Source organism: Kiloniellales bacterium (assembly GCA_030064845.1).
Lineage (GTDB): Bacteria > Pseudomonadota > Alphaproteobacteria > Kiloniellales > JAKSDN01 > JASJEC01.
The window spans coordinates 1-40,879 of sequence record JASJEC010000065.1 but is presented as its reverse complement, the minus strand read 5'-3'; the positions used below and the strand labels follow the sequence as shown (position 1 = coordinate 40,879).

The 40,879-nt window shown below is 67.0% G+C and carries 33 protein-coding genes and 1 tRNA gene; 9 read left to right on the top strand and 25 right to left on the bottom strand.

Annotated elements, in window-relative coordinates; genetic code table 11:
• Nucleotides 1-543, bottom strand: a 543-nt coding sequence (locus QNJ67_18325) for a homocysteine S-methyltransferase family protein (GenBank protein ID MDJ0610937.1), incomplete at its 3' end; no start/stop codon positions are given.
• Nucleotides 544-869: 326 nt separating this feature from the next.
• On the opposite strand from QNJ67_18325, the gene QNJ67_18320 reads away from it, so the two are divergent.
• The gene (locus QNJ67_18320) at nt 870-1,385 is read left to right on the top strand and encodes a hypothetical protein (GenBank protein ID MDJ0610936.1); all 516 of its coding nucleotides are present in this window, start codon (nt 870-872) and stop codon (nt 1,383-1,385) included.
• A gap of 137 nt (nt 1,386-1,522) precedes the next feature.
• Here the strand turns inward: QNJ67_18320 and hemA are convergent, their stop codons facing one another.
• From hemA to QNJ67_18250, 14 genes are all read right to left on the bottom strand, one after another.
• Entirely contained in the window at nt 1,523-2,740 is a 1,218-nt protein-coding gene (gene hemA, locus QNJ67_18315) for a 5-aminolevulinate synthase (GenBank protein MDJ0610935.1), read from the bottom strand.
• Nucleotides 2,737-3,609 carry a putative photosynthetic complex assembly protein PuhE gene (gene puhE, locus QNJ67_18310; protein ID MDJ0610934.1) on the bottom strand — a complete coding sequence of 291 codons (873 nt, stop codon included), beginning with the start codon at nt 3,607-3,609 and terminating at the stop codon, nt 2,737-2,739. The genes hemA and puhE overlap by 4 nt, the downstream gene beginning before the upstream one ends.
• 12 nt (nt 3,610-3,621) lie before the next feature.
• Nucleotides 3,622-4,689 carry a magnesium-protoporphyrin IX monomethyl ester (oxidative) cyclase gene (acsF, locus tag QNJ67_18305; GenBank protein ID MDJ0610933.1) on the bottom strand — a complete coding sequence of 356 codons (1,068 nt, stop codon included), beginning with the start codon at nt 4,687-4,689 and terminating at the stop codon, nt 3,622-3,624.
• Entirely contained in the window at nt 4,686-4,970 is a 285-nt protein-coding gene (locus QNJ67_18300; protein MDJ0610932.1) for a hypothetical protein, read from the bottom strand. The genes acsF and QNJ67_18300 overlap by 4 nt, the downstream gene beginning before the upstream one ends.
• Entirely contained in the window at nt 4,967-5,422 is a 456-nt protein-coding gene (puhC, locus tag QNJ67_18295) for a photosynthetic complex assembly protein PuhC (GenBank protein ID MDJ0610931.1), read from the bottom strand. Before puhC ends, QNJ67_18300 begins: the two co-directional genes overlap by 4 nt.
• 16 nt (nt 5,423-5,438) lie before the next feature.
• Nucleotides 5,439-6,128 (bottom strand): photosynthetic complex putative assembly protein PuhB, encoded by a 690-nt coding sequence (puhB, locus tag QNJ67_18290; protein MDJ0610930.1) that lies wholly within the window; start codon nt 6,126-6,128, stop codon nt 5,439-5,441.
• The gene (puhA, locus tag QNJ67_18285; GenBank protein MDJ0610929.1) at nt 6,125-6,913 is read right to left on the bottom strand and encodes a photosynthetic reaction center subunit H; all 789 of its coding nucleotides are present in this window, start codon (nt 6,911-6,913) and stop codon (nt 6,125-6,127) included. The genes puhB and puhA overlap by 4 nt, the downstream gene beginning before the upstream one ends.
• 21 nt (nt 6,914-6,934) lie before the next feature.
• Nucleotides 6,935-8,383, bottom strand: coding sequence for a BCD family MFS transporter (locus QNJ67_18280; GenBank protein ID MDJ0610928.1), 1,449 nt, complete (start codon nt 8,381-8,383; stop codon nt 6,935-6,937).
• The gene (gene bchM, locus QNJ67_18275; GenBank protein MDJ0610927.1) at nt 8,380-9,093 is read right to left on the bottom strand and encodes a magnesium protoporphyrin IX methyltransferase; all 714 of its coding nucleotides are present in this window, start codon (nt 9,091-9,093) and stop codon (nt 8,380-8,382) included. Before bchM ends, QNJ67_18280 begins: the two co-directional genes overlap by 4 nt.
• Before the next feature lie 14 nt (nt 9,094-9,107).
• Nucleotides 9,108-10,019, bottom strand: a complete 912-nt coding sequence (bchL, locus tag QNJ67_18270; protein MDJ0610926.1) for a ferredoxin:protochlorophyllide reductase (ATP-dependent) iron-sulfur ATP-binding protein — start codon at nt 10,017-10,019, stop codon at nt 9,108-9,110.
• A complete protein-coding gene (locus tag QNJ67_18265) occupies nt 10,016-13,720 on the bottom strand; it encodes a magnesium chelatase subunit H (GenBank protein ID MDJ0610925.1) in 3,705 nt (1,234 codons plus the stop codon). Before QNJ67_18265 ends, bchL begins: the two co-directional genes overlap by 4 nt.
• Nucleotides 13,695-15,236 carry a ferredoxin:protochlorophyllide reductase (ATP-dependent) subunit B gene (bchB, locus tag QNJ67_18260; protein ID MDJ0610924.1) on the bottom strand — a complete coding sequence of 514 codons (1,542 nt, stop codon included), beginning with the start codon at nt 15,234-15,236 and terminating at the stop codon, nt 13,695-13,697. The genes QNJ67_18265 and bchB overlap by 26 nt, the downstream gene beginning before the upstream one ends.
• 3 nt (nt 15,237-15,239) lie before the next feature.
• On the bottom strand, nt 15,240-16,520 hold the full coding sequence (locus tag QNJ67_18255) for a ferredoxin:protochlorophyllide reductase (ATP-dependent) subunit N (protein MDJ0610923.1): 1,281 nt from the start codon (nt 16,518-16,520) through the stop codon (nt 15,240-15,242).
• A 367-nt stretch (nt 16,521-16,887) separates the two neighbouring features.
• Nucleotides 16,888-17,529: a hypothetical protein gene (locus tag QNJ67_18250; protein ID MDJ0610922.1), complete on the bottom strand. Its 642-nt coding sequence runs from the start codon at nt 17,527-17,529 to the stop codon at nt 16,888-16,890.
• A 428-nt stretch (nt 17,530-17,957) separates the two neighbouring features.
• On the opposite strand from QNJ67_18250, the gene QNJ67_18245 reads away from it, so the two are divergent.
• The 4 genes from QNJ67_18245 to QNJ67_18230 all read left to right on the top strand — a co-directional run bounded on the left by QNJ67_18245 (nt 17,958) and on the right by QNJ67_18230 (nt 20,624).
• Nucleotides 17,958-18,113, top strand: a complete 156-nt coding sequence (locus QNJ67_18245) for a light-harvesting protein (protein ID MDJ0610921.1) — start codon at nt 17,958-17,960, stop codon at nt 18,111-18,113.
• A 12-nt stretch (nt 18,114-18,125) separates the two neighbouring features.
• Entirely contained in the window at nt 18,126-18,473 is a 348-nt protein-coding gene (locus QNJ67_18240; GenBank protein ID MDJ0610920.1) for a light-harvesting protein, read from the top strand.
• Between the two features lie 153 nt (nt 18,474-18,626).
• Nucleotides 18,627-20,042 carry a PucC family protein gene (locus QNJ67_18235; GenBank protein ID MDJ0610919.1) on the top strand — a complete coding sequence of 472 codons (1,416 nt, stop codon included), beginning with the start codon at nt 18,627-18,629 and terminating at the stop codon, nt 20,040-20,042.
• A gap of 393 nt (nt 20,043-20,435) precedes the next feature.
• Nucleotides 20,436-20,624 carry a hypothetical protein gene (locus tag QNJ67_18230; protein ID MDJ0610918.1) on the top strand — a complete coding sequence of 63 codons (189 nt, stop codon included), beginning with the start codon at nt 20,436-20,438 and terminating at the stop codon, nt 20,622-20,624.
• 21 nt (nt 20,625-20,645) lie between these two features.
• Here QNJ67_18230 and QNJ67_18225 read toward each other — a convergent pair whose 3' ends face one another.
• Nucleotides 20,646-26,378: a hypothetical protein gene (locus QNJ67_18225; protein ID MDJ0610917.1), complete on the bottom strand. Its 5,733-nt coding sequence runs from the start codon at nt 26,376-26,378 to the stop codon at nt 20,646-20,648.
• A 513-nt stretch (nt 26,379-26,891) separates the two neighbouring features.
• Between QNJ67_18225 and QNJ67_18220 the strand changes: the two genes are divergently transcribed.
• Complete coding sequence (locus QNJ67_18220; protein ID MDJ0610916.1) at nt 26,892-27,287, top strand: hypothetical protein; 396 nt, start codon at nt 26,892-26,894, stop codon at nt 27,285-27,287.
• 606 nt (nt 27,288-27,893) lie between these two features.
• Nucleotides 27,894-28,511 carry a hypothetical protein gene (locus QNJ67_18215; GenBank protein MDJ0610915.1) on the top strand — a complete coding sequence of 206 codons (618 nt, stop codon included), beginning with the start codon at nt 27,894-27,896 and terminating at the stop codon, nt 28,509-28,511.
• A gap of 623 nt (nt 28,512-29,134) precedes the next feature.
• On the opposite strand, the gene QNJ67_18210 is transcribed toward QNJ67_18215, so the two are convergent.
• The 3 genes from QNJ67_18210 to QNJ67_18200 form a co-directional block, all read right to left on the bottom strand.
• Nucleotides 29,135-29,968 carry a hypothetical protein gene (locus QNJ67_18210; GenBank protein MDJ0610914.1) on the bottom strand — a complete coding sequence of 278 codons (834 nt, stop codon included), beginning with the start codon at nt 29,966-29,968 and terminating at the stop codon, nt 29,135-29,137.
• Nucleotides 29,969-30,513: 545 nt separating this feature from the next.
• Complete coding sequence (locus QNJ67_18205; GenBank protein MDJ0610913.1) at nt 30,514-31,749, bottom strand: arylsulfotransferase family protein; 1,236 nt, start codon at nt 31,747-31,749, stop codon at nt 30,514-30,516.
• 395 nt (nt 31,750-32,144) lie between these two features.
• Nucleotides 32,145-32,236 (bottom strand) — tRNA-Ser (locus QNJ67_18200).
• A gap of 203 nt (nt 32,237-32,439) precedes the next feature.
• Here QNJ67_18200 and QNJ67_18195 point away from each other — a divergent pair.
• Nucleotides 32,440-32,670 carry a hypothetical protein gene (locus tag QNJ67_18195; protein MDJ0610912.1) on the top strand — a complete coding sequence of 77 codons (231 nt, stop codon included), beginning with the start codon at nt 32,440-32,442 and terminating at the stop codon, nt 32,668-32,670.
• 63 nt (nt 32,671-32,733) lie between these two features.
• Here the strand turns inward: QNJ67_18195 and QNJ67_18190 are convergent, their stop codons facing one another.
• The 5 genes from QNJ67_18190 to QNJ67_18170 all read right to left on the bottom strand — a co-directional run bounded on the left by QNJ67_18190 (nt 32,734) and on the right by QNJ67_18170 (nt 39,645).
• Nucleotides 32,734-33,357, bottom strand: coding sequence for a glutathione S-transferase N-terminal domain-containing protein (locus QNJ67_18190; GenBank protein ID MDJ0610911.1), 624 nt, complete (start codon nt 33,355-33,357; stop codon nt 32,734-32,736).
• A gap of 109 nt (nt 33,358-33,466) precedes the next feature.
• A complete protein-coding gene (locus tag QNJ67_18185; protein ID MDJ0610910.1) occupies nt 33,467-36,115 on the bottom strand; it encodes an ATP-binding protein in 2,649 nt (882 codons plus the stop codon).
• Between the two features lie 167 nt (nt 36,116-36,282).
• A complete protein-coding gene (locus tag QNJ67_18180; GenBank protein ID MDJ0610909.1) occupies nt 36,283-37,437 on the bottom strand; it encodes a PLP-dependent aspartate aminotransferase family protein in 1,155 nt (384 codons plus the stop codon).
• 150 nt (nt 37,438-37,587) lie between these two features.
• Nucleotides 37,588-38,592, bottom strand: a complete 1,005-nt coding sequence (locus QNJ67_18175) for a dienelactone hydrolase family protein (protein MDJ0610908.1) — start codon at nt 38,590-38,592, stop codon at nt 37,588-37,590.
• Between the two features lie 102 nt (nt 38,593-38,694).
• Nucleotides 38,695-39,645 (bottom strand): GNAT family N-acetyltransferase, encoded by a 951-nt coding sequence (locus QNJ67_18170; GenBank protein MDJ0610907.1) that lies wholly within the window; start codon nt 39,643-39,645, stop codon nt 38,695-38,697.
• 94 nt (nt 39,646-39,739) lie between these two features.
• On the opposite strand from QNJ67_18170, the gene QNJ67_18165 reads away from it, so the two are divergent.
• A complete protein-coding gene (locus QNJ67_18165; protein MDJ0610906.1) occupies nt 39,740-39,943 on the top strand; it encodes a hypothetical protein in 204 nt (67 codons plus the stop codon).
• A 30-nt stretch (nt 39,944-39,973) separates the two neighbouring features.
• Here the strand turns inward: QNJ67_18165 and QNJ67_18160 are convergent.
• A partial coding sequence (locus QNJ67_18160) for an aminotransferase class V-fold PLP-dependent enzyme (GenBank protein ID MDJ0610905.1) occupies nt 39,974-40,879 on the bottom strand: 906 nt, incomplete at its 5' end.

Sequence of the window (40,879 nt, the reverse complement as noted above, 5' to 3'; positions counted from 1 at the left end):
GCAGGACAGGCCGACCCAGACCGGCAGGCCGCTCGCCTGGCTGGCCTCGAGCGTGACCAGCAGGCTGTCGATATCGACCATCATTTCCAGCATCAGCAGGTCGGCGCCCGCCTCGGCCATGATCGAAGCCTGTTCCTCGGCGCCGCCCCGCAGGTCCTCGGGCGCCGACCAGTTGCCCGCCCAGGACCAGTAGGAGAGCCCACCGGCGACCAGAACGTCGAGCGCCTGCATGCGCTCGCGCGCCTCGATCGCCAACTCCACGCCGCGGCGGTTGAGCGCCTCGAAGCGATCCTCGACACCGGCGTCGCGCAAGGCGTGCGGGTGCGTAGCGAAGGTGTTCGCGATGACGATCTCGGCGCCCTCGCGGATGTAGTCTTCGTGCACCGAGCGCAGGACATCCGGATGGCTAAGCGCGCCGCCGCCGTTCCAGGCGTTCTCCAGCTGCGGCACGCCGCGCCGCTCGATTTCCGTGCCCGTCGCGCCATCGATCAGGATCCTTTCGCCCTTCGCGATCCGCGCCATCAATCGATCGTATCGGCCCACCTTCGACTCCCCGCCGCCAGCAGTGCTCAAGCAGGCACGATAAGCGAGGTGGTAAGCGCCCGAAAGCACGGACTTATCGAGAGGGAGCGCGACCCCAGTCACCGCGGGCTTGCCGTCCAAGGCCCGGGTCGGGTCAGCACTCTATCGGGGTCGCCCTTGGTGGATCGACTTTGGTTGCGGAAACATGCACGGCCTAGGCTTTCTGGACAGGCGGAAGAAAAGATAGGAGGCTGATCCAGTTGAAGTGGAAAACTGGGTAAGCTGTCTCACTCGACGTCCATCGGCCCTAGAAACCTGCGCTCATCTTCCGGGAGGGATTGCGCGTGATGGCCGGCAGGAGATTTTGCGGCGGTTGCTCATCTCGAATGCGCCATTTCGCCCTGAACTCTTGCTGTGCTCTCCTTCTAAGCGTCGCCACCTTTACCGGGGCACTTCAACGAAGCGAAGCGAACGAGGACGAACCTTGGCAAATACTGGGCGAGTTGGCTGCCTATTCCGAGCGCTGCGGCTATCGAGAGGACGACCAGTGGCTGCAGTCCCGTTTCGGCCATCTCGAGAGGTTCAAGACGGCGCGCCGTGGCACCCGCGTTGCGATGGAAGGGTACGACTTCGTCCGCCTGCCGTGCGGGCGCGTCCGTCAGCTTGTTCAAGAGATAAGATCAGAGGTCGCGGACGAGCCAGTGGCAAAATACCCGACCGATTTCGAGATCTGCAATTCTGCGCTGACGAGGCAGGCAGGAACGGCGGATTGGGAAAGCAGCGAGGCTTGGCTTGACTATGTTGCCGAAGCCAAGCGTCGCAAGTTGACACCCGATCAGTGTGCTGAGCTCTTGGCACGCTAGATCGGATCATGTTTGGCCCGGGAACGGTTCGCGGTTCCGGGCCAAACACGTGACCTCGTCCGAAATCGACTTTGTTAGAGCAGATTCACCGGTTTGGTTGAATCGCTTATAGCGACTCAACCAAACTCGGATCTGCTCTAGGCGGCCACGGTCTTCAGGCCGAGCGACGACCAGATCTCGGACAGCGCCGCGACCAGCGCGGTGATGTCCTCCTCGCCGTGCAGCGGCGAGGGCGTGAAGCGCAGCCGCTCCGTGCCGCGCGGCACTGTCGGGTAGTTGATCGGCTGCACGTACATCCCGAACTCCGCCATCAGGCGGTCGCTGATCTCCTTGCAAAGCACGGGATCGCCGACCATGACCGGCACGATGTGGCTGGGGTTGCGCATGTGGGGGATGCCGGCGCCGTCCAGCTTGCGGCGCAGCGCGGCGACCCGAACCTTCTGCAGGTCGCGCTCGAGACTGCTCTGCTTGAGATAGCGGATGCTGGCGCGCGCGCCGGCGGCGACCGCCGGCGGAAGGGCTGTGGTGAAGATGAAGCCCGAGGAGAAGCTGCGCACGAAGTCGCAGAGCTCGGTCGAGGCGGCGATATAGCCGCCGACCACGCCGAACGCCTTGCCGAGCGTCCCCTCGATCACCGTCAGTCGGTCCATCAGCCCTTCCCGCTCGGCGATGCCGCCCCCGCGCGGACCATACATGCCGACCGCATGCACCTCGTCCAGATATGTCATGGCGCCGTGCGCCTCGGCGACGTCGCAGATCTCGGCGATCGGCGCGATGTCGCCGTCCATGGAGTAGACCGATTCGAAAGCGACCAGCTTGGGCCGCTCCGGGTCGAGATCGGCGAGCTTGCGGTCGAGGTCCTCGACGTCGTTATGGGCGAAGATCCGCTTCTCGGCCCGGCTGTGGCGGATGCCCTCGATCATCGAGGCGTGGTTCAGCGCGTCGGACAGCACCACGCAGTCGGGGATCTGCGAGGCCAGAGTGCCGAGTGCGGCCCAGTTGGAGACGTAGCCGGAGGTGAACAGCAGGGCCGATTCCTTGCCGTGGAGGTCGGCCAGCTCCTGCTCCAGCAGCACGTGGTAATGGTTCGTGCCAGAGATGTTGCGCGTGCCGCCGGCGCCGGCGCCGCAGCGCTCGAGCGCCTCGTGCATGGCGTCGAGAACGCTTCGGTTCTGCCCCATGCCCAGGTAGTCGTTGGAGCACCAGACCGTGACCGGGTTGGTGGCGCCGCAGCCAGGGCGGTGGGTGGCGCGGGGAAAGGCGCCGGTATGCCGCTCCAGATTGGCGAAGACACGGTAGCGCCCCTCGTCGCGCAGCCCGGCCAAACGATCCTTGAAGTAGTCCTGGTAGTTCATGGGATCCTCCCTTCACCTGGAACGGCGGCCGGCAAGGGCGCGCCGCCTAACTCGTTCGTCTTGTCGTGCCGCACGGCCCGATAGCCGCGGTTCTCCGGCTGCACCTTCGCCTCACCCCGGCTCAGCGCCCAGCGCCACAGGGCGGCGTCCGGCAGGGGCAGCACCAGCAGCCAGTGCTCGACCGTGCCGAGCACGATCAGCGAGCCGACCAGCATGTAGCCGGTGGCCGCGAAGTCGCCGGCGTCGGGCGCCAGGGCGAGATGGAACACATAGGCGCCGACCAGGGTCGCGACCGTGATCGAAACCGGGAACAGCCCGTTGATCGGGCGCCGTCCGAAGTAGCTCTTCAGGAAGTCGAGCTCCTGGGGCAGCATCTCCTCCGACAGCGACGGCACGCCGAGGAAGATGTTGAGCTTGGCGCTGAGCCGCATGGCGAAGAGCACCAGGAACGTCCAGAAGCCGACCTGGTTCGGCGCGCCTTGGGTCAAGAGGAAGACCAGAGCGAGCGTCGCCAGGATCGCCAGCTCGTGATAGAGCAGCGTCCGCGCCGCCATGACGAAGCGCCGGCCCAGGCCGGCGTCCGCCGGGCAGGCGATCTTGCGCGGTCCGGTGATCTGGCCCTGCAGGAAAGTAAGCTCGTGCCAGCCCCAGAGCACGATGGCGGCGAGAAAGCCCCAGTAGGCGGATGCGGGGTCGGTCCCGCCAGCGGTCGCGTAGAGCACGGCCGCGGCGGCCACGGCCAGGGCGGTGGCGGCCAGCGTGCTGCGGCCGTGATTGCGCTTCGGCAGCCGGTTCAACAGCAGCACGATGCCGGTGCTGAACCACCAGACGAAGAGCGCTACGAGGGCTGGAAGAACGGTGGCCGCCATCACTTCCTCGAACTACCAAGCCGGCTGCAGGCGGCTCTGCCGCGGCAGGGCGTTGCTCTTTGCCGGCAGGAAGTAGAGCCGCGCGAAGGTCGCGGCGGCCGCCAGGCCCAGGCCCATCATCTTGACGCGCCCGACGAGGCCCTTGCGCGCGCCCGCCCGCGCGATGCCCTCGTTGATGCGCCGCAGACGCTCCAAGCCGGCGCGGAACCGCGGGTCGTCCAGATCGAGGGTCAGCGGAAAGACCTGCTGGGAGATCTCCGAGGTGATGCGGAAGACCTGGTAGTCGTAGGCCGTCGGGTCCAGGCCCAGCGCCTTGTGAAACTCGGGCCGGGCGTGGTCGCGCACGTACATGGTGGCGAAGACCGCGAGCAGGAAGAAGCGCACCCAGAGCTTGTTGTGGCCGCGCAGCAGGTGGGGATTGGCGCGCATCAGGAGCGCGAAGGCCTCGCCGTGGCGGAACTCGTCGTTGCACCACTTCTCGAACCACTTGAAGATCGGATGGAACCGCAGCTCGGGATGCCGCTCCAGCTGCCGGTAGATGCTGATGTAGCGGGCGTAGCCGATCTTCTCGGAGAGATAGGTCGCATAGAAAATGAACTTCGGCTTGAAGTAGTGGTACTTCTTGGTCTTGGTCAGGAAGCCCAGGTCGACCCCGATGCCGAATTCCTTCAGCGCGTCGTTGATGAAGCCGGCGTGGCGGGCCTCGTCGCGGCTCATCAGCTTGAACAGCTCGCAGATGTCCGGGTTGGTGCCGCGCTTCTTCATCTCCGCGTAGAGGATGCAGCCGGAGAACTCGGCGGTCAGCGAACTGACCAGGAAGTCGACGAACTCCTTGCGCAGGCCCTCGGGCAGGTCCTCCAGGCTCACCTTGTCCCAGTTTTCATCGCGCTTGAAGTGCCCCTTGTTGGGATCGTCGCGCATCTCGGCGATCAGCTGGTCCCACTCGGCGCGCACCGGCGTCACGTCGAGCCGGTCGAGGGCGTCGAAGTCCGTGGTGTAGAAGCGCGGGCTCAGGACTGTGTTCTCCTGGGCCTGGGCCATGGTGTCGTTCGAGGTGACCGACAGGGTTTCAATGGTCATAGCGTCCTCCCCGAGGTGAAACTGACCTCAAACAAGTCGAAACATTCAAGATTGCCGGACAGGCGGGCCCAGGCCCGTTCCGCCGCGTAGGCACGGCGGACCGTCGCGGTGCGGCGCAGCTGGAGCTTCTCGCCGTAGGGCACGACCACCGCGTCGCCGTGGACGCGGACCTTGTCGCCGGGCCGGATCTCGAGATCGCCGTCGAGCTCGACGTGGGCGTGGAAGCTCTCGAAGCTGTTCTCGATATCGATCGTGCAGCCGACGTCGAATTCCCGGGTCATGAGCTGCTCTCCTGGTCGTTCAGAAAACGCGCGAATGCCTTGGCGTTGGTCACGCCGAACGAAATCAGCTCGATGCGGCGGCCGGTTGCCAGATCGTGCAGGGTCAGCCGGCCGTCGCCCTGCTTCAGCAGGCGAAAGGGCTGCTCCATACCCAGGCCGTGCTGACGCCGCTCGCGTGCCAGCCCGCGCAGCACGCCCCGCAGGAAGCCGTTGGTGCCCGGCGCCAGGACCTCGACGGTCTCGCCGGTCGCGGCCGCCAGGACCGCAACGCCGCCGTCGCTGCGGTCGAGAAAGACGAGATCGCGCGCGGCGACCGGCGCGTCCGGCGGCAGGTCGGCCCGTCCGACCAGCCCCTGGCGCGCGAGCGCCACGAAGACGATCGTGAAGACCAGCAGAGCCGCGACCCCGACCAGGACACTGCGTGGGACCTTCAGCTCGTGGTGATGGGCCATGGAGCGATCCCCCGCCTTATCGGGCCGACATCGCGAGCGCCGGCTCGGCTTCCGCCACCGACGGCCGCTCTTCGGCGTCCCCCGCGAGCGCGTGCACCACGCCGCCGCCGTGCTCCGCCTTGAGCGCCTCGGCCAGGATGCCGGCGGCCTCCCGTGCGTCCGCCAAGCCGCGCAGCATCGGTTGCGGGTTTCGGTAGTGGCCGGGCCGGGCCAGCGGCCACAGGATCAGGAAGGCGATCTTGTCTGGCCCGCGCAGCGTCAGCGGGACGTCGCCGGTGCCGTCGGAGCAGAGCCTGAGCGCGGCGCTCTCGATTTTTTGGAAGGGGAAGTTGACGCACATCGGCAAGGCGACGCCGAAGCGCATGACGACCCGCTTGCTGGTGATGGTGTAGACCGTGGTCCGCGCGTAGCAGTAAGCGAGGCCGGCCAGGATGGCGAGACCGACCAGGGCGTAGGGCAGCACGCCCAGCATCGCGAAGACCGCGGCCTTCGCCCCCTCGCCTTCCCACAAGGCCGCGAAGCCCTGCCAGGTGATCAGGATCGAGAAATAGATCAGCACCTTGCGGACGTGGAACACGCGCTGCGCGATCCCTGACCAGCGCGGCTTGCCCTGCCAGAGGATCTCCTCGCCGGGCGGCGGACGTTCCGGCAGGCCCTCGATCGGCTCGAATTCGAGCTCTTCGTGGTCGCTCACGTGCTTGCTCATAGCAGGGGCTCCGCGGTCCGCGGCGTCTGGTAGAGCGTGCCGGCGCCGAAGTAGCCGTAGATCTTCTCCTCTTCCAGGCGGGTCACCTGGTCGGGGTTCGCCAGCCCGGGAATCTTCCCGAACTGGGTCGAGAGCAGCGAGGCGACGTAGACCTCGCCGGTCCGGCGGCTGATCCGGGCCAGGTTGATCGGGATCAGCGCGCGCTTCGGCGTCTCTCCGGCGACGGTCATCTCGAGGAACCGGATCATGTACTCGCCGCGGTCGACCCAGACGTCGGTGACGGTGCCGGCGGGCTTCCGGTCAGCGCCGATCACGGTCATGCCGCGGGGGTCGGGATCGCGCTCCTCGACATGGAAGTCGGTCGCCACGCGCATCGGCACGATCTTCGGCGTGTTGTGGACCGTCTGGTCCGGCGTGTCTGCGCGTTCGGCATAGGACCCGGGCCCGACTTCCGCGAGCATGGGATCGCCGTCCGGCTCGATCGCGTAGCCGTCGACGTTGTTGCCGATGGCCCTGGCCTTGAGCTGGCGGCTGTCGGCGTTCGCCGGATCCGGGGCCATGACCTTGGAGCCGTCGGCCAGGTGGAAGATCTTCGGCTTCGGCAGGTAGGTCAGGCCGGTGACCTTCTTGCGCTTGGCCGGATCCAGGTGGTCGGTCTCGAGCGGATAGCCCTCGCGCTTGCTCTCGATCTGGAGATAGTAGACCAGGCCGAAGAAGAAGACCCAAAAGACGTAGAGGACGACCTGCGCGACGTCCACGTACCCCGTGATTGCTCCGATCTCCATAAGGTGCCTCCTCTATGCGTGCTAGCCGGGGATCTCGATCATCCCGAACTTCGCGCCGGGCCGGTCCGCCGGGACACCGGGCGGGCGCACCAGCGGGCCGATTGCAACCAGGGCCGCGAACAGCAGCAGGATTTCCAGGTGATATACGGCGTAGTAACCGACCGAGGCGTCGCTCAACGCGGGCCCGAGCGCGCCTCGTTCGGCCAGCCCCCCGGCAAAGTCGCGAAGCGCGCCGCCGAGCGCCATGGCGCCGCCGGTCGCGGTCGCGTGGACCGCGCCCCAGGCGCCCAGGGCCATGCCGCTGTTGCCGCCCTTCGCCAGCGCCATCGCCGCGGTCATTGTGCCGACCGCGAAGAGCCCGGCGCCGAAACCGATCAGCGCGGTGCCGGCCCGGAACAGGAAGAGCGACTCGATCGGAGCGGAGAAGATGATCGCGGAGAAGGCGAAGACGCCGACCACGGCGCCGTAGCCCGCCAGGCGGTGCGGGTCGTGGCCGCGCGACAGCTTCTGGGCGGCGAGCGCCAGGCCGACCAGGGTGCCGCCGGCAAGGAGCGCGGTCAGCATGGTGGTCGCGCTCACGGAAAGACCCAAGATCTCGCCTCCGTAGGGCTCCAGCAGGATGTCCTGCATGGTGAAGGCCGCCGTTCCGAGGGCGACGGTCACGAGAAGACGGATCGAGCGCCCGCCCTCGACAAAGGCGCGCCAGGACTGCCGGAAGGTCGGCCTCGGCAGGTGGTGGGCGGTGCGGGCCGGATCACGCGCCTCCTGCTTCCACAGCGCCACCAGGTTGAGCACCGCGCAGAGCACCGCCGCGCCCTGGATCACCTGGATCAGCCGCGGCGCGCTGAAATCGCGCAGCAGCGCGCCCAGCACGATCGCGCTGAACACCATGCCGAGCAGCAGCATGACGTAGAGCAGGGCCACGACCCGCGGCCGGTTGTCGGGCTTGGCGAGATCGGTGGCGAGCGCCAGGCCGGCGGTCTGCGTCGTGTGGATGCCCGCGCCGACCATCAGAAAAGCGACCGCCGCGCCGACCTGGCCCCAGATCTCGGCCCATTCCGGCGAGCCGCCGCGCACGTCGCCCGAGAGGACCAGGAGCGCGAAGGGCATGATCGCGAGGCCGCCGAACTGCAGCAGCGTGCCCCACCAGATGTAGGGCACCCGCCGCCAGCCGAGGAACGAGCGGTAGTTGTCCGACTTGAAGCCGATCAGGGCCCGGAAAGGCGCGAAGACCAGGGGCAGCGAGACCATCAGCGCGACCAGCCAGGCCGGCACGAAGAGCTCGACGATCATGACCCGGTTCAGGGTGCCCGTGAGCAGCACCAGGGCCATTCCGACGGAGACCTGGAACAGGGAGAGACGCAGCAGGCGGCCCAGCGGCAACTCATCGGAGGCGGCATCGGCGAACGGCAGGTAGCGCGGGCCGAGCCGCATCCAGAAATCCGTCATGGACCTGATCGGCTGCGTCATGAGCGATACAGCTCCTGGGCATGGGAGATGTAGAAGCCGCTCAGAACCCGCTCGGTCCAGCCGCGCCGCCAGCCGCCCAGTACCGGCGCCTCGTCTAGCATCCGATACAGCCGGGTCTCCGCGACCGGCACGATGGCCGGGGCCCGGTTACCGCGCGGGAAGACGCGGCCGAGCGCGTGCATTGCCGCCAGCGGCGCCGTCCGCGGCGCGACGGTGAACAGCAGCGACCGCTCGGCCCGTTCCGACAGGCGTCCGATCATGCCGATCAGGTCGGCGGTGCCGTAGTGGATCAGCGAATCCATGGCGACGACGTGGTCGAAGCGGCCGAAGTCCGGGTCCAGCATGTCGCCCGCGACGAAGGTGATGCGGCCCGGCCCCACAACCTTCGCACCATCGGCGCCGGCCCGTTCGCGGGCAAGCTCGACCAGGGTCGGAGAGAGGTCCACCGCCACCACTTCGGCGCCGCGCTCGGCCAGCGCCACCGCCATGGCGCCGGTACCGCAGCCCGCGTCCAGCACGCGGCGCCCGGAGAGGTCCTCCGGCAACCAGGACAGCAGGGTATTGCGCATCCGGTCCCGCCCGGCCCGCACGGTCGCGCGGATCCGCCCGACCGGCGCGTCCGAGGTCAGCTTGCGCCAAGCGTCGACGGCGGTCCGATCGAAGTAGGCCTCGATCTCGCCGCGCCGTTCCTGATAGGTCACCGTCTGCATCGATCGGACCCCCGTCAATCGAAGCCGAGGAAATCGAAGATCTCGCGGTCCTTCATGGGCTCCGCGTCGAGCGGCTCCGTGCCGTCCCAGAGGGTCTGGGCGAGGCGCAGGTACTCCTCCTTGACCGCCTCCAGGCCCGGCGTGCTGTCCATCTCGAACAGGGTCGACTTCTTGAGCCGGCTGCGCCGGATCTCGTCGAGGTCCTGGAAGTGCGCCAGGGTCCTGAGACCGACAGCGTCGTTGAAGCGGTCGATCTCGTCGGTCGCCGCGCTGCGGTTGGCGATGACGCCGCCGACCCGGACCTGGTAGTTCTTCGACTTGGCGCGGATCGCCGCGACGATCCGGTTCATGGCGAAGATCGAGTCGAAGTCGTTGGCGGTCACGATGAGCGCGCGCTCGGCGTGCTGCAGCGGCGCCGCGAAGCCGCCGCAGACCACGTCGCCCAGCACGTCGAAGATCACCACGTCGGTGTCCTCGAGCAGGTGATGCTCTTTCAGCAGTTTGACCGTCTGGCCGACCACGTAGCCGCCGCAGCCGGTGCCGGCGGGCGGGCCGCCCGCCTCGACGCACATGACCCCGTTGTAGCCTTCGTAGACGAAGTCCTCGACGCGCAGCTCCTCGGCGTGGAACTCGACCTCCTGGAGCGCGTCGATCACGGTCGGCACCAGGCGCTTTGTCAGCGTGAAGGTGGAATCGTGCTTGGGGTCGCAGCCGATCTGCAGCACCCGCTTGCCCAGCTTGGAGAAGGCGACCGAGAGGTTCGACGAGGTCGTGCTCTTGCCGATCCCGCCCTTGCCGTAGACCGAGAAGACCTTGGCGGTGTCGATCTGGACCCGCGGGTCCAGCCTGACCTGCACGCTGCCCTCGCCGTCCTCGCGGGACGTGGGCGCCTCTGAGCGCGTGTGGGAACCGATTTGCTGTCTCATGCCGCGACCTCTCCTTTGATTCCCTCGAGCCGGTCTTCCAGCTCGTCCCCGGCCTGGCGCAGCGCCTCGAGCGTGCTCTCGTCGGGGTTCCAGTAGTTGCGCTCGCAAGCCTCGAGCAGGCGGTTGGCGACCCGCGCCGAGGCCTTGGCGTTGAGCGAGGCGAGGCGCTCGCGCATCTCGTCGTCGAGCACGAAGGTCTCGGTCAGCTGCCGATAGACCCAGGGCGCGACCTGACCGGTCGTAGCCGACCAGCCCAGGGTGTTGGTGACGTGGGCCTCGATCTGGCGCACGCCCTCGTAGCCGTGCTTAAGCATGCCCTCGTACCAGGCCGGGTTCAGCGTGCGTGTGCGCGTCTCGATCGCGACCTGCTCGCCGAGCGTGCGGACCGTGCCTTTGCTGCGGGTCTGGTCGCTGATGTAGACCGGCACGGTTTCGCCGCGGGCCTGGCCAATGGCGCGGGTGATGCCGCCCAGGGAATCGAAGTAGTGGTCGATGCTGGTGACGCCGACCTCGACCGATTCCAGGTTCTGATAAGCGAGCTCGACCCGGCCCAGGATATCCTTCAAGAGGTCCTCGCGCTGCACCGCCTTGCCGGAGCGCCCGTAGGCGAAGCACTTGCGGCGGGTGAACATGGCGCTGAGGTCGTCCTCGTCGTCCCAGCGGCCGCTGTCGATCAGGTGGTTGACGTTGGAGCCGTAGGCGCCGTCGGCGTTGCTGAAGACGCGGAGCGCGGCGGTCTCCAGGTCGCAGCCCCGTTCCTTCTGGTAGGCGAGCGCGTTGCGGCGGACGAAGTTCCGCTCGAGCGGCTCGTCCGCGCCGGCCGCGAGGAAGGCGGCCTCGGCCAGGAGCCGGGTCTGCAGCGGCAGGAGGTCGCGGAAGATCCCCGACAGCGTCATGACCACGTCGATGCGCGGCCGGCCGAGCGTGTCGAGGTCGATAAGCTCGGCGCCGGCAAGCCGTCCGAAGCTGTCGAAGCGGGGCTTGGCGCCGATCAGCGCGAGGGCCTGGCCGATCGGGCCGCCCTCGGTCTTGAGGTTGTCGCTGCCCCAGAGCACCAGCGCGGTGGACTCGGGAAAGCCGTTGCCGTCCTGCCTGTGTCGGGCGATCAGGCGCTCGGCCTGGCGGGCGCCGTCTTCCATGGCGAAGGCGCTCGGAATGCGGAAGGGGTCGAAGCCGTGCAGGTTGCGCCCGGTCGGCAGAATCTCCGGCGTGCGCAGCAGGTCGCCACCCGGCACGGGGCGCACGAAGCCGCCGCCGAGCGCCTTGACCAGGGCGGAGGTCTCGCTGTCTTGGCAGAGCTCCCGGTTCATCGTGGCGAGACGCTCGAAGGCGGCGAGCCCCTGCTCCTCGATGGCGAGACCGCCCGCGGCCATGGCCCGCTCGGCCCCCTCTCCGGCCAGCAGCGCCGCGGTCGCGTCTTCGTTCAGCACGATGCCGAAGGAGGCGTCGGCGACCGCCCGCAGGTAGTCGGCCCGCTCGGACTCGTCCGGCGTGCCGCCGACCACGTGGAGCCCGTGGGGAATCAGGGTCTCCTCGAGCTCGACGACTGCGTCGGCGACGCCCGCGACTTCCGTTTCGGCCGTCCCGGACCAGGCCGGTGTCTCGGCCGCCAGATCGAGCGCCGCGGCCTGTGTCTGGATCAAGGCCGCCAGGCGGGTGCGCTCGGCGTCCTTCTCCGGCGGCAGGGCGCGCCAGCGGTCGATCGAGCTCTTGAGGTCGAGCAGGTCCTTGTAGAGGCCGGCCTGCTGCACCGGCGGGGTCAGGTAGCTGACCAGGGTCGCCGCCGCCCGGCGCTTGGCGATCGTACCCTCGGAGGGGTTGTTGGCGGCGTAGAGGTAGAAGTTCGGCAGATCGCCGATCAGGCGGTCTGGCCAGCAGTCGGCCGCGAGCCCCGCCTGCTTGCCCGGCATGAACTCGAGCGCGCCGTGGGTGCCGTAGTGCAGCACGGCGTGCGCGCCGAGGTCCTCGCGGATATAGCGGTAGAAGGCGGAGAAGGCGTGGGTCGGGGCGAAGCCCTTCTCGAACAGCAGGCGCATGGGATCGCCTTCGTAGCCGAAGCTTGGCTGGATCCCGACGAAGACGTTGCCGAACTGGGCGCCCAGCACGAAGAGCGCGCGGCCGTCACTCTGCTGCCGGCCCGGCGCCGAGCCCCACTGGGCCTCGATCTCGGCGAGCCAGGGCTCGCGGCGGACGTGATCGTCGACGGCGATCCGGGCGTGGACGTTGGCGTCGGCGCCGAAGCGGGCCGCGTTGCCCTCCACAAGGGCCTCGCGCAGCGCCTCGGCGTCGTCCGGGAGTTCGACCGTGTAGCCCTCGCGGTCGAGCGCGGTCAGGGTGTTGTGCAGCGATTCGAAGACCGAGAGATGGGCCGCTGTGCCGATCGCCCCGGCGTTGGGCGGGAAGTTGAAGATCACGACCGCCAGCTTGCGCTCGGCCGCGGGGCAGCGGCGCAGCGCGATCAGCTTGGTGACGCGCTCGGCAAGCATGGCGGCGCGCTCGGGATCGGCGGTCATCGCCCGCGTGCCGTCCGCCCTCGCCGTGCGGCCGCCGTAGACGATCGGCCCGGTGGCGCCGTCGAGCTCGGGAATGGCGACCATCATGGTCGACTCCACCGGCAGCAAGCCGAGGTCCGACGCACGCCAATCGTCGAGGGACTGGAACTCGAGCGCTTGTGCCGAGATGCAGGGAACATCCAGGCGCGCGAGCAGTTCCTCGGCTGCTTTGGCGTCGTTGTAGGCCGGACCGCCGACCAGGGAGAAGCCGGACAGGGACACGACCGCGTCGACCTGTGGCTTGCCGCCGGCGAAGAAGAACTTCTCCGCGACCGGACGAATGTCGAGGCCGCAGGCGAAGATCGGAAGGACCCGGAGACCGCGGCTCTCGAGGGCCGCGATCACTCCGTCGTAGTGGCCGGTGTCGCCGGCCAGGACGTAGGAGCGCATCAGGATCAGGCCGACCGTGCCGCGGCAATCCTTGGGCGCCGGCAGGTCGGCCAGGTTCTCGCTGGTCCCGCCGTCGAGCGACGGGTGATAGAGACCGGCGTCGGGATACTCGACCGGCAACTCCGGCGCCAGGCTGCCGCGCAGGGCCTCGCGTGCGCCGGCGGCGTAGCGGTCGACCAGGAAGCGGACCATGTTGACCAGGTTCCGGTCGCTGCAGGCCAGCCAGTACTGCATGGTCAGGAAGTAGGCGCGCAGGTCCTGGGCGGCGCCGGGGATGAAGCGCAGGATGCGCGGAAGCCGGCGCAGCATCGCCATCTGCCGTGCGCCGTTGCTCTTCGCATTCTTGCGCGAGCCGCGCAGGCGCTTCAGGAGGCTGATCGCGCCGGACTGGGGGCCGCCCATCTCGAAGCGCCCCAGGCGGGTCAGCCGGATCACCTCGCCGGCCGACATGCAGGCGACCATGGCGTCGCAGTGGTCGCGGCGCGCCTGGAGCGCCGGCAGCACTGCCTGGATATGGTTCTCCATGAACAGCATGGTGGCGACGATGATGTCGCCGCTGGCGATGTCCTCCAGGCAGCGCGCCAAGGCATCCGGGTCCTGGTCCCAGTCGGCGGCGGCGTGCAGGCTGAGCTCAAGCTTCGGCAGGTCGCGCCGCAGGGTCGCCTGAGCGCGCTCCACCGCCGCGGCGAGGTGCCGGTCGAGGGTGACGATGACGACGCGCAGGGGCGTCGCGCTAGCGGCCGAAGTGCGCTTTGGCATCGTAGAGAGTCTCGACGGTGATGGTGTGGAGGCCGTGCTGGGCAGCGAAGCGTTCGGTGTTGGCGCGCGCCTTGCCGCGCACGAAGAAGGGTACCTTCTTGAGCTCCTTCTCGGCATCGGGCGCCCAGGCGAGCGCGGCATCCTCAGGCGCCGCGGCGGCCGGCGCGGGCGCGGCCGTTGCGGCCGGCGCCGGGGCGTGGCCCAGGTGCGAGGGGGTGGCACCGTCGGCGAACTCGAAGTCCTCGCGGAACATGCCGAGCAGATGCTCTTCCAAGCCCATCATCAGGGGATGGACCCAGGTATCGAAGATGACGTTGGCGCCTTCGAAGCCCATCTGCGGGGCGTAGCGCGCCGGGAAGTCCTGCACGTGAACCGGCGCCGAGATCACGGCGCAGCCGATGCCCAGGCGCTTGGCGATGTGGCGCTCCATCTGGCTGCCCAGCACCAGCTCGGGCTTCGCCTCCTCGATCGCCTGCTCGACCTCCAGGTAGTCGTCGGTGACCAGCGCCTCCAACCCGAGCCGCCGGGCGGCCTCGCGCAGGTCGCGCGCCTGCTCGCGGCTGTAGGTGCCGAGGCCGACCACCTCGAAGCCCATCTCCTCATCCGCGATCCGCGCCGCGGCAATCGCGTGGGTCGCGTCGCCGAAGATGAAGACCCGCTTGCCGGTCAGGTAGGTCGAGTCGACCGAGCGGGAGTACCAGGGCAGACGGGATCCCGCTTCCGCCAGGATCGGCGCCGGATCGACCGCCGCCAAGGCCGCCACCTCGGCGATGAAGTCGCGGGTCGCGCCGACCCCGATCGGCACCGTGCGCACGGCGGGCTGGCCCAGGTTGCGCTCGAGCCAGCGCGCCGCCAGGTCCCCGGTTTCCGGGTAGAGGACAACATTGAAATCCGCGGCGCCGAGGCGGGCGAGGTCTTCCGGCGCCGCGCCGAGCGGCGCCACGACGTTGACATCGACGCCCAGGCGGTCGAGCAGCCGGGTCACCTCGATGACGTCGTCGCGGTGCCGGAAGCCGAGCGCGGTCGGCCCCAGCAGGTTGCATGAAGGACGCCCGCCCTCGCCGCGCTTCGCATCGGGATCGACGAGCGCGCGGACCAGTTGGTAGAAGGTCTCGGCCGCGCCCCAGTTCTCCTTGCGCTGATAGGACGGCAGCTCAAGCGGAATGACTGGCACCGGCAGGCCGAGCGCCCGGGCGAGCCCTCCGGGATCATCCTGGATCAGCTCGGCGGTGCAGGACGCGCCCGCCAGTATGGCGCGCGGCCGGAAGCGCTCGTAGGCCTCGGCCAGGGCGTTCTTGAACAGCTCGGCGGTGTCGCCGCCCAGATCGCGCGCCTGGAAGGTCGTATAGGTCACCGGCGGGCGCTCCTGGCGCCGCTCGATCATGGTGAAGAGCAGGTCCGCGTAGGTGTCGCCCTGGGGCGCGTGCAGCACGTAGTGCAGACCGGTCATCCCGGTGGCGACGCGCATCGCGCCGACGTGGGGCGGCCCTTCGTAGGTCCAGACCGTGAGGTGCATGGCCTAGACCTCCAGCCGTGCGCGCCGGTTCAGGGGCCGGTGAAACAGCTCGGCGAGATCGCCGGCCTGCTCGTAGCCCTGGATCGGTGTGAAGACGAGCTCGATCGACCACTTGGTGGTCACCCCCTGGGCCTCGAGCGGATTGGCCAGGCCGAGGCCGCAGACCACTAGGTCCGGCCGGTCGGCGGCGCAGCGGTCGAGCTGTCGTTCGACGTCCTGGCCCTCGCTCAGGCGGGTTTCCGCCGGCAGCAGGGCCAGCTCTTCGGCCAGGTGCTCACGGTGCAGGAAGGGGGTCCCGACCTCGACCGGCGCCATGTCCAGCTCGCGCGCCAGGAAGCGCGCGATCGGCGGCTCGAGCTGGGAATCGGGGAAGAAGAAGATCCGCTTGCCGGCCAGACGGTCGCGGTAGCGCGCCACGGACCGAATCGCCCGTTCGCGTCCCGGTCCGACCACCCGCTCGAAGACCCGCTCGTCGACTCCGAAAGCCTCGGCGGCCGCCTTGAGCCAGAGGGTGGTGCCCTCCGCGCCCAGCGGGAAGGGCGCCGCGAGGCGCCGCGCGCCCCGCTCCTCCAGCATCCGCGCGGTATCGGCCAGGAAAGGCTGAGCCAGCAGATAACGGGTCCCGGGCCCGACCGCGGGCAGCTCCGTGCTGCGGCGCGCCGGCAGGAAGGCGACCTTGCTCAGCCCCATGTCCCGGAACAGGCGGTGGAACTGGTCCTCGACCACGTCGGCCAGGGTGCCGACGACCAGCAGGGAAGGCTCGTCGTTAGCCGGCAGCTCGGGCACCAGGGCGGCGAGGCAGGCGTCCTCGCCCTGGGTGAAGGTGGTCTCGATGCCGCTGCCCGAGTAGTTCAGCACCCGGACGCCCGGCAGGTACTTCTGCGTCAGGCGTTGGGCCGCCCGGGAGAGATCGAGCTTGATCACCTCCGAAGGGCACGATCCCACCAGGAAAAGCGTCTTGATGTCGGGGCGCCGCGCGAGCAGCTGGGCGACCACGCGGTCGAGTTCCTCGTTTGCATCGGCCAGTCCGGCCAGGTCCCGCTCGTCGATGATCGCCGTGGCGAAGCGCGGCTCGGCGAAGATCATGACGCCGGCGGCCGACTGGATCAGGTGGGCGCAGGTGCGAGACCCGACCACGAGGAAGAAGGCATCCTGGATTTTGCGGTGCAGCCAGACGATCCCTGTCAGGCCGCAGAAGACCTCGCGCTGCCCCCTCTCCCGCAGCACCGGCCGGTCCGAGCAGCCGCTTCGTGAATTCGGGGCCAGCTGAGTGATGGCGTTCATCGCGCGTCCTCCCCTCGAGGCGCCCGCTTCGCGGCGCGGCGGAACGGCCGATCGGAAGGCTGCGCTGTTTGGCTTGCTGTTGTCGCCTTGCTCAAGGCGCGCATTCCTTTGCCTCTACCCATAGAGGCGGACTCTACGCTAGCTGCCGCGAAGGTGTCAATTGATATAGACGTCAATTAAACTTTACATTTGCCCGCCGTACTTACCCGGGCCGCGGCCGGCGCCCTGAAAAACGCGCGGCAGCCGAAAACGGCGATGCCGGACGTGCCGCGGGCTCAACGCGGCGCAACCGGCATCGAAATTACAAAGAAGTCAGGAGAGACCAGGCCCGCCGAAACGGGCCATGGCGTTCACCGCGGCGGCGGCGCTACGACCTGGCGCGCGCCCGCGACCGCCAGCCGCGGCGCCACAGCAAGGGCATGAACCCAGAGGTGATGGTTCCGCTCACTCGGCCCGCTCCGGTCTTCCGGCCCGGCGAGAGCAGCCGCATCCCGAACATCGACGAAAAACGCCAGGACGTGGATTTCGGCATGGCGAACATCGAGGAGAAGGGCGTGGCGGACTTGGTCTTGGCCGGCGGCATGAGACCGCCGGTGAAGAGTTTGCTGTCGGAGATGATCAACCCGGGGCTCGGCCTCGGCCACGTGAACCAGGCGTCCGAGACGTCGGCCTCGCAAGAGTAAACCTCGGTGTTCTCGACACCGGCATCCACGCTTCTGAAGCCGCTCAGCACGCCCAGCGCCTCCTGGGCCCGGGTGAAGGGCGCGCGGACCACGACCAAGGCCTTGCCGGCGTTAACGTGATCGGCGTAGGCCGCGGCAGCCTTGCGATGAACGCCCGCGTTCCGGATTGCCGCCTGCACGGAGTCGCGGTCGCGCGCGCCTTCCGTCTGGTCGGCGACGTCGATCACATCGAGGTCGCGCGTGCTGTACTTGGCCGCGCGCAACGCGGCCACGACCTCCGCCGCGGTGGTCTTGGATTCGTAGAGTCGGGTGATGATCGTCGTCATGAGAACCTCCAGCAGGTCGACCGGAGCCGGCGTTCCAACCGTGCGGGCGAGTCTCTCGAATCGCCACCAAAGCGACCGCCTGCACCGGGATTCGGGCTCCGGGACTGCGATCATTGTCGCCCTTCCCGCGGCTTGTCAACACGGGGGCCGGGGGTCGGACGAGCACGATTCCGCGGCGGTGGGCGCCGGTGGACGGCGATAAGCACCTAGCGCGCCTGTGTTTTTCGCGGTTCGGCCTGGGCGCGGGAGGCGCCGAAAACTGTCCAAAAAAATTTACAATTGTGTATGTCAAGTGAATATGACAGCATGTGGGATGGCGTCGTGCCATCAGCGTCAGCTGCCGGCTCGGCGTCATCGAGGCGCTCTTGGCATTGTCCGTGTGCAGCGTCTCGGAGTGATCTCGCAACGGGCACAAAGGATTGGAAAGAATGGAATACGATCCGGATAAGGTGTGGCCGACAGGCCTCACTGTTGCAGAGTCGGAAGAGGTGCACAGCTACCTCATCGACGGTACCCGTGTCTTCGGCTTCATCGCGTTGCTGGCCCACATTCTCGTGGCGTTCACGACACCGTGGCTCGGTTAGAGGAGGTCGAAGATGAACAACGGGAGAATGTGGCTTGTTGTGAATCCTACCGTCGGCATCCCCATCTTCCTGGGGGCCGTGGCCGTGGGCTCCTTCGCCGTGCACGTCGCGGTGTTGAGCAACACGACCTGGGTGGATGACTTCCTCTCCGGGCGCCCGCTCGGCAGCTCGGCGGCGATCGAGTCGCCGACGAATCTGGCCGAGAAGGCGAGCGGGGTTCAGACATCGCAAGTCCAGTTCGGCGACTTGAAGGACGGGGCCACCGTGGTCCTGCCCGACGGCCGCCGGGCGAGGCTTGTGATAGAGGAACCGGCCCTCGAAACGGCGAGGGTCGAGAAGCCGCCTACTGCACCAAACTAGAATCCCCCGAACACGTTAAGAGGGGGATTCGGGGAATAGGGTCGGGACCTCGCGGTCGCGACCTCTATTCCTTCTCGATTGATTGGCGCATTCCATCGCCCCGCGCCGGCTCTGACCGGGCCGGGGGGCAGGTAAAGCTGGGGGTGGGCGCCCATGATTCCATTTCGAGCCTACGCGATACGCAAGATTGCGGCCCTGGCGCCGCGCTATCTGCCGTTCGCCGACGCGGCGTCGGGCGATCTGACCCTGTCGCGCCTGCTGCGGCTGTCGCTGTTCCAGGTCACCGTGGGCATGGCCCTGGTGCTGCTGGTCGGCACCTTGAACCGGGTCATGATCGTCGAACTCCAGGTCTCGGCGGCGCTGGTCGGCATCATGATCTCCCTGCCCCTGGTCTTCGCGCCGTTCCGGGCCCTGATCGGCTTCAAGTCGGACACGCACAAGTCGGCGCTCGGCTGGCGCCGCGTGCCCTACATCTGGAAGGGCACGATGTATCAGTTCGGCGGTTTCGCCGTGATGCCCTTCGCGCTGCTGGTGCTCTCGGGCTACGGCGAGGCGGTCGACGCGCCCTATTGGGTCGGCCCCAGCGCGGCGGCGCTCGCCTTTCTCCTGGTCGGCGCCGGCGCCCACATGGTGCAGACCGTCGGCCTGGCGCTGGCGACGGACCTGGCCCCGCCGGAGAGCCAGCCGAAGGTGGTCGGCCTGATGTACGTCATGCTGCTGCTCGGCATGATCGTGAGCGCGCTGGTGTTCGGCGCGCTGCTGGTCGACTACACCCCGGGCCGGCTTATCCAGGTCGTCCAGGGCGCGGCCGTCGTGACCGTCGTTCTCAACGTCGTGGCGATCTGGAAGCAGGAGACCCGCGACCGCCGGCGGGCCCAGTCGATGGCGCCTCAGCCGCAGTTCCTCGAGTCGTGGCGCGCCTTCACCGCCGGAAAGGACGCGGTGCGGCGCCTGGTCGTGATCGGCCTGGGCACCATGGGCTTCGGCATGGCCGACGTCATCCTCGAGCCCTACGGCGGCGAGATCCTTCACCTCACGGTCTCCGAGACGACCAAGCTGACGGCGATCCTCGCCGCTGGCGGCCTGCTCGGTTTCGCGCTCGCCTCCCGGGTGCTCGGGCGCGGCATGGACCCGCTGACCATGGCCTGGTTCGGCGCCCTGGCGGGCGTCCCGGCCTTCGCCGCGATCATCTACGCCGCGCCGGGCGGCGCCCCGCTCTATCTCGTGATCGGCGTGATCCTGGCCGGCTTCGGCGCCGGTCTGTTCGGCCACGGCACCCTGACCGCGACCATGCGCCTGGCGCCCAAGGAGCAGATCGGCCTCGCGCTCGGCGCCTGGGGCGCCGTACAGGCCACGGCCGCGGGCATCGCCGTGGCCTTCGGCGGTATCCTTCGCGACGTCCTCGTCGAGCTGCCGATCGGCCGCCTGGTCGGCCCGGCCACGCCCTACGTCGCGGTCTTCGCCCTCGAGCTGCTCTTCTTGGCGCTGGCCCTGGCCGTCCTCACGCCCATGCTGCAGAAGCAGGAGCCCGGGCGGCGCCCCCTGCCCCGGGCCCACGGCCGGCTTTGAGAAATCTAGAGAAGACCACCCCGGTTCGATAACTCGCCCCGGAGCGTCCCATTCTCCTCCCCAAACCTGGGTGCTGGACACGATCGCCCCGGTGAAGCACTCGCGCCTTTCCCGGCCCGGCTGCAGCCCGCTGTTTCGGTCAGGATCTCTCCCTGCGCTGCGCCGCGATGGCCATGCCGGTATCCCGCCTGCTGTGCCTGACGAAACGCTCCGGTTCCTCGTCGCTCATGCAGCCTTTTCACCGGGTGCCAAGTGTCTCGGCTGATCACATCGGCCATCTGGCCCGTGATCCGTGCTGGCGGCTTAAGCCGTCGGCGGATGAGGAACATCGGGCAGACGTATAGAGAGATAGTTGGATCACTTGGGTAACGGACAGCCAGAAAGCAGAGACCGATGACTGAGGAACCCAGCCCCGAGAACACGCACGGCGGTGCCGGACAACCCCGCCGTCCCTTCGGCCAGCGGCTGCGCCGCAGGCTCTTCGGCTCTTGGCGAGGGCTGTTCCAGGTCTATCGGCCGGAACGGCACTACATGCGCGGACGGCAGGATGCCGAAACACGGCAAGGCTCCCTTTCGCGCTGAAGCAGGGGCGGAACGGTCCCCTTAGCTGTCGCCGCCGTCGTCGTCGGCGAAGGAAGGACAGCTGAGGTCGTCTTCGCCGCCACCGCCCGGGCCGGTCACGCAGACCAGAACGTTGTCGAAATCGCTATCGAGTCCGTCCGACACGTCCACGGCGAAAACGTAGGCGCCGATGACATCAGGCACCACCTGGGCCAGCGGCGTTGCCGCGTCCAGGATATCCGCAGACGTCAGTGCGCTGCCCTCGGGCCGCGAGACCAGACGCCAGATGAAGCCGAGGCTGGCCGCCGGATCGTCCGGGTCGCCGCTGGCCGAAGCATCCAGATTGGCCGGTAAGCCGACGGTCGCGAGCCGGTCGTCGCCGGCATCGGCGTTCGGTGGCGCGTTGCCGTCGGCGACCGTGACGATCCCACTGTCAAGGCCGCTCGAGCCCTCGTCGGAAACCTCGAGCTCGACCTCGTAGTCGCCTGGCTCGTCGGGAACGAAGCTGGCGGTCGGCAGGAGGCGGTCGACGATATCCGCGTCGGTCAGCAGACTGCCGGGCGGCGTGGAGACGAACGACCAGGAAAATCGCATGTCGTCGAAATCGTCTTCGTCGGCCTCGAAGCTGTGGCTGCCGTCGAGCGGAACCGTGACACCGACGGCGCCGCTGCCCGGCACCTCGGCAACGGCGTTGGGCGGCGCCCTATCCTCTTCGACGGCGGTTACCTGGACCGTGTCGGCGATGCTCGACAGCTCGTTGTCCCGCACGATCAGCTGGAAAACGTAGTCGCCCTTGACGTCGAGCCCGAAGTAGGGCGTCGGCGTGTCGGCGTCCCGGATAAGCACCGGTTTGAGGCGGCTCCTCGCCGGTTTCGAGACGAGCGACCACTCGTAGGTGATCAGGAAGCCTTCTGGATCGGACGAGCCGGTACCGTCGAGCACGACGATGTTGTCGTCGTCCAATTCGAAGAAGTCGTCATCATCCAGCTCGAAGAAACGGTCGCGGCCCGCCGTCGCCAGCGGCAGCTGGTTCGTGACATCCACGTCCACCCCGTCTTCGTCGCTCAGCTGTCCGTCGAAGACCGTAAGCCCAAGCCGATAGGGGCCCGAGACGTCGGGATCGAAGAAGGCCGTTGGGCTTAGACGGTCCTGTATGTCGGCGTCGACCAGCGCGCTGTTCTCGGGCACTTCCACGAAGCGCCACTCATAGGCCAGGGGCGCCGGGCGGTCGTCGATGTCGAAGCTGTTGCCGCCGTCGAGGAAGACCCTGCCGTCGAAGACCACCTCGAAATCGGGACCGGCATCGGCGACCGGCGGCACGTTGAGCGTGCGCAGCCGGGCGGTGTCGCTCTCGATCAACTGTGGACCGATCTGCGAGGCGGCCTCGACCGTGCTGTCCACGTCGCCGAAGCCGAGCAGCTCGGCGTCGACAATGATGCTGGCCTGGCCCAGGCCGGGCACCAGGAAGGGCTGGGTCTGGCTGACCGCAGACCCGTCCAGGTCGCGCAGGCTGACGACCGCCGTCGTCGTGCCCGTGACCCCGGTCAAGGTGGCCACGAACTGGCCCTCGACGTTACCGGTGTTCTCCACGTTGAACGAGAACAGGCCGGGACCCGGATCCTCGAGCTCGATCAGCTCGGGCTGGAAAGCCACCGCGAGACCGCGTGTCGCCGGGAAAGTGACCTCGGCGACGGCGAGATCCTGCACGGCCGGCACGGCTTGTGACACGGCCTGAGCCGCAATCGGCAGGGCGCCCGGCAAAGCGGGCGGCGGCGTCTCAGCGCTGATTTCGACCGTGCCGCTTTCGCCGGGCGCGAGAACAACAACCTCGGAGGAAAGCGTGTAGTAGGGCCCGAGCGGACCGGTCAGGGCGACGTCGAAGCTGTCGGCGACCGTGCCCTGATTGGTGACGGTCAGCTGGAACACGGTGTCCGGCTGACCGGAAGCCGGCGAGAGCGCCGTGGCGACACCGGTGTTGGCGACGTCAAGCACGGCCACCGTGGAGTCGCTCACCGTGCAGTCGCCCTGCCCCTGGGCCGTGACCGGCACCGAGAGCGGGCCGGCCGCCGTGCCGGCGGGAACGCCGACCCGCAGGGTCGTTTGCGTGGCATTCACGAGACCCGGAGGCACCGACAAGACAGACGTCTCAAAGGCCGCGGTCAGGCCGGCGGGCGGCAGCGCCTGGAGCGCGAAGACCGTGGCGATGGAGCCGGTGTTGGCGACCTCGACCGTATAGCGCGCCTCGCCCCCCTGGCCGGCGGTGACGGCGGAAGGCAGGGCGGTCAGGACCACGCCGCAGGACGGGCTCACGACGTCCTCGGGCACGGGAACCGGCGCATCCGCATCGACCACCACCTCGGCGAAGACGGCACCCTGGACCCCGCTACCGGCCAGGGCGGTCACGAAGAACTGGTTCGCGCCGACCCCTTCGGAGAGATCGGGTGTCAGGGCGAGCGGCACGTCGACCTCCCCGCCGGCGGGAACGATGACGCTGGGCAGCGGCGACGCCCAGGCGTCGGGCACGCCGCCCACGGCGAGATCGTAGGTTGCGGCCAGAGCCGTCGGGTTCTTGACCGTCACGGTATAGGCCGCTTCCTGCAACGGCGGCACGCTGCGGCTGGCCGGCGTCAGCGCTAGGATCTGATCGCTGACGACGGTCGCCGCGGGCACGGTGATCTGGCCGGTTTCGCCGGAAGCGATGGTGAACTCGACCGTACCGCCCAAGGCGACGTCCCGCGCCTCGCCCGGCTGCATGCCGGATAGCTCCGCGTCCCAGGACAGGGTCTCCAGCGTGCGAATACCGTTCAGCGTGCGCTCCCAGACAACGGCGTCGCTGGACGGCCCCGAAAGGACCGCGGTCGGGGGGATCGAGAAGCTTTCAGGATCGATCGTCACGCCGGTTGTTCTGGGGAATTGGATCCGAGCGGCAAAGCGCGTGCCGATCACGTCACCGATGTCGTATACGCCCAAGCCGGCGGTGCTGGGCGTGAAGAGCGTGTTCCCGACCACCTGCGATTCCTGCAGGATGGCCGGCGTGTTGATCGTGTTGAACGCGATGTTCAGCGGGTCGTTGGCGTCGACCAGGACCAGCACGGGCTGGCCGTTGAGATTGGCGCCGCTGACCGCAAAGAAGCCATTGCCAAGCGAGTTGATCTTGGTCCTGCCGCCGGCACTGACGTTGGTCACCAACGTACTGAGGATGACCGGGTTGGTTGGATCAGAGGCGTCAACGGTGGTGAGCGTCAATTCCCCGGTCAGGTTGAAATTGCCGGTCGATCGTCGGCCCTCGGTATTACCGGCGACTAGAAGCAGGTCACCGAGGGAGTCGACGCCCGTGGAGAAGACGGTACCCGGGATCAGCAGCTCGGCAGTCTCGAATAGGTTGGCCGGATCTGAGGTGTCGACAATGACGAGTCGGCCCAATCCCGACTGACCCGCACTCCCCGTGGACGTTGTGGTCGAGAGCAGGGCGTAGTTGTCGCCGAAGGCGACCGCCTGGTTCACGTTGGACGGCCCCCCGTCGGGCTGCGCCGCGAAGTTCTCCAGCGCATCGAGCAGGAAGGGGTTGTCCAGGTTGGTGAAGTCGAACGACCAGAAATCGCCGCGCTGGCCGACCAGCCTTCCGAAGCGGAAGAAGACCGTGCTCGTCGAGATGAATCCGAAGCCGTCCCTGAAAAACAGACTCGAGAGGAAACGGACGTTGGCGCTGGTCTGCGTGCGCAGGACGGGCGCAGTCGGATTGTCGAGCGCGAACACCAGGATCGTCAGGGCGCGCGCGTTCAGCGGCACCTGCCACATGACGACCAGGGTGCCGTCGACGATCTGGCAGGCCGCGAAGCCGGAGCCGTTGATCAGGCCCTCGCCGAAGGTGCCGACCACCTGCGGCGCGGAGGTGTCGGAGACGTCGAAGATGGTGATGTTCTCGGTGCCGCAGACGTAGGCGATGTTGCCGTTGATGGCCAGGCTGGTCGCCGTCGCCAGGGTGTCGACCTGGGCAAGCAGGTCGATGGTCGGATCGGGGAAGTCCACCAGGCTTTCGATCTCGAGGGTAACGTCCACCTGGCTGTCGCCCGGCGGCACGGTGTCCGGTTCGACCACCAGTTCCGCGGTCAGCGGCGCGCCGATGAAAAGGCTTCCCTCGCCCGCCGCGCCCGGAATCTCCAGGCCGTCCGATCCGAAGACGGTGACTTGGATGGCATAGGGCCCGACCGGGAGGCCGGTCGTGTCGAAGGTGCCGAGGTCGACCGTTTCTAGCGAGGCCAGCACCGACAGATCGGCGGGCACCGGCGCGGAGTCGAAGACAGGGTTTCCGATCTCGTCGACCACCCGGTAGGACAGCGTCACCTGGTCGGGCCGGTTCACGACGTTGAGCAGCTTGGCCGCGATCGCCGTGCTGACGCCCGGATCGACGACTCCGGGCGTGGCCGTCACGCCGACCACGTCGACCGTGGTGTCGCGAGCGGTGAAACTGCCGCGCACAGCGCGCGTGGAATCGGCCACGCCGGCCACGGCGACGCTCACGGTAAAGTCGAAGGGCAGCAGTTCGTCCTGCGGCGGCGTCAGCGTCAGGAAAAGCTCCTTGTCCGCACCGCCGGTCGCTTGGCCCGGCGCCAGGGAAAGGCTGGGCCGGTTGAACTGGCTGGTGAAGCCCGGCAGCAGGCCCTCGACCGAAGGCTCGTAGGTCGCGCTCGCAATGCCCTTGTTTATGATCGAGAGGTCGAAGCGCTGGGGCGTGCCGGGTTGCGCCGCGGCGCTGTCCGGCCGCAGCGTGAGAGCGAATTCCGTGCGTGCCGGCCCGCTCAGGTAGGCATCGAGGTCCCGCAGCGGGGCGCCGAGTTTATCGACCTCCTCGGCGACCTGGGTTGGACCGGCGGAAATGATCGCGCCGCGGATCTCGCTCAGCAGCTGCGCGAGTTCGATCAGGCCGCTGCCTTCGAGCTGGACGATGAGGCTCTCGAGCAGCGCGATCAGGCGGCTGCGCTCGGCAGTATCCAGGGGATCGCCGATAAGGTTGGTCATCGAGGCGGCCAGTGCGTCGAGCGTCGAGCCCAGGCCCTCGCGGCCGAGGTCGCGCGCGGCATCGGCCGCTTCGACCGCCGCGCCGGCGGCATCGGGCACCACCCCGATGGCGATTGATCCATCATTGGTGGCCGGATCGCCGACCAGGTCGGTGCCAAAGGTGGCGGTCACCGTGGCCGATACGGTCGAGTTGAAGGGCGCGGTCACGGCGGGTGTCAAGATCAGGTCCTGGGTTACGGTCGTTCCCTGTTGCAGCGAAACCGGCGAGACGAGGCCGGTGACGGCGACATCGCCGATGGTCGCGAGATCCAGGGTGACGTCCACCTCGTCGACGTTACCGACGCTGGTCAGGCTCAGGGTCGCCGCAACGGGCATGCCCGGCTCGGCGCTGGTGACTTCCGGCGAGATCGAGACCAGGACTCCGCGCACGCCCGGCACCACGAAGTCGACCACGGCGCTGTCCGTTACCGCGGGATCGCTGGTGCTGGTGGCCACGACCGTGAAGGAGACTGTCGCGCCGGGGGCCGGCAGCGCGCCGATTGGCTTCAGATAGACGCCGATCTCGCCGGCCGCGCCGGCGGGAACCTTGACCGTGGCGAGGCTGCTGGTGACCTCGTAGCCGGGTGTCACGTCGACGAAGGTGAGATCGAAGCTGTCGGTGTCGGGCCCCAGGTTGCGGACGTCGGCGAGGAAGGCCGAGGGAAGCTGCGCATCGTCGACCGGCTGGGTCAGCACGCCATCTGGCGCAGCCGCCACCGCGACTCCGGGCGTGGTTCCGGGTGTGGCGTCGGGCTCACAGGGCGCTGCCTGAATCAAAATGTCTGGGACCGGGGGATCGAAGAAGCCCCAAGCGAAAGCCCCTGTGAACGCCAAGATCCTTACCGTTCGCTTGTAGGCGATTGCGAACTTGAGGCGCGGTCCCGGGTTCAGGAAAAAGAAGGAGTTTATCGTCTTGCGATAAGTCTTCAGGGCAGAGAGCGCACCGCCCGCCAGAAAGGTTAGCTTGATATCCTGCGCGGTCGGCACTTCGCCCTTCTTTATGGCGTTCGGAATACCCGACAGAACCGCGCCGAAGCCTCCAAAGATGAAAGAGCCAAAGGCACTCACAACACCCAATCCGGGCGCGACAGCTTCCTGGGTTCTGTTGCTGATACCAAAGTACTCGAAGAGTGCGCCACCGCTACCGTCTTCAAGGCGGCCAACAACGACGCCTGTCTGCTCGTCGAACTCGAGCCAGCCCAAAGCCATTTTGCTACCGACCGCCACGGCTTGTTCAGGCGCAATCACGAACTTACCGTTAAGGGCAGCCTCGGTGATGCGGGCTTTCGCATCCTCGGAGAGACTCATTTCCTCGAGAACCTGCAGGGTCTCGTCATCTACCAGCTTGAGACCAATGCCCTGATCTGCCGCTGCACCAAGAATCGCAACGGCGGTCACCGGCTCTCCGTCAGGAGTGAACAAACTGGTCGCGAGACCCTCCAAGTAGTCGACGTGAACGACGCGCAGGTAGTTGAAGATTCCGGCCGCATCAGGCGTTTGCTGTGGCGCTGGCACGACCTGGACGGGATCGCGCAGGATATTCATCGAAAATGCGATCTCTGGGTCCGCAGCGTCTCCGCCAGAGGTTATGCCACTGACCACCACCCTCGGGCTGTCAAGGTATGAAACGACGGTCAGACGACTCTCGAGAAAGGCGTCGCCTAAGCCAAGGCCGAGAAAAAAGAAATCGTTCATCAGTCGTGTGATGGAAACGCCGATCTCCCGGGAAAGCTGCAATGCCTCTTGGATCGTGGCAACGCTGCCCGGATCCTGGGCATTCGGTGGCAAGGACTGGACCACCGGTACCAAGTCCTCTGCGCGCTGAGCCAAGGTCTGAAGAAGCGCTTCTTGGACCCCGACATCGCTTCCCGAATGACCGGGGATCACCGACAGAGTGAAGACATCGGACCCCGTAAAAGCAGGTCCCGATTCGTTGCCCAGCGTGACGCCTGAACCGCCGAAACGTCGCGCCGCGAATCCGATGCGGTCGAGGATAGTGTGCCGAAGCGACTCGGGGCTACCACCAGGTTTCCTGAGCTCGACATCGAGGAACACGCCTGTGAGAAACTGGCTGCCGAGAGGAAAGCTGGTGAAGAGCTCCTGGTAGGCGGTGCCCTCGATCGCTTCGTCATCCAGCGGTGTATCGTCTCCCTCGCCGACGACCAGGAGGGGCGTGTATGTGTGCGTTAGGTTGCTGAAGACGAGACCGCCGGAAGATTTCGTGTCAATCAGGTGCACGACCGAGAGCGGGACGCCGACCAACTCTGCCGTAACGAAGTCGGCCTCGATAACCGTGTTCAGGCTCGGATCGAGACCCGCCGAGAGCCCGAAGCTGTCAATCTGCTCGACATTGAGTCGAACTTTGACACTGTGCCGAAGCGCGTCCGGCATTTCGTCGAAACTCTCTTCGGCGACCGTGAAGAATTCGCCGAGGACCGACGTGCCGAAAGACGGATCCGCCGCGGTAAAGGCGCCGCCCTCTTCAAACTCGACCCATACATGATCACGGGTCTCGGCCAAAAGCGCCGGATCGTTCACCGGATCCGCCGGAACATCGCCGTCGGCAAGTTTCCCCACGACCCGGCAGACAGCTGGGAACATGCTCTCGATAAGTTCCGAGGCGAGCGTATCGGGCAGCTCACCGCGCGCATATCGAGCCCGGACTCCAGCAGCGCGCAGCAAAGCAACCAGCAAGTTTGCTTGATCGAGAGCATTGCCGGCCGTGCTCCACAACGTGCCTCGGGCGCCGCGCAACGAGCCGCGATAGACCTCAAAGCTGATTTCATCGCGCACAAACTCGAAAATCTGGGCGGGATCGTTGCCCAGCTCCGCTGCCTTGGCCACGATTAGTGGATCTTCGGCATTGGCATCCGGTGTTGCGGCAAGGAGGGGATCAACAGTCTGGGCCGATGCGGCAGACGGTCCCAGCGAGACGTGGAGTTCACGAGGCAGCCCGAGGAAGGATAGAGCCACCACAAGGGTAAGAACTGCAATGCGATGCGTTGCGAATTGCTCCAACCGTGACCGAGTCATTTCCTTCCCCCCTTTTCGGAACGACTAGTGCCCAGAGTTGTCAGGTTCGTGATCGAATTCCTTGCACGTTATGGGTGCCGCCCCCCTTGAAGCAGCAGGAACCTTGTCCAAACCGTGAAAAACAAGCGCGACGGCGGTAGTAAACGGCTACCGCCCTGCTGAGATCGAACGTTTTGTTCTGCTTGGAAAAATTACAGTAGAAGCGGGCCCGCCGATCCAGGCGACCTATCCTTTTCGACCCCGCTCGGTGCAACAAGAACAAATTCAGAACACCGTCTCTACTACATCAGTCAATGACACTGCTATCTATGGTATTAGCAGAATAGTGGGGTCGCTGACAACCAGGACATTTCTACTATAGCTCGATTGTCTGTGGACAACCGTAGACGCATTCCTTTCGAAGAAGGTTTCGCCCTTTACCACCTTTAGCAGACTCTCCGTCACGAGGACGCGCGCTTACGCCCGTGGTAATAATCTGCCGTCCGCCCTCCGAGATAATAAATAATGGCGATCTGTGCCAAAAGATCTGCAAGCCAAAGCCAGAAGAACTCGGCCACACGAAGCGGTTCGGGATAAAGGGGATGAATCAGGAGCCCCGGTTGCTCCGATGCAAAGTACTGCGAAGCGAAGAACAGACCGATGACCGCGGCAAGCGTAACCCCTATGAAGCCGAGAAGCGACCAAACGCCAGCAGTTATCAGAACCCATTCCCCGCGGCGCCACAGGAGAAGCGCCGCGACGAAAGGAGCAGTGATACCGAAAGCGATGTAGGTCGGGCTGAACGCAACCCAGTGCCAAAGCGTGACGCCTGCGCCCTGTTGCAGCAGGCTGATAACGGCGAGCGATCGGATGCTGATAGCAGCAACAAGCACAATACAGACCGTACGGCGATGGCGATCCAGAAAGCGCACCGCCGGAACTCTGGCCAAGGTTTCACCCATCAGCCGCCCGGCCTTCGAAAATGCGGCTAAGACCGATGCGAAGGCCCAGCGGAAGGGTGCTATCGCATAGAGCAACAGAGCCGCCAGCCGCCAAGCGAAGACATTCCTGACAACCAAGGGAGCAAGGCGCCGGACAGCCCGTGAAATCAGGCTGTCGATGGGTGGAAAAAGGATTACAGCGGCCACAAAAACAAGTAACGCGGCTTGAAGCCATACCCTGCCTGTCTCGCCATCTGTCGTCTGCACAAAGACGATCACAGCGACTATGGCAAGAATCCAAATCAGCCAACGCAGGGCCAGATCAGCACTGGCCCTCGTGCGCGGAAACGCCATTGTTCTACTCCAGCGCCTCAGCCGGCACTACTATTAACATGAGATACCCTAATTGCAGGTGAAATCGCAAACTTTCTTTACTTATGTTTCTTCTCAGGCACTCGTGATTTGACTTATCTTTGAGAAACATTGGACTTTCTGCAGTGAGGAAGGGAAAAACTGCAACGATCCGTATCAAGGGCATTCCAGCACAGGGTGCAACTGGCAAAAAATTGGCAGCCCCAAGAGGGAGAAGTTGACCAAACTTAATGCCCGAAGGGCCATCAGCGCCGGTAGCTCGATCCAATGTGGCACAAGGCCGACTGCCACCCCAACAGCAAGACCAATACTGACAATTCTAATCTTACCAAACAGCTAAGCGACCGCGAACTCGCCTTTTAAGGAGCCGGGTAGTGTTGAATCAGAGTAGAATCAACTCTTGATAGCAATTTACAAGCCGGCGGTAGGTCGACATATTGTCATCGCCCTTCGGACGAAATCGCCCGAGAGGACCGATTTGCGCTCCGAAAAGGCCAGGTAAGCGACCATGCGCCAGGTGATCGGCATCAGGGACAAACCGGTGTCGGTCCGAAATCCGCCGGGTCGAGCAGCTCGGCATCCAGCACCAAGGCGTTGTGATCTTCATTGAGGGTGTTGTTGAACTCCAAGGCGACCTGACCAAGCCGGTCGAAGACGATCGCGCGGCCTTCCGCCGGAACCACCACCAAGGTCCTGCCGTTGCCGTGGTGGCTCAGCGACCCGAGCGCCACGGTGGCGAAGTGATCCGCCGGGACCCCTTCGAGCCGCGTCACCTCACCCGTCACGGGGTCCGCCGACAGGATGCTGGACTTCCCGCCGGCGCCGTTGTTGAAGACGGTGATGTCGCCGGACGGCCGAAACTCGGGGTCGTGCTGGAAGCGCCAGGGATCGACCATTGACCACAGGACCTCGCCCGAGATCCGGTCGATGACCGCGACCATGTGGTTGTGCCTGAAACTGACCAGCAGATCGCCGGCGTCAAATGCAGGAAAGCTGCCCGCCATACGCGCATCGAGCGGTTCCACGTCGTTGGGGTGGAAGGGATCGCCTTCCATCGTCATGAAATTGAGAACGTCCTGGCGTTCGGGCACGAATGGCTCCTGGAACCCGAAGGCGGCCAGGTTTGCCTCGTTCAGGTTGATGATCGAGGTGAGCGAGTGGCGCTCCTCGATACTTCCGGTATCGATGTCGAAGAGCGCCATGTCGTGCTCGTGCAGAGAGCTCTCGCTCCCGACCCAGGTCCAGGCCCCGCCATCCGGGTCGAGGGAGATTTCATGGTGGCTCCACGCCCCGTTGTCCCAGATCACGGCGCCGCACGCCGAAATCCGCAGCAGGCCCCGATGGCGCGAATTCTGGGCGAAGTTCACCAGGATGCTCCAGTCGTCCAGGATCTTGAAGCGGGCGAAGCGGACGAAGTCCCCGTCAGCCAGGTTCCGCGCTCGGGCCACGACCGCCGTCACCGGCCAGGCATGGATCTCGCGCCCCTGCAGATCGAGCAGGCGAAGCGTGAAGTCACGGCCTTCAGGCTCCTTCAGGAGGACGGCGAAAAACTCGGAGTCGAAGTCGTCCGGGCTCAAGACGCGCAGCCCCGGCCCGGCACTGTTGTCGGGGACAGGGAAGATCGTGAACTCTGGCCACCAACGCCCGTTGGAAACCAAGTTGGTCAGGTGATCCCTGACACCGCGCATATCGCTCTTCAGCTTGACCGGCGCGGCGATAATGAGGAAGAGCAGGTAGGCAATAATGACGATACCCGTCGCCATAAGGGCGTATCTGATGGCGGGAGGGTATATCGGTGTCGACGCCTGCACTTCTCTATCCTCAAGAGCTGTCCGGTCGGCCGGGAGGCTGTCGAGGACGTGACGGCGACGAACCTGCGCGGCCCCGGCAGGCGGCCGTTCAGCCTCTTCGCTCGTGTCCGCGCAGCTTCCGTCCAGCGAACGCGCTGCGATGGTCAGCTACCGGGGTAAAGGCCGGCTTAAGAATCTGAGGAAAGCGCTCTCGATGATCTCGCTTCGCGGGCAGGCGACTTCACCCCCGGAGAGCTAGACTTTCGTTCCGTACGGAAAGAGCCCTTCTTCGCCAAAGCTTCGAAGGGCATCCTGCTTCGCTTCTAGGTCGGCAGCAAATCCTGCGAAGCGCGGAGCGCGAAGCAGGATGGCGGAGGGAGAGGGATTCGAACCCTCGATACCAGTTTCCCAGTATAACGATTTAGCAAACCGTCGCCTTCAGCCACTCGGCCACCCCTCCGCAAAACGAGCGGCTTATCACCACGACGTATGCGGCATAGGCCCTTACCTAGCCAGCGCGCCCCCGGCTGTCAACGCCCGAGAGCGGCCCCCTGACGGCCCGAGGCGGCGGCCCGGGATAGCGTCAATTCGAGGCAAATTTTCACAGTTTCTTAGCCTCCTGCGGCCACCCTTGATCAGGAGAAGGAACGGCAGGAGGCTGATATGTCGATCACCACACGTTCTCTGGAGACCCTCATCGACCTGGTCGAGATCAAGTTGAGCTGCATGGAAATCTACGACCGGGAGGATGCCCGCGAAGTGGCCAATCTTGAGAGCTGCCTGGACGAGCTCAACATGCTCGCCGGCCGCCCCAAGGCCCCGCGGCGCGAGAAGCCCGACCTGAGCCTGCGGCGTCCCATGCCGCTGCGCCGCCAGCGGGTCGCCACGGCCTGACCCCAACCCTACCTTAGCACCCACTTTCGCCTCGGCCCCGCTCAGAGGGCCCGGAAAGGCGCCTCAGGTGGCCGGAACCGCCATTCCGCGCACGACGGCCGGCCGCTCGGCGATCACGTCGTACCAGCGCTTCACCTGGGGGAATTCCTCCAGCTCGATCCCCTGCCACTCGTGGCGCGCCGCCCAGGGAAAGGTGGCGATGTCCGCCATGGAATAGTCCCCCGCCAAGAATTCGGCCTCCGCCAGGCGCTTGTCCAACACGCCGTAGAGCCGCCTGGTCTCGTTGGTGTAGCGGTCAACCGCATAGGGAATCTGCTCCGGCGCGAAGCGGCGGAAATGGTGGGCCTGACCCAGCATGGGCCCGAAGCCGCCCATCTGCCACATCAGCCACTGCAGCGCGGTCAGCCGGGCGACGGGCTCCGCCGGCATCAAGCGGCCGGTCTTCTCGGCCAGGTAGAGCAGAATCGCGCCGCTCTCGAAAAGGGCGAGCGGCTCGCCGCCAGGGCCCTCGGGATCGACCAGCGCGGGGATCTTGTTGTTCGGGCTGATCGCCAGGAACTCGGGGGCGTGCTGATCGCCCTTGCCGATATTGATCGGGTGGACCCGATAGGGCAGCTCGAGTTCCTCGAGCGCGATCGAGATCTTGCGCCCGTTGGGCGTCGTCCAGGTATAGAGATCCAGGGTCAATGTGTGCCTCCTCCTCGCCGCCAGCCCAAACCGCTGAGGCCGTTTCGGGCACACTCTAGCCGCGCCGCCCGACCCTGCGCCACGCCAATCGTGAGGGGGGTGCCTCTATTCAGGATGCCGCGCGGGTGCCGCCGTCCGGCCAGCCTTCCTTGTCGCCGTCGACCCAGGCCGCGACCTTCTCGAGCAGCTCGTCGCGCTCGACCGGCTTGGCGATGTAGTCGTTCATGCCGGAACCGAGGCAAAGGTCGCGGTCGTCTGGCAGAGCGTCGGCCGTCATGGCGATGATCGGCACCCGCTTTGACCAGCCGCCCAGCCCGCGAATGGCCTGCGTGGCCGCGCGCCCGTCCATCTCCGGCATGCGCACGTCCATGAGGATCGCGTCGTAGCGGGTCAGCCGGGCCGCTTCCACGCCCTCCGCGCCGTTGCCCGCCAGGTCGACCCGGTAGCCCGCCGCCGACAGAATGGCGAAGCCCAGCATCTGGTTGACCTGATCGTCCTCGACCACGAGGACCCGCGGCGCGTCCGACCGCTCAGCGCCTCCAGCCGTGACGATCAGCTCGGCGCTACGGGAATGCACGTCGTCGGACCCCTGCCCGGCGTCAGCGGCCGTGCCTTCGAGACACCACTCCAGGCTTTGGTGGCGCAGCGGCTTGGCCACGGTGGCGTCGAACGGTAGGTCGCCGCCCGGCTCGGCCAAGCGGGCGCCCCGCATGAAGGCCGCCTGCCACAAGCGCGGGGTCTCTTCCGCGTCCTTCGCCAGATCGACCAGGCGCTGTTGCTCGGCGGCCGGAAGCTCCTCGTCGACCACGATCAGGTCGGGTGTCGGAATCCGCACCAGGGCCTGGGCGGCGGCATCGGCGTCCGGCGCGACCACGGCCTGCGCGCCCAGCGCCTCGAGGTGTCTCTGCCAGAGATTGCGGGTCACCACGTTGCCGTCGACCACCAAGGCGCGCCGCAGCCAGGCCGGCGACGCGGGCCGCTCGACCATATCGAGCTGTCCATCGTCCAAGGGCAGGGTCAGCCAGAATGTGCTACCCCGGCCGGCCTCGCTCTCCACTCCGATCTCGCCGCCCATCATTTCGACCAGCTGATGACAGATAGCCAAGCCGAGGCCGGTGCCGCTCGGCCGCCCGGCCTGGGCGGCCTCGACCTGCCCGAAGCGCTCGAAGAGCCCCGCCCGGTCTTGCTCGGCGATTCCGATGCCCGTGTCGGCCACGGTGATTCGCAGCCTGAGAGGCCCGCCGCCCGGCGGCCGTTCCAGAGCCGCCGCCAGCGCTACGCCGCCGGACTCGGTGAACTTGATCGCGTTTCCGACCAGATTGATCAGCACCTGGCGCAGACGATTGGCGTCGCCGCGGAGCTGACGCGGCACGTCGGGGGCGACGAAGGCAGCGAGCGCGATGCCCTTCAGGTGGGCGGTCGAGCCGAGCAGCTCGGTCACCCCGTCGACCACCGGCAAGAGCTGGTAGTCGCGATCGACCAGCTCCAGCCGGCCGGCCTCGATCTTGGAGAAGTCGAGCACGTCGTCGGTGATGTCGAGGAGCGACTGGCCGGACCGTCGAATCGTCGAGACGTAGTGCTGCTGGGTCTCGCTCAGGCCGCTGCCCAGAAGCAGGTCGGTCAGGCCGAGAATGCCGACCATCGGCGTCCTGAGCTCGTGACTCATGGTCGCCAGGAAGGCCGACTTCGCGCCGTTGGCCGCCTTGGCCTCGGCGGTCTCCTGGGCGAAGCCTTCGGCCATTGCGGCGAGGCGTGCCGTCTGGTTCTCCAGCTCCGCGCGGGTCGCCTGCAGCTCGGCGATGTCACGCTGCTGGCGCGCGTGGGCCTGCTTCAAGGCGGCCTGTCCGCGCCGGCTGTCGCGCATGGCCGCGCCCAAGGCCAGGGCGGTCCCGATGACCACAACGAGGAAGCACTGCAGGGCGATCACGGTCTCGGCGGCCGAGGCGGCACCGAAGGGGCTGCCGGCCTGGAGACTGAGCCAGACCGCGTTGAAGCTCGCCATCAAGGCGACGGCGGTCGCGCCCGGCAGCTCGAAGCGGACCGCCGCCCAGATAATCAGGGGGAAGGTCAGATAGAGCGCCTCGAACCCGGTACGCAGTCCCGCCGCGTTGTCGAAGAGCTGGTTCTGGAACAGCGCCGCCACCAGCAACGCCGCCGCCTCGACATAGCGGCGCGGCGGCCATTGCCGCAGCCAGGCAAGCCCCTGGCCGAACCAGCCCACCAGGAAAGCCGATACCGCCGCCAGGCCAAGGGTCTCGGCCAGGAACCAGGTCAACCATTGGGTATGGAAATCGACAGCAAAGCCCGGAACCATGAGCAGGGCTGCCAGGGTACGGAAACTGGCATCGAGGGCCCCGCCGATGATCGCGGCGGCAAAGAGGCAGAGCAGCCCGTCGAAGCTGTCGGTCGGTGCGCGGGGGCCTAGATGGTGCCGTACCAGAAACGCTACCAGCGCGAGCTCTGCGGCCTTCGCCGCCGCGTGGACCAGGGCGGCCGGCAGCGCGACGCCGCGCTGGAAATCGACGCCGGCGCAGGCAATCAGGAAGCCCAGCAGGTAGACCCACCAGCGGTCGCGGCGGCTGACCAGCAGGACGCTCAGGACCAGGCCTTTGGCGAGCGAGAGGACCGGGGCCCCGCCCGGCGGAACCGCGAAAAAGGCGTCCAACTGGGCGACCAGAACGAAGGCGAGCGAGAGCAGCGCCGCGCTCCATAGCGTGGCGGCATCCAGGACGAGAATTTGGCGGACCAGCGCCCTCACTGTGCCTGCCCCCGGGCGATTGTTACGTTGTTGACCTACGGTCCGGAGTCTAGGTCGATCACGTGAAATACGAGTTAAGAGAATATTGACTATTTTTATTAGTATATGATAACTAATTACTTTCGCCTATATGAGACAAGCGCGGCTGTTCTACTTGGCGGAGGCCTTCAGGGCCGGCCGTCGAATGCCCGTTCCAGGTCGGCGATCAGGTCGTCGGCCGCCTCGATGCCGACGGACAGCCTGAGCAGATCGTCCGGTATCGGGCTCCCAGGCCCCTCTATGGTGGCCCTGTGCTCGATCAGGCTCTCCACCCCGCCGAGCGAGGTCGCCCGCTGGAAGACCCGGCACTGCGTGGCCACGGCCAGGGCCGCCTCGGCACCGCCGGCGACCTGCAGCGAGAGCATGCCGCCGAACCCGCCGTCCATCTGCCGCCTGGCGATCTCGTGACCGGGATGGCTGCCCAGACCCGGATAGAGCACGGCAGCGACTTCGGCGCGCCCGTCAAAATGGCGCGCGATCGCCAGGGCCGAGGCGCTGGCCTGGCGGACCCGCAGGTAGAGCGTGCGCATCCCGCGCAGCAGCAGCCAGGCCTCGAAGGGCCCGAGCACCGCCCCGTAGCCGGCGCGGTTGCTGCAGACCCCGGCCCAGAAGCTGTCCTCCTCGCGAACGGCCAGCGCCCCGGCCACCACATCGCTGTGGCCGTTGAGGTACTTGGTGGCCGAGTGCATGACCAGGTCGGCGCCGAGTTCCAGGGGCCGTGTCAGCACGGGGCTGGCGACCGTCGAATCGACCGCGAGCCGCGCCCCCGCGTCGCGAGCGAGCCGCGCGGCTGCCGCGATATCGATCACGTCGAAGGTCGGGTTGCAGGGCGTCTCGATCCACACCAGCTTGGTCTGGCCGGGCCGGATGGCCCGCGCCAGGGCTTCCGTGTCGGTGCCGTCGAAGAAGTCCAGGCCCAGGCCCCAACGCGCCGCGAAGTCGACCAGGAACTGACGCACCCCCCAATACATGACCCGGGGTGCAACCACGTGGTCGCCGGGCTCGAGCGCCTGCACCACGGCGGCCGCCGCTGCCTTGCCCGAGGCGAAGAGCCGGGCCGCGCGCCCCCCCTCGAGCCGGGCCAGCAGGGCTTCGGCCGCCTCGTAGGTCGGGTTCTCGTCGCGGCTGTAGCCGTGTCCCGGCGAGATCAGCCGATAGTGCTCGTCGCGCGCAAAGGTGGTGGAGGGCTGGATCGGCGGCACCACCCCGCCCGAGGCCGGGTCGACCGCGTGCAGGGCCTGGGCGGCCAGGGTTTCCGGCTGAAGCGCGGGCTCGTCGGACATGGGCGACTCCAAAAAACTTGTGCGGGTCGCCACGCCGTCCGGGCCGGACCCTGGTCTGCGCGCGAACCCGTTTTCCATCGCAGGGCTAAGGGCATAGTGCGCCAGGCATCCGACCGCGCCAAGGCGCTTCGGCGCGCGGCCCGCACCGGATCAGAAATCGGGCTGCGTGCGCTCGGTCTCTGGCTGGCCGTAGCCGAGCCCCCGGACAAAGGCGACGACGTCGCGCACGCTCGCGTCCCGGACTTCGGAGTCGCCGGCGGCATACTGCGCACCGGTCCTGATGCAGGCCCTGGCGGCCCGCTCGATCGCTTTCGCGCTGGTCAGTTGGGCGCCGTCGTTCAAGTCGGTGAAGGTGCCGTCGTTCCGCACCTCGAAACGGCACTTCGCGAAGCCGTCGGCGCCGGGCACCAGCAGGCGGAAGGGCAGCATGCTGTCCCAGCTGTGCACCGCGCCAGCATAGAGCCTGAAGCTGGCCTCGACGCCGGCTTCCCGCATCGCTTCGACCAGCTCGGCACAGTTCTCCCAGCCGACCCAGCGGTCTTCGCCGCCGGACATGACCAGGACCGGCGCATCGAAGTCGTAGGTCTCGTGGGTGTGGCAATAGGGATAGAGGGCGATGTGAAAGGCGAGGGTGAGATCGCCCGGCAACCGGGCCCGCTGGAAGCTCCGCTTGCCCGAGACCAGCGCGGCGATCCCGCCTTTCGACGAGCCCATGACCCCGATCCGCTCGGGATCGATGTCGGGAAGGCGCGCCAGGGCCTCGGCCGCAGCGAAGACGTCGTTCACGAGAGACGCCTCGGTGACGCTGTCCTGGCGGCCCACCGTGGTGATCACGCCGCGCGGCAGGAAGGCGTTGATCTGATAGGTCGCGAAGCCAAGCGACCGGAAGGTCGAGAGCCAGACGGTCTCGTGATAGAGCTGCGGGCCGACCGAACCGTGGATGTAGATGACCGCCGGAAAGGGACCGGGTCCGGCCGGCCGCCGCAGGATGCCGCGCACCGTGACCGGCTCGCCGCTGCCGTCGAGCAGGCCGGTGAAGCCCGCCCCGTTCGGGCTGGCGCTCTCGAAGCTCTCCAAGCTGACCGTGCTGCAGGCCGCCAGAACGCCGCAGACGGCGACAGCCCCGAGCCGGAGTCGCTTTGCCAGCAGTCTCACCTTCCTCGATCCGCTCCGCCAGGATGCCTTGCGAAGGGCCTGAATTGACGGAAGAACCGCTCACAAAGGGTTAACCGCCGTCCCGGGCGGCGGAGGCGGGGCTTAGATGTAGGTGCCGGCCAGGGTATACAGCCCGCCGCCCAGTCCCAGCTTGAAACGGGCGACGCCGGGCGCGGCGACGGCGTCGAGACCGCCGAGATCGAGCCAGCGCACGCCGCGCCGCTTGAGCTCTTCGATCGAGCGCCAGAGCAACAGGTGATGGGCGCGCAGGCGGCGCCCATCCGCGCCGCTCCAGCCCAACTCGTAGGTCGCGCTGCGCCCGTGGATGAACACCAGGGTGCCGGCGATGCGTTCGCGCCCCGGCGCCGTCGAGGCGGTGACGGTGAGAACGTCGTCCTTGCGCGCCATGGCCTTGGCGATCGCACATATCGTGGCGGCCGAAGGCGCGTAGTAGCCGCCGCGCCGCCGCTGGCGGTCAGCCTGCCCGACCAGCCAGTCGAAGGGCTGGCCGGTAGCGCCGACCCGCACCGACAGCTCGGCCTTCTCGGCCGACCGCAGCATGTTGCGCCACTTGCCTTGCAGCGCGGCTCGCAGCTGCTCGCCCGGCCGCTCGAGATCGATCAGCGAGGTCGAGTAGCCGGTAACCATGCGCCGCAGACCGCAGCCGCGCAGCGCGGCGTGGCTCTCGCGCGAGTCGGGCAGTTCCGGCGTCCAGACCAGCAGCTGGCGCCGACGGAGCGTAAAGGCCCGCCGTAAGGCGCGCAGAACCTCGCGGCGTTCCGCGTTATCGGGTTGAGGATCGAGCCAGACCGGCCCGCGCAGGATCCGCACAATGGCGAGCGGACCGGTATTCTTCTCGAAGGTCTGCACCAGGGCCCGGACACGGCCGCCCTTGAAAACGGCGCAACGCCGAACCCGGCATTGCCGCGTCAATGCGATCGCCGTGCCGAAACCCCTGGTTTGCTGCAAGGGCGCCAAGGGCGCGCGGGCCAGGAGGGCGTCCCACTCCGCAGGCTCGCAGAGATCCCAGGCCAGTTCGATCTTCGAGTCCAAAATGACGCACCTACCCGAGAACAAAGGCTCCCGAGGGTATGCGCGGAGATCTTTATAGTCTGTTAAGCATAAATACCGAGGATTAAGCCTGACCATGTTCACGGCTTTCAAGAAACCACCGGCAATACTCGGCGTTAGCATACCCCGGCGCCGTTTCACGGGCTGGGCCATCCTATACTTCGTGCTGTACTTCTGCCTGCCGGTCCTCGGCCTCTGCTTCCTGCTCGATCTGCTGTTCTATCTGCTCTTCACCCGCGCGCTCGGCTCCTGCTACGCCCTGCTCTGCCTCATGCAGTAGCCCGCGGTCCGGCGAACCGGCCGGCGTTAATCAGAGGATCTTCTCGAGGGCGTCGACCAGATGATCGACTTCGTCCAAGGTGTTGTAGTGCACCATGGAGATGCGCAGCACGCCTTCCTCCGGATCGACCCCGACCCCCTCGAGGCAGCGCGGCGCGTAGAAGTGCCCATGATTGGCCGCGATCCGCTCCTGGCCGAGAGCCTCGACCAGCTCGGCCGGCCGGCGCCCGGCGACCACGAGGGAGAAGGTCGGCAGGCGCGACTCCCCGGGCCCGCCGCCGATCACCCGGATCTCCGGCTTGCCCGCGAGGTAGCCGCAGAAGCGCTCGACGATCGCCGCCTCCTGCCGGGCGAAGAGGGCGAAAACACGGTCCAGGCGGCCGGCCAGAGTGTTCTCGGGCTGATCGAAGTGATGCCGGTACACCGCCTCGAAGTAGTCCGTGATCCCGCTCAGCGAGGCGACGGCCTCGTAGTTGAGGCCGCCCGGATTCAGCTTCTCCGGCAGGTTGTTCTCGTGAAAGTAATGGTTCTGGTTGCGGGCGCGTTCCATGCAGTCGCGCCGCGCAAAGAGGAGGGCGATATGCGGCCCGTAGATCTTGTAGAGGCTGAAGAGATAGAAATCGACGCCGAGCGCCTCGACGTCGATCGGCCGATGCGCCGCGTAGGCGACGCCGTCGACGCAGATCATGGCGCCCGCCCGGCGCGCCTCGGCGACGATCCGGGCGACCGGATTGATCTCCCCCACGATATTGGAGACATGGGGAAAACAGACGAGACGGGTTCGCTCGCCGAGCAGTGGTGAGAGGGCGGCAGGATCGAGCTGACCACTTTCCGGGTCGATCCGCCATTCCCGAACGACCAGGCCGAACTCCTCTAGCCGCCGCCACGCGCCGCCGTTGGCCTCGTGGTCCTGGTTGGTGACGACGATCTCGTCGCC

Excerpts from the sequence above, each read along its gene's own strand:
- QNJ67_18320 (MDJ0610936.1), top strand. The coding sequence starts at position 870 with ATGGCCGGCAGGAGATTTTGCGGCGGTTGCTCATCTCGAATGCGCCAT.
- hemA (MDJ0610935.1), bottom strand. The coding sequence starts at position 2,740 with ATGAACTACCAGGACTACTTCAAGGATCGTTTGGCCGGGCTGCGCGAC.
- puhE (MDJ0610934.1), bottom strand. The coding sequence starts at position 3,609 with ATGGCGGCCACCGTTCTTCCAGCCCTCGTAGCGCTCTTCGTCTGGTGG.
- acsF (MDJ0610933.1), bottom strand. The coding sequence starts at position 4,689 with ATGACCATTGAAACCCTGTCGGTCACCTCGAACGACACCATGGCCCAG.
- QNJ67_18300 (MDJ0610932.1), bottom strand. The coding sequence starts at position 4,970 with ATGACCCGGGAATTCGACGTCGGCTGCACGATCGATATCGAGAACAGC.
- puhC (MDJ0610931.1), bottom strand. The coding sequence starts at position 5,422 with ATGGCCCATCACCACGAGCTGAAGGTCCCACGCAGTGTCCTGGTCGGG.
- puhB (MDJ0610930.1), bottom strand. The coding sequence starts at position 6,128 with ATGAGCAAGCACGTGAGCGACCACGAAGAGCTCGAATTCGAGCCGATC.
- puhA (MDJ0610929.1), bottom strand. The coding sequence starts at position 6,913 with ATGGAGATCGGAGCAATCACGGGGTACGTGGACGTCGCGCAGGTCGTC.
- QNJ67_18280 (MDJ0610928.1), bottom strand. The coding sequence starts at position 8,383 with ATGACGCAGCCGATCAGGTCCATGACGGATTTCTGGATGCGGCTCGGC.
- bchM (MDJ0610927.1), bottom strand. The coding sequence starts at position 9,093 with ATGCAGACGGTGACCTATCAGGAACGGCGCGGCGAGATCGAGGCCTAC.
- bchL (MDJ0610926.1), bottom strand. The coding sequence starts at position 10,019 with ATGAGACAGCAAATCGGTTCCCACACGCGCTCAGAGGCGCCCACGTCC.
- QNJ67_18265 (MDJ0610925.1), bottom strand. The coding sequence starts at position 13,720 with ATGCCAAAGCGCACTTCGGCCGCTAGCGCGACGCCCCTGCGCGTCGTC.
- bchB (MDJ0610924.1), bottom strand. The coding sequence starts at position 15,236 with ATGCACCTCACGGTCTGGACCTACGAAGGGCCGCCCCACGTCGGCGCG.
- QNJ67_18255 (MDJ0610923.1), bottom strand. The coding sequence starts at position 16,520 with ATGAACGCCATCACTCAGCTGGCCCCGAATTCACGAAGCGGCTGCTCG.
- QNJ67_18250 (MDJ0610922.1), bottom strand. The coding sequence starts at position 17,529 with ATGACGACGATCATCACCCGACTCTACGAATCCAAGACCACCGCGGCG.
- QNJ67_18245 (MDJ0610921.1), top strand. The coding sequence starts at position 17,958 with ATGGAATACGATCCGGATAAGGTGTGGCCGACAGGCCTCACTGTTGCA.
- QNJ67_18240 (MDJ0610920.1), top strand. The coding sequence starts at position 18,126 with ATGAACAACGGGAGAATGTGGCTTGTTGTGAATCCTACCGTCGGCATC.
- QNJ67_18235 (MDJ0610919.1), top strand. The coding sequence starts at position 18,627 with ATGATTCCATTTCGAGCCTACGCGATACGCAAGATTGCGGCCCTGGCG.
- QNJ67_18230 (MDJ0610918.1), top strand. The coding sequence starts at position 20,436 with ATGACTGAGGAACCCAGCCCCGAGAACACGCACGGCGGTGCCGGACAA.
- QNJ67_18210 (MDJ0610914.1), bottom strand. The coding sequence starts at position 29,968 with ATGGCGTTTCCGCGCACGAGGGCCAGTGCTGATCTGGCCCTGCGTTGG.
- QNJ67_18205 (MDJ0610913.1), bottom strand. The coding sequence starts at position 31,749 with ATGGCGACGGGTATCGTCATTATTGCCTACCTGCTCTTCCTCATTATC.
- QNJ67_18195 (MDJ0610912.1), top strand. The coding sequence starts at position 32,440 with ATGTCGATCACCACACGTTCTCTGGAGACCCTCATCGACCTGGTCGAG.
- QNJ67_18180 (MDJ0610909.1), bottom strand. The coding sequence starts at position 37,437 with ATGTCCGACGAGCCCGCGCTTCAGCCGGAAACCCTGGCCGCCCAGGCC.
- QNJ67_18165 (MDJ0610906.1), top strand. The coding sequence starts at position 39,740 with ATGTTCACGGCTTTCAAGAAACCACCGGCAATACTCGGCGTTAGCATA.